Origin of the sequence: Pseudomonas sp. NFX183, from assembly GCF_047943075.1 — a bacterium.
Lineage (GTDB): Bacteria > Pseudomonadota > Gammaproteobacteria > Pseudomonadales > Pseudomonadaceae > Aquipseudomonas.
In genome coordinates this window covers 6125067-6181358 of the sequence record NZ_CP181333.1, presented here as the reverse complement: position 1 = coordinate 6181358, position 56292 = coordinate 6125067, and the positions used below count along the sequence as shown (strand labels likewise).

Genomic DNA, 56292 nt, shown 5'->3' with positions numbered 1-56292 from the left:
TCCACCACGGGCTTGAGTGACAGGCGCTTATCCACCTCGAACAGGTCTCCGGTCATTTTATCGTCAGTGTTCAACGTCCATTTCCTCACAGGTCGGCAGGTGCATTTCAAAGCGCGGCACAATAGCAGCCGAGCGGCGCCCATGGGGATTTTTTGCGCGAAAGGTACTCGCTTCAGGGTCGACGTCCATTCGCCAATAGCCTTGTTAGCGTTTCCCCAATCAACCTCCGTCGATGGCGACGCAGCGCAAACGCGTAAAACCCTGGAAAACCTCGACCACGTGCTGGCAGGTTTTGGTGTCGGACGCTCGAAAATCGCCGCCGTTCAGCGCTGCTGATTTATTGCATAAGAATAGAGCTATATATTCTTTTCGTGTCTTAAAAAACGCCGCTAGGCTTCATCACCTTCCCGAAAACGCGGCAGATTCCCCCATGACTTTCAAGCGTTCCTCCCTGACCTTATTGGTTGCGTCGCTGGCCGCTGCTGGCAGCTTGCTCAGCCCCGGTGCCCAGGCCGAAGGCAAAATCAGCATCGCCCAGCAGTTCGGCATCGGCTACCTGATCCTCGACGTGGTGCGCGACCAGCACTTGATCGAGAAACACGGCAAGGAGCAGGGCCTGGATATCAAGGTGGAATGGAACAGCATCTCCGGCGCCACGGCGATGAATGAAGCGCTGCTGGCGGGTGCGCTGGACGTGGTCTCGGCCGGTGTGCCGCCGATGCTCACCCTGTGGGACCGCACCAAGGGCAAGCAGAACGTCAAGGCCATCGCCTCCCTCGGTTCGATGCCCAATTACCTGCTGACCAACAACCCTAACGTGAAGACCCTCAAGGACTTCACCGAGAAAGACCGCATCGCCGTGCCCGCTGCCGGTGTGGGGTTTCAGTCGCGCACCCTGCAGATCGAAACCGCCAAGCAGTTTGGCGATGCGAACTACAAGAAGTTTGACGATATCTCCATCAGCCTGGCTCACCCCGATGCCACGGCGGCGTTGATTGCCGGTGGTTCGGAGATTAACTCGCACTTCTCAAGCCCGCCGTTCCAGTACCAGGAGTTGCTCAACCCTAACGTGCACAAGGTGCTCAGTTCCTACGACATCCTTGGCGGGCAGGCTACGTTCAACGTGCTTTACACCACTGAGAAATTCCACGACGAGAACCCCAAGACCTATAAGGCGTTTTACGACGCGCTGGCTGAGGCCGAGACGATTATCAAGGCCGATAAACCGGCCGCGGCGAAGGCGTATATCCGTGTGGAGCAATCCAAGCTGCCGTTGGACCTGGTGGAGAAAATTGTCCAGGACCCGGAGATCGATTTCACCATCGTGCCGCAGCGGACCTATATCTATGCCGAGAAATTGCAGGAGCTGGGGGTGTTGAAGAACAAGGCGGCGAGCTGGAAGGATTACTTCTTTGAAGAGGCTCATGGTGGGGAGGGGAGTTGAGTGGCCATTCGGGTGAATCGGGGGCGTCATGGGGGTAGGGCGGGGTACATATCCATTTCTGCGGTAACGGCTACTGGCGGTTCCGCTCTTACAGCGGGTCACTTTTGGCAAACGCCCCAAAAGTAACCAAAAGGTCTTTGCCCCACCACTCGGCACCTCGCCTAGGCTCGGTGTTCCCTCACTCCGGCTTGAATCCGTGGGCCGCCGCGACGGGCCATCCATGGCCCAACACGGCTAACCCGGCGTCCTGCCGGGTTACCCACGGATTCAAGCCTGCGTTCGGCCAGCGTGGTTGACGGGGCCTGTCAGGTCAAAAGCAAGATCAAAAGCAGAGCACGGCGGCCTGGTAGCCGACCTGAGTGGTTGAAGCAAAAGCAGGGCAACAGCACAGCAACACACCTCTATCTGATGTACTGAGCTCCAAATGTGGGAGCGGGCTTGCCCGCGAAGACGGTGGGTCAGTTACACATGAGCTGACTGACCCACCGCCTTCGCGAGCAAGCCCGCTCCCACAATTTCACCGAGTTCAACTGCCAGCACCGCACTGCTTTGCTTTTCTGTGGGAGCTGGCTTGCCTGCGATGCAGGCACCGCGGTCCATCAGGTACACCGGGTTGATGCCATCGCAGGCAAGCCAGCTCCCACATTTGATTGAGTTCAGGTTCCAGAATCAGGTCGGCTGTCAGGCCGCCTCGGCTGTGCTTTTGCTTCTACCACTCAGGTCGGCTACTAGGCCGCCGTGCTGTAGATCTTGATCTTGATCTTAGGCGCCCCGTTAAACCACGCTGGCCGAACGCAGGTTTTGGAGCGTGGGTAAACCGGCAGGACGCCGGTTTAGCCGTGTTGGGCCATGGATGGCCCATCGCGGCGGCCCACGCTCCAAAGCCTGCGTGAGGGCACACCGAAGCGTGAGCGAGGTGCCGAGTGGTGGGGCAAGAGCCTTTTGGTTACTTTCGGGCTCTTTTCAAAAGTGACCCGCCGTAAGGGCGGAACCGATATTCGCCATCACGCAAATAACGGATATGTACCCAATAACCCACCCCAAACATCACCGAAAAAACTCCCCAGGTGTCGCATCAAACTGCTGCCGAAACGCCGCAATAAACGCCGAAGTCGACTCATACCCACACCCCAACGCCACATCCGTAACCCGCTCCCCCTGCTCCAGGGCCGGCAACGCACTCAGCAACCGCAACCGCTGACGCCAAGCGCGAAACGTCAGCCCGGTATCACTCAAAAACAACCGACTCAACGTCTTCTCACTCACCCCCAGCCTGCGCCCCCAATCCCCCAAGGTCGTCTGCTGCTCCGGATGCAGATTCAAACTGCGATAAACCTGACGCAACCGCGGGTCCAGGGGCAAAGGCAGCATCAAATCCACCTGCGGCGCAGCGGCCAACTGGTCGAGCACCACCTGGGCCAGGCGCCCATCCGGCCCGTCCTCGGCATATTCCACCGGCAACTCACTGAAACTGCGGATCAACTCGCGCAACAAACTGCTCACCTCCAACACCTGACACCGCTCGGCCGCCCAGGCGGTAACGCTGCAATCCAGGTACAGGCTGCGCATTTCCGTGTGCGGCGAGCTGAACACCCGATGCGGTACGCCCGCCGGGATCCACACCGCGCGCTGGGGCGGGGCGACGAAGCGGCCGACGCTGGTCTGGATCTCCAGCACCCCGGATATCGCGTAGGACAACTGCACCCAGGGGTGGCTGTGCTGGCGGGTCAGCGCGCGATTGGGCAGCGACTCCGTGCGCCCATACACGGGCCGCGGCAGGCTGGAAAGCCCGGGCACACTGCGGCGGACGGTCTTGTCATGTCCTTTAGGCGGCATTTACTGGCTCATTGGCGTTAGTCGGTAACAAGCCGTTACGTTAGAGTCGCATCGATGCTCTTGGCAACCCCTGGAAGATTTGCTTATGACCCGTCCACGTTTTCTGCCTGACAACTTCACCCTGACCCTGATTGCCACGGTGATTCTCGCTTCCCTGCTGCCCGCCAGCGGCCAGACCGCCGTGGCCTTTGGCTGGGTGACCAACCTGGCCATTGCGCTGCTGTTTTTCCTGCACGGCGCCAAGCTGTCGCGCCAGGCCATCGTTGCCGGTGCCGGGCACTGGCGCCTGCACCTGCTGGTGTTCAGCCTGACCTTTGTGCTGTTCCCCTTGCTGGGCCTGGCGCTCAAGCCGGTGCTGTCGCCGCTGATCGGCAAAGACCTGTACATGGGCATGCTCTACCTGTGCGCCTTGCCGGCCACGGTGCAATCGGCGATTGCCTTTACGTCGCTTGCGCGCGGCAATATCCCGGCGGCGATCTGCAGTGCGGCGGCCTCCAGCCTGTTCGGCATCTTCCTCACGCCGCTGCTGGTGACGCTGCTGCTCAACGTGCACGGCGACGCGGGCTCCACCGTCGACGCGATCCTGAAAATCAGCGTGCAATTGCTGTTGCCGTTTATCGCCGGGCAAATCGCTCGTCGCTGGATCGGCGATTGGGTCGGCCGGAATAAGTCCTGGCTGAAGTTCGTCGATCAGGGCTCGATCCTGCTGGTGGTTTACGGCGCGTTCAGCGAAGCGGTCAACGAAGGCATCTGGCACAAGATCCCGCTGTGGGAGTTGGGCGGCCTGGTGGTGGCGTGCTGTGTGTTGCTGGTCCTGGTACTGGTGGCGTCCACCGTGCTGGGCAAGGCCTTTGGCTTTAACCAGGAAGACCGCATCACCATCTTGTTCTGCGGCTCGAAGAAAAGCCTCGCCACTGGCGTGCCAATGGCCCAAGTGCTGTTCGCCGGCGCGACCATGGGCGTGTTGATCCTGCCGCTGATGCTGTTTCACCAGATCCAGTTGATGGTGTGCGCGGCGCTGGCGCAGCGCTACGCCAAGCGGCCGGAAAGCATCCCCGAGATGATGGGGCAGGTGGATCCGTGATCCAGATCACACCCTAGGCCGAATCACCTCAAGTTAACGCCCGGCCAGACGACTTCCTGGGTAAGAGCCCAATAAGGAGTGTCGGCATGAGCGTTAAAGGTATTTCGGTGTTTGCAGGCCTGTTTTGCCTATGGGCCAGTGCCTGTGGTGCGGCACAGACCGTGGGGCAGGGCACTATCCAGTTCACCGGCGCAATCGTTGAGCCTGGGTGTGCGACAAATGCGCGCAGCGGCGCGGTGATGGAGTTGACCGGCTGCGCCAGTTTTAACCGCGGCAGCCGCTTCGAGGTGCGCAGTCTGGCGCCGGTGGCCAGCGTCGATGCGGCCCGGGTGAAGCTGGTTGCCGACAGTGGCGCCGGGCGTTATTACGACCAGCGCTACCTGCTGGTGGACAGCGCCGGCACGCCGATTGTGTCGGGCAACTACGTGATCACCATGACCTCGCCCTGAACCTCAGAGCGACGATCCGCGCCAACAGCGCGGCGAGAAACCTATAGAATGCTCGGCGGCGGCGCTGTTCTGCGTGGCCGTTGGATCATCGCCAGAGTACCTCGCCCGCCAATGAGCATTTCAGCCGCAACCCCCCAAGCCAACTGGCAACCGGTCATCGCCCTTGCTTTGGCCGCGTTTGTGTTCAATACCACCGAATTCGTACCGGTCGGCCTGCTCAGCGCCATCGGCGCCAGCTTCGACATGCCCATCGCCAGCGTCGGCCTGATGCTCACCATCTATGCCTGGATCGTGTCGCTGACTTCGTTGCCGGTGATGCTGCTGACGCGTAACGTCGAACGGCGCAAGTTGCTGATCGTGTTGTTCGGCTTGTTTATCGCCAGCCATATTCTCTCCAGCGTCGCCACCAGCTTCGGCCTGCTGATGGTCAGCCGCATCGGCATCGCCTTGTCCCACGCGTTGTTCTGGTCGATCACCGCCTCCCTGGCCGTGCGCCTGGCGCCGGAGGGCAAGCAGGTGCAAGCCCTCGGCCTGCTGGCCACCGGCACGTCACTGGCGATGGTCCTGGGCATTCCGCTGGGCCGCCTGCTCGGCGAAGCCATGGGCTGGCGCACCACGTTTCTGGTGATCGCCGCCTTTGCCGCGGCCCTGGTGTTCTGGCTGGCGCGCACCTTGCCGCTGCTGCCGAGCCAAAACTCCGGCTCGCTGCGCAGCCTGCCGTTGCTGTTCAAGCGCCCGGCGCTGGTGGCGCTGTACGTGCTCACCGCCATGGTGGTGACCGCGCAATTCACCGCCTACAGCTACATCGAACCCTTCGTCGAAGGCGTCGCCGGCCTGAGCGGCAACGTGGTCACTCTGTTCCTGCTGGTGTTCGGCGGCGCGGGTATCATCGGTTCGCTGCTGTTCAGCCTGGTGCACCGTTTCAACCCGCACCTGTTCGTGGTCAGTGCGGTGTTCCTGCTTGCTGCGTGCCTGGCGCTGATGCTGCCCTTGAGCGGCGCCGAGTCCTACCTCGTCGGCCTGAGCGTGTTCTGGGGCATGGCGATCATGGGCTTTGGCCTGGCCATGCAATCCAAAGTGCTGGTGCTGGCACCCGACGCCACCGACGTGGCCATGGCGATGTTCTCCGGCATCTACAACATCGGCATCGGCGGCGGCGCCCTGATGGGCAGTTGGGTCGGCAGCCACTTCGGCTTCGCCTGGATCGGCGCGGCGGGCGGGTTGCTCGCGGCAGTGGCGCTGATCGGCTACTGCCTGGCGATTCACCGGTATGGGCAGGGTGTGGCGCGTAGCAACTGATGCGTTGGTCAATGATGACTTGAAAAAATCAAAGGATTGAACCCGTGAGACACCTCGTCGCCTATATGGATGCCGTGGATCAGTCTAAAAACGTGCATTGATCCGTCAACCGGCCCGCAGCACCGGCCCGGCGCTGTTTGCCCGCAGCGAATACCTGTCGCAGCTCTGGCTGGCGCCGATCGTCGGCGTACTACTCGGTGCGCCGCCCGCCCGTAAGTTGGGTGGCCGCGACTGAACGGTGCTCGGTGTCGAAGAACTTTTTGGCCGGCGGCGGGCCTATCTATAACGCCGCCGTTTGCCCACTTTTTTCGGAGCCCACCGCCGATGTCACGTCTATTGCTCAAACCCGCACTCTTTACCGGTATTTGCACCCTGATGCTCAGTCTTTCAAGCCAGGCCGCCAGCTTTGATTGCGCCAAGGCCAAGGCCGCTGACGAAATTGCCATCTGCGCCAACCGCAGCTTGAATGACCAGGACGTAACGATGGCGTTGCTCTACGACCTGAACAAGCACTTCATGGCCATGGGCGGGCGCGGCTCATTGATGGACGGGCAGGCGGACTGGCTCAAGCAGCGGCGCGCGTGTGGCGCGCGGCTGAGTTGCCTGAGTTACGCCTACACGCAACGCATTGGCATGTTGCGCGGGTTTATTGATGAGCGGGTGATGACAAAGGGGCCGTTCTGAATCACAGCGAACACTCAGCCTTTGGGTGATTGCCGTGGCGAGGGCGCAGGCTCTCTCGCCACAGCAATCGAGCGTCCTGTTACAACGCCGCCAGCACCGCCTCCAACTTCTCCTGATCGCGCGCGAACTGCCGGATGCCCTCGGCGAGTTTTTCCGTTGCCATCGCATCTTCATTCGACGCCCAGCGGAACTGCGCTTCGGTCAGTTGCTGACGCACTTCACCTTCAGCGCCCGGCACCAGTTTGCGTTCCAGCGTGCCGTTGTCTTCATCGAGTTTGTGCAGCAGGTCCGGGCTGATGGTCAGGCGGTCACAACCTGCCAGTTGCTCGATCTGGCTAAGCGTGCGAAAGCTTGCGCCCATGACCACGGTCGGGATGGCGTTGGCCTTGTAGTAGTTGTAGATGCGGGTGACCGATTGCACGCCCGGGTCTTCGGCGCCGGTGTAATCCAGGCCCGTGCTTTTGCGGTACCAGTCGTAGATGCGGCCTACGAATGGCGAGATCAAAAACACCCCGGCATCAGCGCACGCCACGGCCTGGGCGAAGGAGAACAGCAGCGTGAGGTTGGTCTGGATGCCGGCTTTTTCCAGACGTTCGGCAGTGCGGATGCCTTCCCAGGTGGACGCCAGCTTGATCAGCACGCGCTCGCGACCGATACCGGCCTGGTCGTACAGGGCGATCAACTGGTTGGCCTTGGCCCACAGCGCGTCTTCGTCAAAGGACAGCCGCGCGTCGACTTCGGTCGAGATGCGCCCGGGAATCACCTTGAGAATGCCCGCACCGACCGACACGGCGAAGTGATCGCAGGCCAGGCCCACGTCGCCCTTGGACAGGTTCACGGCAGTGCGTAGCAGCTCGGCGTATTCCGGGATGGCGGCGGCTTTAAGCAGTAACGACGGGTTGGTGGTGGCGTCGACCGGACGCAGGCGGCTGATGGCTTCCAGGTCGCCGGTGTCGCAGACCACGGTGGTGAATTGCTTGAGTTGTTCGAGCTTTGACGTCATGAGCGGCGGTCTCCAGGAAGGGGGATGTGGCGCAGCGCTGGGCGGCACGGGACACCCGTTGTACCACTTCCCAGGCGGCTTGTTTACCCGCGCGCCACGCCTTTACGCCTCTGGGAAGCCGACTTTCTGCGGCCAGCGGTTCTGGAAAACCTGCACATCCAGTTGTTTGAACAACCCTCCATGCGTAAACGGTTCGGCCGCCAGCCATGCGCGCGCGTGGGCCTCATCGTCAAAATGAAACTTCTCACGGCTTCCAGGTCTGCACATCCTGCGCATCCACCGCCTTGGGCAACAAGCCGGCCTTGAAGAAGGCATCCGCGATCTTCTGCTGTTCACCCAACTGTTCGACCGTGACCGGTTGCACCTCGTAACTGCGGTGCGCGTTGGCGGCTTCCACCGTGGCCACATCCAGGTTGCCCCACAGTGGGCCGAGTACTTTCGCCGCGTCCTGCGGGTTGGTTTTTACCCATTGACCGGCTTTTTCCAATTGCTCATACACCCGTTTCAAGACCTCGGGATGCGCCTTGGCGTAAGGCGTGCCGGTCAGGTAATAGCGCTTGTAACTGGCAAGGCCTGCGCCGTCGGCCAGGGTGCGGGTCGGCAGTTGACGCTGCACGCTGGTGAGGAACGGTTCCCAGGTGACCCAGGCGTCAACCTTGTTGTTCTCAAAGGCCGCGCGACCATCGGCCGGCGACAGATAGGCCGGCTCGATATCCGAGAACGCCAGGCCGGCTTTGGCCAGTGCGGCGATGAGCAAGTAGTGAGTGCCGGCGGCCTTGGTCACCGCGATTTTCTTGCCTTTCAAATCTGCCAGCTGCTGGATCGGCGAGTCCTTGCGCACCACGATGGCCTGGGCTGAAGGCGAGGGCGCTTCCTGGGCGAAGTAGGTGAGTTTGGCCTGGGCGGCCTGAGCGAAGATCGGCACGGTGTCAGCCACGTCGGCGCTGATGTCCACGTTGCCCACGTTCAATGCTTCGAGCAGCGGCAGGCCGCTGGGGAATTCATGCCAGCTCACGTCGATGTTGTCGGCCTTGAGGGCTTTTTCAAGCGTGCCCTGGGTTTTCAGCAGGGTGATCAGGGTCGAGGATTTCTGGTAACCGATGCGCACGGTTTCCTGAGCCTCGGCGCTCACCGCAACGGAAAAAGCCAGCAGCCCGAGGACAACCGCGAGGGGACGACGAATAGACATGGCGCGCTCGATCTTCAGCGAAATAAGACCAAGCTTAAAGTTCTAAAAAGCGTTCGATAAATACTCTTTCGGTCTGAGCTTAGGGCGCTTTTCACGCGTTCCGACGAATTGGGCATAACCATAGAATTATAGGGTTCTTTCATAATTACCCGTCGTTAATATAATCGAGTTCGCTTGTCTGCCAGGTCTTATGTGGTCTTTTTGCATAAGCAGCTTCCTTCAACTCACCTATGCCAAGGCCTTCCATGACGTTGAAACAACTCATTCTCGCCGCCAGCCTGCTGTTTGCCGCAGCGGCGGCCCACGCCGAGCAGACCCTGGACATCAGCTACCAGCGCTCGTCGACGCTGTGGATCCTGCTCAAGCAAAATGGCCAGCTCGAACAGCGCCTCAAGCCCTTGGGGTTCACCGTCAATTGGCATGAATTCAGCACCGGCCTGCTCAGTTCCTTGAACGCCGGCAGTGTCGATTTGCACGCGGACGTGGCTGACGCCTTTGCGCTGTTCACCCAGGCCGCCGATGCGCCGCTGACGTATTACGCCCAGGAAAACTCGTCGCCCGGCGCCCAGGCGATCATTGTCCAGGACGCATCCCCGATCCACAGCATCGCCGACCTCAAGGGCGAGACCGTCGCCGTGTCCAAGGGCTCGGGCAGCAACTTTCTGCTGATCTCGGCGCTGCACAACGCCGGCCTGACGCTGGCCGATATCACCCCGCGTTACCTTGAGGCACCCGACGGTGGCGCGGCGTTTTCAAATGGCAGCGTGGATGCCTGGGTGATCTGGGACCCGTTCTTCGCCACCCAGCAGCTTGAGCATCACGTGCGTGTGATCGCCGATGGCAACGACGGCCTGGCCAACTACAACCGCTTCTACCTGGCGACCACACAATTTGCCAAGGCGCACCCGGAGGTGCTGCAAATCACCTTCGATACCCTGCGCGAAACCGGCCAATGGGTCAAAGCCCATCCCAGGCAAGCCGCTGACATCCTTGCGCCGCTGTGGGGCAACATCCCACCGGCCACGGTGGAGCGCGCCAATAGCCGACGCAGCTACGACATCATCCCGGTCAAGGTGCAAAACCTTGCCGAACAGCAACGCATCGCCGACGCCTATTACGCCGCCAAGCTGATTCCCAAGCCACTGAACGTCGCCGATATCACCGTGTGGACCCCCAAGCCATGAGCCGCCAGATCCATTTGTCAGCCTTCCTCCTGAGTGGGCCGGTGGTGCACAGCCACGCCGTGTGGCGCCACCCCGAAACGCTCGGCAATTACCTCGACCCCGACTACTACTCGCGCATCGCCAAGGTGGTGGAGGAGGGCCTGTTCGACTTCCTGTTCTTCGCCGACCGCCTGGCCGTGGGCGACCAGATGGGCGGCTCGCGCGAGTTCGCCTTGCGCTACGGCGCCCAGGACGCCACGCGCCTGGACCCGTTGCCGATTCTCTCCTACCTGATAGGCCAGACCCGCAAGCTGGGCCTGGGCGCGACGCGCTCCACCACCTATTACGAACCGGCACACATCGCGCGCGAATTTGCCACCCTCGACCACCTGTCCAAGGGCCGCGCGGCGTGGAATATCGTCACGTCGATGAACGACAGTGAAGGGCGCCTGTTCGGCAAGGACAAGCACCTGGAACACGACCTGCGCTACGACCGCGCCGATGAGTTTGTCGAAGTCGCATTGAAGCTCTGGAACAGTTGGGGCAAGGACGCCCTCAAGCTGGACCGCGAACATGGCGTGCTCGCCGACCCGGCCTTGATCACGTCGGTGCAGCATCAGGGCGAATGGTTCAAGGTCGAGGGCCCGCTGAATATCCCGCGCACGCCCCAGGGGCGTCCGGTATTGATTCAGGCCGGTTCGTCCGGGCGCGGTCGGCGGTTTGGCGCGCGCTGGGCCGAGGCGATTTTCACCATTCACCCGCATTTGAACGCGATGCGTGCCTTTCGCGATGACGTGCGTGCCCAAGTGGTGCAGCAAGGCCGCGACGCCGACAGCTGCAAGGTGTTGACCGCGGTGATGCCGTTTATTGGCGGCAGCGAGGCCGAAGCCCGCGCCAAGCGCGATCGGCACAACGCCCTGGCGCGGCCTGAGCTTGGGCTGGTGACACTTGCTTCGCAGCTCAATGTGGACCTGTCGCCGTTCCCGCTGACGGCCACCCTGGCCGAGGTCGCCCGGTCGCCACTGATCCCTGCCGCTGCGGCGGAAAAGCTGTTGATGCAAGGGCCTGAAATCACCCTTGAGCAACTTGGCCGCATCTTCGCCAGCAGCGTGCGCGTGCCGCAACTGGTGGGCACTGGCGCGCAGATCGCCGACCAATTAGCGGAGCTGTTCGAGCAAGGCGGCTGCGACGGGTTTGTGATCTCACCGGGTTACCTGCCGGGTTCGTTCACTGAGTTTGTCGAGAGCGTGATTCCGCACTTGCAGCGCAAGGGGTTGTTTCGTACCGCCTATGAAGGCTCGACACTGCGCGAGCACCTGGGGCTGGCTGATCTGGCGACCTGAAACCGCCTCCTGAGAAGAGCCGGGCTGTCGTGGCGAGCGGGCCTGTCGTGGCGAGCGGGCTTGTTGTGGCGAGCGGGCTTGCCCCGCGTTGGGCTGCGAAGCGGCCCCCATCAAGGCCACCGCGCGCTGACTGGCAGACCTGAGTGTCAGGTTTTGGGGGCGCTTCGCGCCCCAACGCGGGGCAAGCCCGCTCGCCACAACAAGCCAGCTCCCACCTCTGACCGAGTACAACCGACACCCATCTACCTGATGCACAGAGATCCAAATGTGGGAGCGGGCTTGCCCGCGAATGCGGTGGGACAGTCAGCTCATGTGTCACTGGCCCACCGCCTTCGCGAGCAAACCCGCTCCCACCTCTGACCGAGTACACCCGACACCCATCTACCTGATGCACAGAGCTATGTGCAAACCCTGCGCCTGGAACGCGCCAAGCAGGTGCTGGAGTCAACGCCACCGCCGGCTGATTCAACGCCGCAGCTGCACTTCACCTTCGATGCATGCCACCAGAAACTCCATCACCACCTTTACCGACGGCGAGCGGCGTATATCCGGGTACACCGTCAGCCAGATATCGCGGACCGGCCCGTCGCCGGGTGTCGGCAACCTGGCCAGCAGCGGATCATGGTCGCCCACCAACGTTGGCAACACCACTGCGCCGACGTGCGCGCGCGCGGCCGTCTGTTGGGTGATCAACTCGCTGGCGGCAAACACGATCGGGCGTTGGCCGCGCAGTTGGTGCAGCCACGCCTGTTGCGGCAGGTGATCACGGCTGCTGTCGTAGGCGATGAAGGTCCATTGGGCAGCAGGCAGCTGCGTGAACGCGGGCGCGCCATAAAGACCGAAGCGCACCACGCCGACCTTGCGGCGCACCAGCGCCTCTTCGTCGGGGCGCACCGTGCGCAGGGCGATATCGGCCTCGCCCTTGTCGAGCGCAGCCAGTTGAGTGGACGGTATCAGCACCAGGTTCAGCTGGGGGTACTGGGCCCGCAACCGCGCTATGTGAGGCGCGATGCAGTGGTTGGCGATGGACGGCGGGCAACTGACTCGCACAGTGCCGGCCAGTTCGATGGAGGCTACCCGCGACAGGCGCAGCACGTCGGTGGCCATCTCGCCCATGCCTGCGGCCAGCTCGGCCAGCGCCAGGCCTTGAACCGTGAGTGGCCGGCTGCGTGGCAGGCGGTCTACCAGTTTTACGCCGAGGGCTTTTTCCAGCGCATCGACGCGGCGCCCGACGGTGGCGTGTTCCACCTGCAACTCGCGGGCGGCCGCCGACAGCGACTGGGTGCGGGCCAGAACGGTGAAGTAATACAGATCCTGCCAATCGAACATCGGGTTATTTCCGCACAGAGGCTAGGAAGGGTTGGGGAATATTCCTACCGAGCGTGTCCTTTTACCATGGCCGCTCCCCAGTGCAAACGGAGTTGTTTCCCGATGAAAGCCATCACCCTGCAAGCCTACGGCGGTCCCGAAGTCGCCCAATTGCGCCACGACGTTGAAAAACCCCAGGTCACGCCGGGGCATGTGCTGGTCAAGGTGGCCTGCGCCGGGATCAATTTCATGGACATTCATACCCGCCAAGGCAAATACGCACACTCTTCGACGTACCCGGTGCGCCTGCCGTGCACCCTGGGCATGGAAGGCGCCGGTGTGGTGGTCGAAGTCGGTCCGGGCGTCAGCCACTTGGCTGTGGGCGACCGCGTGGCCTGGTGCATCGCCTGGGGTGCGTATGCCGAGTATGCGAATGTGCCTGTCGAGAAAATTGCGCAGATCCCGAACGCAATCGGTTTCGATCAGGCCGCTGCGGCGATGTTTCAGGGCTGCACCGCGCACTACCTGATTGACGATGTGGCGCGGTTGCAGGCGGGCAGTACCTGCCTGGTTCATGCCGCGTCCGGCAGCATCGGCCAATTGCTGGTGCAGATGGCGCGTCGGTTGGGGGCAACGGTATTGACCACCGCCAGCAGCGTCGAGAAATGTGCGATTGCCTTGCAGCAGGGCGCCCATCAAGCCTGGACCTATGAGCGATTTGCCGACCAGGTGCTGCAAGCCACGGGCGGGCGAGGGGTGGATGTGGTGTTTGATTGCGTCGGCAAAAACACCTTGCGTGAGAGTTTTCGCGCCTGTCGCACGCGTGGTTTGATCGTCAACTACGGCAATGTCTCGGGCTCGTTGACAGACCTGGACCCGATGGAGCTGGGGGAGGCGGGCTCGTTGTTCTTGACGCGCCCACGGCTGGCTGACCACATGGCCGATGGCGCGACCGTGCAACGGCGTGCCAACGCCGTGTTCGCGGCGATGCTGGAAGGCGCGCTGACGGTGGACATTGAAGGGCATTACAGCCTGGAGACAGTGCAGCACGTTCATGCCCGTATCGAGGCGCGGCAGCAGATCGGCAAGGCGGTACTGTGGGTGGACCGCGACCTGCGTTAACCGCAGGCGAAAAAAAACCGGCTGATCAGGCCGGTTTGGGGTGCCCCGCAAACAGTGCGGGGTTACGCGTTGTGCCCTTGCAGACGATCCGCACCGCCTTCAGCCAGGCCACGTTCCTGCAAGCGATCCGCACCGCCTTCAGCCAGACCGCGTTCCTGCAAACGATCCGCGCCACCTTCAGCAACACGACGGTCCAGCAGACGATCAGAACCGCCTTCGGCTACGGAGTTACCTTGCAGGCGATCCGCGCCGCCTTCAGCGACAACCGGGTGAGCAAAAGCGTTTGCAGCAAGTACCGAGAAAGCGAGGCTAAGCAAGAGTTGGCGTTTCATGGTGGTGTGCTCCGAGTGTTCTAGTTGGGTGCCGTTTGGCATGGGTTTGATGTTACGCGTTGGTTTTTTTAAGAGAACTTCATTGAGCTGATGGTGACTATCGACGCCAGCGATGACCCGTTTTGGGGCGGGTCATCGCGGTGACGGTCAAGGCATCTGCGGCCGTTCCTGAGGGCGCAGGTCGAACACCAGCACCTCGGCATCCTCGCCGCGGCCCAGGCTGATCTGCCGTTCATCCCGCACGCGGGCGCCATCGCCTTCCTGCAAGCGCTGGCCGTTGACTTCAACACTGCCTCGGGCCACGTGGATGTACACATGGCGATCCGGCGGCACGTCCAGCGTCGCGGCTTCGTCGCCGTCGAACAGCCCGGCATACACCCGCGCATCCTGGCGCACATTCAGCGAACCCTCGGCACCTTCCGGCGAGATGATCAATTGCAAGCGCCCGCGTTTCTGCGCCTCGCTGAAGTGCTCCTGTTGATAGCGCGGCTCGGCGCCGACCACATTCGGCACGATCCAGATCTGCAGGAAGTGCACGCCCTGGCGTTGGCTATGGTTGAACTCACTGTGCGCCACGCCGCTGCCAGCGCTCATCAACTGCACATCGCCAGGGCGAATCACCGAGCCGGTGCCCAGGGTGTCCTTGTGTTCCAGGGCGCCTTCGAGCACATAGGAGAAAATTTCCATGTCGCGGTGCGGGTGCTGGCCGAAGCCTTTGCCGGCGGCGACGCGGTCATCGTTGATCACCAGCAGGTCAGAAAAACCCTGCTCGGCCGGGTTCCAGTAATTGGCGAACGAGAAGGTGTGAAACGACTTCAACCAACCGTGATTGGCGGCGCCGCGGTCCGAAGCTTTGCGAAGGGTCAGCATGGTCTTGTCCTCAAGTGAGAGCGGGCTGCGTCATGCAGGGCTCTTGCATTGAGAAGAAGGTTAATGGTTAGCGTGAAATTCATTAAGAAGCTGAAATTTGAATAACTGTCTCTCTGAGGTTGACAGTAAAAGGCGTGCCATAATGTCGCCTCGACTTCCCTCTCGATGGACTTTCTCTGCATGAAAACCGTGGCCATGGCGCTGTTTCCGGACTTTTTGCTGCTCGATATGGCCGGTCCACTCGAAGTGTTTTCCATCGCCAATCGCTACCTGCCGGCGACCGCTCACTATCAGATCCTGACCATTGGCACCGAGCCTGGCCCGCTGCGCGCCTCCAATGGTGTGCAGGTGCAACCCGACCTGTTACTGGAGCAGGCCCGCGACGCCTATGACCTGTTGCTGGTGCCGGGCGGCCCCGGTGCCTATAACGAATGCCATCCTGCGCTGCTGCTTTGGCTCAAGGCCGCTGCACCCAGGGCGCGACGCTTTGGCTCGATCTGCACCGGCGCCTTTGTGCTGGGGCATGCCGGGCTGCTCGACGGCCACCGCGTGACCACCCACTGGCATTACACCGAACGCCTGATCAAAGGCTTCCCCAAGGCTATCGTTGAGACCGATCGTATTTATTTGCAGGATGGACGCTTGATCACCTCCGGCGGGGTGACCGCCGGTATCGACCTGGCGCTGTCGGTCGTCGCCCAGGACCATGGCAAACAGGTGGCGGTGGACGTGGCCAAAGTGTTGCTGGTGGTGATGAAACGCCAGGGCGGCCAGGCCCAGTTCAGCCCGATGACGGCAGCTGTGGCGCCGTTGGAAACGGCGATCACCCGTGTGCAGAACCAGGTGCTGGCGCAGTTGGACCAGCCCTTTACCATCGACTCAATGGCCGCGTTGGCGGGCATGAGCGCGCGGCACTTCACGCGGCTGTTTGCCAAGGAGGTGCAGATGACGCCCATGGCGTTCCTGCAAGGCGCGCGCATCGACCGCGCCCGGCAGTTGCTGGAAACCACCGACCTGCCACTCAAGACCGTGGCGTTTCGCGCCGGGTTTGGCAGCGTGCGGCACATGCGTTTTCTGTTCAGTGAAAAGCTCGGCCTGAACCCTACGCAATACCGACAACAGTTCAGTTAACGACAGGATGTCTGTTTCGCGCACCTGATTGGCCGTGGCGCTCCCCGTGCCAGCATTGTCCTGTCATGGCGAGCTGGCAAGATAGCCACAGGCCCATGGAAAAGGATGCGCAAACGCCCAAGGCCGGGTGTTCCAGCGCTTTGACCCGCATGCACAACCCACACGCAGTCAGCTTTGGCCCCTACACCTTTCACCGCCAACAGCGCCTGGTCAGCAAGGCAGGCCTGCCGGTGCCGCTGGGTGGGCGTGCGCTGGATATCCTCGCGGTACTGCTGGAGACGCCTGGGCAATTTGTGCGCAAAGACACGCTGATTGCCCGGGTCTGGCCGAGCAGCGTGGTGGAAGAGAACAACCTGCGCGTGCACATCGCGGCCCTGCGCCGTGCGCTGGACGGGCAGCGCTATATCCTCAATGAACCCTTGCGTGGCTACTGCTTTGTTGCGCCGGCCAGCGCCGCATCGGCGCTGCCCTGGCACAATCTGGCCGTGCGACTCAGCCCGGTGCTGGGCCGTGATGAGCTGTTGGGCACACTGGTGCGGCGCTTGTACAGCCAACGGCTGATCATGCTCACCGGCTGCGCTGGTATGGGCAAGAGCACCGTGGCCCTGGCCCTGGCTGAACGCGTGTTGCCGCGTTATCGCGACGGCGTGTGCTGGGTGGATCTGGCAACGGTGCAAGGGCCGACCCACTTGCTGCCTCATCTGGCCGCCACGCTGAACCTGCAACCCTGTGGCAGCGCCAACGTATTGGCCGAGCAGTTGGCGCTGCGCCAGCTGTTACTGGTACTCGACGGCGCCGATGTGTTGCTCGGCGCCTGCCGCCACCTGGTGCGCACGCTGCAGGCACACGCGCCGCAGGTGACGGTGGTGTTGACCAGTCGTGAAGCCTTGCAGGTGCCCGGCGAATGGGTGCAACACGTGCCCAGGCTGGCGCTGCCGATGCCCTCGGCCTGGCGCGGTGTCGAACAGGCGATGGCCGCTGCGGCGGTCCAGTTATTTGTCGCGCGGGTGCGTGCCGGTCAGCAGGGCTTTGTGCTGCGGGCCCAGGATTTGGCGCCACTGCGCGACATCTGTCGGCGCCTCGACGGTATTCCCCTGGCCCTGGAACTGGCGGCGGCCCAGGTCGATGCCCTGGGCATACGGGGTGTGCACGAGCAGTTGCAAAAAGGCTTGCAGGTGTTGACGCGAGGCCGGCGCACGGCAGTGGAACGGCACCAATCCCTGATCGCGGCATTGGACTGGTCGTATCAGCGCCTGAGCCTGCCGCAGCGCTGGCTGTTCCTGCAGTTGGCGCTGTTCAAAATGGCCGTGACCTTGCCGCGCTTGAGCGAGCTGGTGGCAGGCACCGAGCTGGAACACGCCGACCTGTCCTACCTGCTGTCGCGTCTGGCGGCCACCTCGATGCTGGCAGTGGAGCCGGGCCCCGGCCCTGCGCGCTACCGCCTGCTCAACAGCGTGCGCAGCTACGCCCTGGCGCTACTGCGCGACCCGCTGCAAGTCGCGCAATTGCAAAAGGGTTACGGGCATTACCTGGGCTCCCGTTCAGGCCGGCCGTTTGTCCTGCAACTCGTCGAGCAGGCGACGTACGCAGACTAGGTCGTGGGTGGCAAAGCCTTCGTCGAATTGCTTGTAGAGGGCGTTCAACAGGTCGCGCGCCGCCTGCCGCCGCCCTTGGCGTTGCCATAGGCTTGCCAGCGACATTGCGCTGCGTAATTCCCAGGCCAGGGCGCCTTGCTGATGCGCCAGGGCCAGCGCCTCCAGCAGCAGCGTTTCGCGCGCGTGAAGGTCAGGTAACGCCTCAGCCCGCACGCGCAGAATCTCGGCGCTGCACCAACCGGCCGCGCCACTTCTGGCGCGCTCAAACACTTCATCATCTACGTCGATGGCGTTGAACGTCACCAGTGTGTCCCGGACCAGGCCCAGCCCTTGCAAATCCGCCTGCGGCGCCGTGCCCGCGTAGTGCTGCGCCCAGGTGTGAAACAACTGCACCGAGTGTTTTTGTGCCTGTTGCAGCAACAGGTCGAGCAACGAACGCGCCGCAGCGCCATCGCCGTTGTAGCGGGCGATCACCACGCCGGCCAGGGCCAGCGTGTAGCAGATCGAGGTGCCGTGGTTGATCTGCAACGCCAGCTCCAGCGCCTGGTTGGCGGTACGCCAGGCACGCTCTGCAAAACCGCGCAGCCACAGGATGCGCGCAAGCATCGTCAACGACGCCACACTCTGGTCGTATTGCACGCCAAAGCCATGGGTAAACCGATTCAGATGGCCGCTGTGGGCCATGCGCTGCATCACTTGTTCGGCGTTGTGCAGCGCCAGTGCCTGGTTGCCGGCAAAGTGTTGCGCCAGCACCCGCAGGCGCTGGGCGCTGAGGTCCAGCAAGGGCTCGGATTGTGGGCCGAGCTGATCGAAGTGCAGGCTCTGTGCCAACGCCTCACGGTAGTTGCCGCTGCACAAATTCACCGCCATGTGGCCCGACACTGCCCGTAGCTGGCCGGTGAGGTCGTTGCTCGCTTGTGCCAGGCGCAGCGCGCCGGCAAAGGCTTGAATGGTCTGTGGGGTGCTGCCCTGGGCGTGGTAGGAGAAACTGCCCAGCGCCAGCTGCAATTCCATCTGCAGGCGCTGGCTCGGCGCGGTTGACTGCGCCAGCCGCGCCAGGGCCTTGCCCACGTACAACCCGTGCTCGTGCAGCAGCGACAGTTCCTGCCACAACGGCATCGCACTCACCGTAAGGCGAATACCCAACAGGTGCGCACCCACCTCGCCCAAGCACCAATCGAGGGCGGCGCGAATGTCTTCGCGCAGCGGGGCATAGCGGCTGATCCACACCTGGGTCGCGATCAGTTCCCAGTCCTCCCGGGCCTGTTCCATCAGCGCCAGGCAGCGCGCCGCGTGGCGCTCGCGGGTGGCCTCAAGCTCCGCGGCCACGCTGAGTTTTTCCAGCGCGTAGGTGCGGGTGATGTCGAGCAGGCGATAGACCACGTCGTCATCGCCAGCCTCGACGTTGAGCAGCGACTTGGCCACCAACTGGGTGATCGAGCCCAGCACCTCGTTCGGCGCGATGCGCTCCCCGGCGATCACCGCCGCTGCGCTGGCCAGGCTGAACCCGCCACGAAACACGGCCAGGCGCCGCAGGCAAATCTGCTCGCAGGCCGTCAGCAGCTCGAAACTCCAGTCCAGCGTGGCGCGCAGGGTTTGCTGGCGGGGCAGGGCGCTGCGCCGGCCACGCACCAGCAGGCGAAAGTTGTCTTCCATTTGCACCAGCAGCCCCGGCAGGCCGAAGCGCTGGATCTGCGCCGCCACCAATTCGATCGCCAGGGGAATGCCGTCCAGGCGCTGGCAGATATCAATGGCCAGCGGCAGTTGCGCTTCGCTGAGTTCAAAACGGTCTTGATGAGACATGGCGCGTTCGATCAGCAACTGCAACGCCGGGTAGCCGAGGGCCTGGGCACGGTTGCCGGTGGCGGGCGGGCAGGCCAGCGGTTCGAGGCGCTGCACGTGTTCGCCTTCGGCCCGCAGCGCTTCGCGGCTGGTGGCCAGGATGTGCACGTGGGGCGCATGGCGCAGCAGGGTTTCGCTGATCAGGGCGATGTCGTCGAGCAAGTGTTCGCAATTGTCGATCACCAGCAACAGCTGACGCGCGTGCAGGCTGCGGGCGAAGGTCAGCAGCGGCTCATGTGCTTGGGGCGTGAGGTCGAGCAGCGCGGCGAGGTTGGGCAGGATCATCGACGGCGCGCTCAGCGGTGCCAGGTCCAGCAGACGAATGCCGTCGCGGTAATGCCCGATCAGTAATTCGGCCACCCGCAGCGCCACCGTGGTCTTGCCAATGCCGCCTGCGCCGGTGAGGGTGATAAAGCGTTGCTGCGGGAGTTGCTGCACCAATGCATCGATCAGCGCCTGGCGACCGATCATGCGCGTGCGCCGCAGTGGCAGGTTATGGCCCTGGCTGTGGGGCGGGCCGTCGGCAGGAATCGTCATGGGTTCGATGCTCAGTGGCGCAACAAAACTGTAGCCGCGCTGGGCCACGGTGACGATGTAGCGCTGCCCGGCCTGGCCGTCGCCGAGTGCCTTGCGCAACGCCGCCATGTGCACCCGCAGGTTGCCGTCTTCCACCACCGTTTTCGGCCAGACCCGTGCGATCAGTTCCTGCTTGCTCACCACATTGCCGGCCTGCTCCAGCAGGATCAGCAGAATCTCCACCGCACGCCGTCCCAGTCGCAATGGGCGACCTGCCTCCAGCACCAGGCGTTGGCGCGGGTGGATGCGGTAGGGGCCGAAATGCACGGCCTGGTCGCTGAGGTCACTCATGGTGGCCCATGCTCGGGAAAAAGGGTTTGGCCAGCATATTCCAGGTGCGTACAGACCACTAGGCCGCAATCACGTGCGGCTTGTGACGCAAGTGGTGGTTTCGCCAGGTCATCGGGTTGACGCCTTCGCTGCGCGTGAACATATGGCAGAAGTGCGCCTGGTCGCAAAACCCGCATTCCAGGCTGATTTGCGTGAGGCTCAAGGAGGAGCCGGTGATCAGTTCCTTGGCCCGTTGGATACGCTGTTGGCGAATCCACTCCTGCGGCGACAGCCCGGTGGTGCACTTGAAGGCGCGGGAGAAGTGGCTGCGCGACAGCGCGCACGCCTGCGCCAGGTCGGCAATTGCCAGGCTTTCGCCGAGGTTGGCAAGGATCAGTTGTTTGGCAATGCGCTCGCGTCGGGGGCATAGGCCGCCGGTCGCGGAGAAGCGCGGAGCACAGTACTCAAGTCGGGCCATGACAAATATCCGTAGTCGATGGGAGCGTTCCCGGTGAATGGATCCAGTGTAGACCGCTTCATTTTTGGCGCCGGACCGTCTGGCTGACGAGTTAATCGTTGTTAATTTCGCCAGGTCATGGCGCGGAAAAGACAGCACAGGCGTGCAATCGCCGCATGGCGGTCTCTGCTTATCTGGCGGCCTGAAAACCGTTTGGAAGCCGCCATGAACCGCAACGACTTACGCCGCGTCGACATGAACCTGCTGGTGATTTTCGAAGCATTGATGTTCGAGAAGAACCTGACCCGGGTGGCCGAGAAGCTCTTTATGGGCCAACCGGCGGTGAGTGCGGCGCTTGGGCGCTTGCGGGATTTGTTCGACGACCCGCTGCTGTTGCGCAATGGGCGGGGCATGGAGCCCACGCCACGGGCGCTGGCGATACTCAAGGAGTTGCAACCGGCCATGGACACCATTTCCGGCGCGGTCAGCCGCGCCAAGGATTTCGACCCTTCCACCAGCTGCGCGGTGTTTCGTATTGGTTTGTCGGATGATGCGGAGTTCGGGTTGTTTCCGCCGTTGCTCAGTCAACTGCGTGAGGAGGCGCCGGGGATTATCGTGGTGGTGCGTCGGGCCAACTACCTGTTGATGTCGGCGTTGTTGGCCAGTGGGGAGATTTCGGTGGGGGTGAGTTACACCACGGAATTACCGGCGAATGCCAAGCGCAAGAAGCTGCGCGATATTCCGTGCAAGGTGCTGCGGGGGGATGACGGGGAGGCGGCGCTGACCCTGGATGATTACTGCGAGCGGCCGCATGCGATGGTGTCGTTTTCGGGGGATTTGAGCGGCAATATCGACCTGGACCTGGCGCGGATCGGCCGGGCGCGCCGGGTGGTGTTGGCGGTGCCGCAGTTCAGTGGGTTGCGGGCGTTGTTGGCGGGCACGCGGATTATTGCGACGGTGCCGGATTATGCGGCCTGTGCGTTGACTGAGGGGACGGTGTTGCGGGCGCAGGATCCGCCGTTTGAGATTGAGGCGGCGGAGTTGTCGATGGTTTGGAGTGGGGTGCATGATAATGACCCGGCGGAGCGGTGGCTGCGGTCGCGTATCAGTGAGCATATGTCGCGGGCGGTTTAGGCGTGGCGGCCTCTGGGCCGACCAGGTGGGGGGTTGGGGTGGGTGTATATCCGTTGCTGCGGTAACGGCCACTGGCGGTTCCGCTCTTACAGCGGGTCACTTTTGGCAAACGCCCCAAAAGTAACCAAAAGGTCTTTGCCCCACCACTCGGCACCTCGCTTAGGCTCGGTGTGCCCTCACGCAGGCTTGAATCCGTGGGCCGCCGCGACGGGCCATCCATGGCCCAACGCGGCTAACCCGGCGTCCTGCCGGGTTACCCACGGATTTAAGCCTGCGTTCGGCCAGCGTGGTTGACGGGGCCTGTCAGATCAAAAGCAAGATCAAAAGCAAAAGCAAAAGCAAAAGCACGGCGGCCTAGTAGCCGACCTGAGTGGTAGAAGCAAAAGCAGGGCAAAAGCACAGCAACACATGAGCCATCTGATCCACTGAGCTCCAAATGTGGGAGCGGGCTTGCCCGCGAATGCGGTGGATCAGTCAGCTCATGTGTCACTGGCACACCGCCTTCGCGAGCAAGCCCGCTCCCACAATTTCACCGAGTTCAACTGCCAGCACCGCACTGCTTTGCTTTTCTGTGGGAGCTGGCTTGCCTGCGATGCAGGCACCGCGGTCCATCAGGTACACCGGGTTGATGCCATCGCAGGCAAGCCCGCTCCCACATTGAATTGAGTTCAGCTTCCAGAATCAGGTCGGCTGTCAGGCCGCCTCGCTTTCGCTTTTGATCTAACCACTCAGGTCGGCTACTAGGCCGCCGTGCTCTGCTTTTGATCTTGATCTGCTTTTGACGTTGATCTTAGGCGCCCCGTTAAACCACGCTGGCCGAACGCAGGCTTGAATCCGTGGGTAACCCGGCAGGACGCCGGGTTAGCCGTGTTGGGCCATGGATGGCCCGTCACGGCGGCCCACGGATTCAAGCCGGAGTGAGGGCACATCGAGCCTAAGCGAGGTGCCGAGTGGTGGGGCAAGAGCCTTTTGGTTACTTTTGGGCTCTTTTCAAAAGTGACCCGCTGTAAGAGCGGAACCCATAGCGGCCGTTACTCAAATAACGGATATGTACTCCATAAAAACCTTCCCCCAAGGCCGCCACGTCAAACAGCACATACATCCAATTCCAACCCCCCCAATGCCCCCCAAACTCCCCCCATCGCACAACCCTCCAGGGGGGAATCAACACCATGGACCCAACACCCAAAACCAGCCCCGACGAAGTCGTCACCCTGGTCGTCAAACACCTGATCAAACCCGGCCGCGAAGCCGACTACGAAGCCTGGCTCCGGCGCATCGTGCGCATCGCCGGCGAACGCCCTGGCCACCTCGGCGTCGACGTCGTGCGCAGCAAACAAAACCGCCTGGCGCTGTTCACCTGCGTCCTGCGCTACCGCTCCACCGACGACCTCGAACGCTGGCTCGGCTCCCCCGAGCGCCAAGCCCTGATCAACGAAGCCACGCCCATGCTCGCCGACGGCGACAACACCGAAATCGGTGCCGTCAACGAATTCTGGTTCGCCCCCCTGGCCGACAGCGCCGCCAAACCACCGCGCTGGAAACAAGCCGTGGTGACCTTGTTTGTCATCCTGCCGCTGACCCTGCTGATCCCGATCATCTGGGCCCCGGTGTTGCGCCTGCATCCGTTCCTCTCCAACTACGTGGTCGCCACCTTCCTGGTCACCCTGACCATCGTGCTGCTGGTGGTCTACCTGCTGATGCCGGCCGCCACCCGCCTGTTCGCTCCCTGGCTTGAAACCTCTGTAAAGGAAACCCTATGAACGCCGATCTGATTCTGTTCAATGGCCAGTTCCACACCGTGGACCGTGAAAACCCGCGCGCCACCGCCGTTGCTATTCACCAGGGCCGCTTCGTCGCGGTCGGCACCGACGCCCAAGCCATGGCGTTGCGTGGCAGTGGCACGCAGGTCATCGACCTCAAGGGCCGCACCGTCATCCCCGGCCTCAACGACTCGCACCTGCACCTGATCCGTGGCGGGCTGAACTACAACCTCGAACTGCGCTGGGAAGGCGTGCCGTCCCTGGCCGATGCGCTGCGCATGCTCAAGGATCAGGCGGACCGCACGCCCACGCCGCAATGGGTGCGCGTAGTCGGTGGCTGGAACGAATTCCAGTTCGCCGAAAAACGCATGCCGACCCTGGAAGAGCTGAATCAGGCCGCCCCGGACACGCCAGTGTTCGTGCTGCACCTGTACGACCGTGCCTTGCTCAACCGCGCCGCCCTGCGGGTGGCCGGCTATACCAAAAACACGCCGAACCCACCGGGTGGCGAGATCGTGCGTGACAGCAACGGCAACCCCACCGGCATGCTGGTGGCGCGGCCTAACGCGATGATCCTCTATGCAACCCTGGCCAAGGGGCCGAAATTGCCGCTGGAATATCAGGTCAACTCGACCCGCCAGTTCATGCGTGAACTCAATCGCCTGGGCCTCACCAGCGCCATTGATGCCGGCGGTGGTTTCCAGAACTATCCCGATGACTACGCGGTGATCGAGCAACTGGCCAAAGACGAACAACTGACGGTGCGCATCGCCTACAACCTGTTCACCCAAAAGCCCAAAGAAGAACTCAGCGACTTCAAGCACTGGACCGGCAGCGTCACCCTGCACCAGGGCGATGACTACCTGCGTCACAACGGCGCCGGCGAGATGCTGGTGTTTTCGGCGGCGGACTTCGAGGATTTCCTCGAACCGCGCCCCGACCTGCCGCTGAGCATGGAGCAAGAACTGGAACCGGTGGTGCGCCATTTGGTCGAGCAGCGCTGGCCGTTCCGCTTGCATGCCACTTACAACGAATCCATCTCGCGCATGCTCGACGTGTTCGAGAAGGTCAATCGCGACATTCCGTTCAATGGCCTGCCGTGGTTTTTCGACCACGCCGAAACCATCACCCCGCACAACATCGAGCGCGTGCGTGCTCTTGGCGGCGGTATCGCGATCCAGGATCGCATGGCGTTCCAGGGCGAATATTTTGTCGAGCGTTACGGCGCCAAAGCGGCCGAAGCCACGCCGCCGATCAAGCGCATGTTGGCTGAAGGCGTGCCGGTCGGGGCGGGCACCGATGCCACGCGGGTGTCGAGCTATAACCCGTGGACCTCGTTGTACTGGATGGTCAGCGGCCGCACCGTCGGCGGCCTGGAACTGCACGCCGAAGGCCTGCCGCGCCTCACCGCGTTGGAGCTGTTCACCCACGGCAGTGCCTGGTTCTCGTCGGAGCAGGGCAAGAAAGGCCAGATCAAGGTCGGCCAGTTGGCGGACGTTGCCGCGCTGTCGGCGGACTTTTTCAGTGTCGATGAAGAAGCCATCAAGTGGATTGAGTCGGTGCTGACCGTGGTCGGCGGCAAGGTGGTGTACGGCGCCGGCGACTTCGAAGATTTCGCACCGCCACGCGTGCCGGTGCTGCCGGACTGGTCGCCGGTGGTCAAGGTGCCGGGGCACTGGCGCCCAAGCTCACCGTTACAAGCCCAGGTCCATCAATGCAGCGGCCCGTGTGGCGTGCATGCCCATGGCCATGAAAAAGCGCGCCTTTCCAGCGTGCCGGTCAGCGATTTCCAGGGTTTCTGGGGCGCGTTTGGCTGCTCGTGCTTTGCCTTCTAAAACTCCCCCTCTCAATCAAAAACAGGAGCTACCCCATGACTTACAAACGCTTGAACAAAGACGACGCCGTGGTGCTGTTGGTGGACCACCAGACCGGCTTGATCTCGCTGGTGCAGGATTTCTCGCCCAACGAATTCAAGAACAACGTGCTGGCGCTGGCGGATGTGGCCAAGTTCTTCAAGCTGCCGACCATCCTCACCACCAGCTTTGAAACCGGCCCCAATGGCCCACTGGTGCCGGAGCTCAAAGAACTGTTCCCGGACGCGCCGTACATCCCGCGTCCTGGCCAGATCAACGCCTGGGACAACGAAGATTTCGTCAAGGCCGTCAAGGCCACCGGCCGCAAGCAATTGATCATCGCCGGTGTGGTGACCGACGTCTGCGTGACGTTCCCGACCCTGGCCGCGCTGGCTGAAGGCTTCGAGGTGTTTGTGGTGACCGACGCGTCCGGGACGTTCAACGAGGCCGTGCAACGTGCGTCGTGGGCGCGCATGAGCGCAGCGGGTGCGCACCTGGTGAACTGGTTCGCGGTGGCCTGCGAGCTGCAGATCGACTGGCGCAACGACATGGAAGGCCTGGCCAACCTGCTGTCGCCGCGCATTCCCAACTACCGCAACCTGATGAACAGCTACTCGGCGTTTACTGCCAAGTAACCCGACAGACAGCACACCACTGAACCCTGTGGGAGCCGGCAAGCCCGGCTCCCACATTTGATTTGTGGTGCCATGACTGACCGGTTATAAAACAGCAAAATGTCCACCGAGAAGCGACAATGAACCCCTTCGAAGACATGCGCCTGTTCTGCCAGGTCATGGAGTCTGGCAGTTTCACCGCCGCCGCCGAGCAACTGGGCCTGTCCAAGCAATTTGTCAGCCGCCGCCTGATTCAGCTGGAAGACCGCCTGGGCGTGCGCCTGCTCAACCGTTCCACGCGCCGCCTGGACGTCACGCCGCTGGGCCAGAGTTATTACGAATCCGCCTTGCGCCTGCTCAGTGACGTCGAGCAAGTGGAGCAGGGCATCGCCGGCCAGAACAGCGAGCCGCGCGGCACGCTGCGCCTGAGTGCGCCGCTGTCGTTTGCCATGGCTCACCTGGGCTGCCTGTTGCCGTCATTCTTGCAACGCTACCCGCACGTGTCGGTGGAAGTCGACCTCAGCGATCGGCCTGTTGACCTGATCGGTGAAGGCTACGACCTGGTGTTGCGCATCGGCACCCTTGAAGACTCGACCTTGATCGCGCGGCGTATCGCCAGCGTCGAGCGGGTGTATTGCGCCAGCCCCGGGTACCTGGCCCTGCGCGGCACACCGCTCAAGCCCGACGACCTGACCGACCACGATTGCCTGCCCTACGGCCATGGCCGCCAGGTGCAATGGCGCTTCCAGACCAAGGGCAAGCTGCAGTCGGTGAATGTCAGCGGGCGCATGCGCGTGAACAACGGCGAGTTGTTGCGCGACACGGCCATTGCGGGGTTGGGTGTTACTTACCTGCCGACGTTTATCGTGGCTGAGGCGCTGAAGGACGGGCGCTTAGTCACACTTCTGGAAGACTTCGCCCCTGAAGCGCTGACCCTGTCGGCGGTGTACCCCCAGCACCGGCAAAGCTCCAGGCCCGTGCAGGCGCTGGTGGAATTCTTGCGCGAGCGCCTGGCGGGTGGTTGCTAAATCATTCCAGAACCCGGTGAAGATCAAATGTGGGAGCTGGCTTGCCTGCGATAGCGATGTATCAGTTGAAACTATGCCAACTGAACCACCGCTATCGCAGGCAAGCCAGCTCCCACATTTTGATTTTGGTTCGGCTCAGAGATCGACGAGGTTGGCCAGCGTCGAGCCCTGCACGTAACGCTCAAGATTCGCCAGAAACGTATCGGCAATCTCCTCTTGGCTGTTGGTCGAAATCGCCGAGGTATGCGGCGACAACCTCACCCGTGGATGGCTGTACAACGGGTGCCCATCCGGCAGCGGTTCCGGCTCGGTCACGTCCAGCGACGCCAGGCCGATCTGCCCGTTGTCCAGCGCCTCCAACAACGCCTCCTGATCAAGCAAGCCACCGCGCGCGATGTTGATCAGGTGCAACCCCGGCTTGGCGCTGCCGAGCACATCGCGGTTGACTATATGCCGCGTGCGCTCGGTCAGCGGCGCCGCCAGTACCAGATGGTCGGCACGGGCGAACAGGTCGTGGATATCCCGCGCAGCTTCGACGCCGTCCACGTCAAAAGAGGCATGGCTTTGACGCAACGCAACCACGTTGATGCCGAGTGCCAACGCCTTTTGCGCAAGGCTTTTACCAATCGCGCCAAAGCCGAGAATGCCCAGGGTCGTGCCCTTGAGCGGACGCAATGGCGTGAAATTCCACTGGGCATCCTTCACCCAGATAGCCGGCAAATGCTTGGACGCGGCAAAGATCGCCGCCAGGGCGAACTCGGCGAGGTTGTCGGCGGCGCTGCCACGCGAGGTGGTCACCGGGGGGCCGTTGAACAGCCACTGCGGGTAGAAGTCGATGCCCGACGAGACCAGATGCACCCACTGTGCGCCGTACGGCCAGCCCGGCGGCGGGGTCTCTGGCGCGGTGTAGCCGCGCACGTTGATCGGGCGCAGCAAAAGGATATTGGCCTGGGGCGGCAAGTCACTCGGCACACCAACAGGCACGCCGATCACCTGGGCTTCGGGATGAATCGAGGCGAGGCGTTCGCGGATTACCGCGTTGTAATCTTCGTCCAGCTGGCTGGCAATAATCACCTGACTCATGAGCGTTCCTTATTCATTTTGGGCCACGTTGGGCGAACACAGCGTTGCCGACGCCTTGCAGCACGGCGTCGTTTTGTGGGGTATGCACGCGGCTGCACAGCACATCGCGGTAATGGCGTTGCAGCGGGCTGTGGCGTGACAGGCCCGGGTTGCCCGAGGCTTCGATGGCCAACTCGACGGCGCGGATCGCGTTGCCGGTCACCAGGTACTTCAACTGCGCGGCATTCGCGGCCGGTGTGTGGCCTTCAGCGGCGGCATCCAGCAGGCTGCGGTTGGCAAACAGCAGCGTGTCGATATGGCCGACGGTTTCCTGAAAACGCGGCAAGGTCGACAGCGCTGCGCCCAGATTGGATGGCTTGCGCTCCTCCAGCCATTGCACCAGCCAGTCCCGTGCGGCCTGGGCCACGGCGTCATACACCGAGGACAGCAACACCGACATCCACAGGAAACCATCGCCATCCAGCTCTGGCTGCGGCGCACTCCAGGGGCTCACGCTGACGGCGTGGTCCAGCGGCACCAGCACGTTGTCGAGCAGCACTTCATGGCTGCAGGTGGCGCGCATGCCCAAGTGATCCCAGGTGTCGATGATGCTCACGCCGGGGCTGTCTTTAGGCACCAGCCAGGCGCCCACCAGCGGGTCGGCGTCATCGCTGCGCGCCCATACGCTGAACCAGCTCAGGCCATGGCTGCCGGTGGAGTAAATCTTGCGCCCACTGATGCGCCAGCCCTCGGCGGTGCGCACGGCGGTGGTCGCCGGCAGGCCGCCCCGCGCCGGGGTGCCCAGGTCGGGTTCGACACGCAACGCATTGATCAGCGCGCCGTTGCGCACTGCGTCTTCGGCGACTTGCACGCGCAAGTGCTGGGGCCAGGTTTTGCTGTCTTGCAAGCGCGTGTGTTGCAGGTACTGCATCACCAGGATCAGCGCGGTGGAGGGCTCGCCCTTGGCAATCGCGCTGATCGCCTTGCGCGCCTGGGGCAAGCTGGCACCGCCGCCGCCCAAGGCCTTGGGCACGGTGAGGGCGACCAGGCCGTGGTCATGCAACAGCGTGAAGTTACCGTGGGGGAAGGCGCCGCTGGCGTCGTACAGGTGCGCAGTGCTTGCCAGCTCGGCGCTGAGGCGTTCGAGCAGGGCTTCGAAGTTGGCGACTTCCACGGAGCGTAAGGACGGTTGGGACGTCATGAGCATGTACTCGGTCAAAAATGTGGGAGCGGGCTTGCTCGCGAATGCGGTGGTTCAGTTAATGAATAGGTTTCCTGACACACCGCTTTCGCGAGCAAGCCCGCTCCCACATGGAAATTGTGGTCTTAGATAGCGATACGCACAGGCTGTTGGCCCAACAAGCGCTCCACCACCTGCAACGCCGCCGGCGCCCAGGTGGCCACACGTTCGGCATGCAGATCAGCTAATTGACGGTTGAGGGACTCCCTCATGCCAGCGCCTCCTGTTGCTCTTCGACCTCGGTGGCGACGCTGTAACGGTTGACCGGCACGTCCAGCCCGAGGTTGTCGCGCAGGGTGTGGCCGGTGTATTCGGTACGGAACAAGCCGCGCTGTTGCAGCACCGGCACCACCAGCTCGGTGAAGTACTGCAAGCCGTCCGGCAGCACCGAGTTGATGATGAAACCATCGCTGGCGCCGGTTTCGAACCAGGTCTGGATCGCATCGGCGACTTGCTCCGGGGTACCGACAAAATCGCGTTTGGGCCGCGAGAAACGCAGGGCCACTTCGCGCAGGGTCAGGCCTTCGTCCTTGGCCAATTGTTTGATGCGCTCGGAGCCGCCTTTCTGGCTGTTGGCGCCCAGGTCGCCGAGTTCTGGGAAGGGGTCGTCCAGCGGGTATTGGCTGAAGTCGTGGTCGTTGAACGGGCGGCCGAGGGCGACAATCGCATCTTCCACGGTGACCAGGTCCACGGCCTGCTGATAGCGGCTTTCCACCTCGGCGGCGTCACGCCCGACAATCGGGCGGATACCCGGCAGGATCGACAGGCTACTGGCGTCACGCCCGAAGCCTTTGGCGCGGCGCTTCAAATCGGCGCTGTAGGCTTTGCCTTCTTCAATGTTCTCGACGTGCACGAAAATCGCATCGGCGTTTTGCGCCGCAAAGTTGCGCCCATCCTCCGAGGTGCCGGCCTGGAAAATCGCCGGCTGGCCCTGGCGCGAACGCGCGATGTTGAGCGGGCCTTTGACCGAGAAAAACTCGCCTGTGTGGTTCAGCGCGTGCAGCTTTTGCGGGGTAAAAAACTCGCCGCTTTGCTTGTTGTAGGCAAAGGCATCGTCTTCCCAGGAATCCCACAGGCCCTTGACCACGTTCAAGTGCTCCTTGGCGATGCGGTAGCGCACGGCATGCGGTGGGTGCTCGGCCTTGCCGAAGTTGTCGGCGGTACCGCTGAGCCATGAGGTGACCACGTTCCAACCGGCGCGGCCGCCACTGATGTGGTCCAGCGAGGCGAACTGGCGTGCCACCTGATAAGGCTCGGTGTAGCTGACCGTCACCGTGGCGACCAGGCCGATGTTCGTGGTCAGCGCGGCGAGGGCCGAGAGAATGGTCAATGGCTCAAAGCGATTGAGGTAATGCGGGCTGGATTTGGCGTGGATATGCAGGCTGTCGGCGATGAACACGAAATCGAATTTGGCGCCTTCGGCCAACTCAGTCTGCTGCTGGTAGAAAGCAAAATTCGTGCTGGCATTCGGTTGCGCCTGCGGGTGACGCCATTCGCCCCAGCCGTGACCGACGCCGTGCACCATGGCGCCCAGCTTCAAATGGCGTGGCTGCAATTGACCTGGCTTGCTCATGTGTCGCTCCTTGCTTAGCGCGATGCTTGGGAAGTGGGAAAACGCTCGGCGTTAAAGCTCTTGTCGAAACCTTGCGACACGTCGATGTGCTTGGGCAGCAGGCCTTCCTTCTGATAGGTGTCGGCCGTGGCTTGCAGGCCGCTGATCACGCTGTCGTCGATTACCACGGGGCTTAGATGAGTGTCTTTGGCCACCTCGACGTGCACCGCCAACGGCAGGCCGGTGATTTTCGATTGGGCGGCAGCGTATTCATTGGGGTGCGCATTGGCCCACGCATAAGCGCGATCGACGCGGGCGACAAAGTCGTCCAGTTGCGCGCGTTTTTCGCTGATGGCCTGGTGGGTGGCCGCAAAATACAGGTGGTTGCTCAGCAGCTGGTTGCCGCTGACCAGCACCCTGGCCTGGCTTTGTGAGGTGACCACCGTGGTGTACGGGTCCCACGTGGCCCAGGCGTCGACGGTGCCGTTATCGAGCACCAGCCGCGATTCGGCGGGCAGCAGGAAAATGAATTGCACATCCTTGGTGGTCAGCCCGGCGCTGGCCAGGGCCTTGATCGCCAGGTAGTGGCCGATGGAACCGCGCCCGGTGACGATTTTCTTGCCCTTGAGGTCGGCCACCGTCTTGATCGGTGAATCCTTGGGCACCACCAGGGCGGTGGTGTTGCGCCCTTCGGCGTGGATGATGCTGACCACTTTGAGCGAGGCGCCGGCACCCAGAGCAAACACATACGGCGCGTCACCGAGCGCACCGACATCCACGGCGCCGGCATTCAGGGCTTCGCCCAACGGCGAGGCGGAGGGGAATTCCGACCATTGGATGATGTAGGGGACGTTTTGGGTTTCGCCCGAGGCTTCCAGCAGGGCCTTGATGGTGGATTTCTGATTGGCCACGCGCAGCGGTTGCAGGTCGGCGGCCTGGGCGGTGGTGAGCAGGCCAAAGGCGAGGGCGGTGCCCAGCAGCAGGCGTTTGAACGCAGGGGTAAAGGTCATGAGCGGTAGATTCCAGACAGTTCGAAAAGGGGTGGGTTACCTCCGCCAGGAAAGGGGTCGGTGCGGCCTGCCCCGGTTTGGGGCAGGCGTGAAGGTGGCTCAGATCACATAGAAACCATGGGTGCCGTCGCGGGCCAACTGGTCGACCAGGCCGAACTCCCAATCCAGGTACGCCTGCATGGCTTCCTTGGGGCTGTCGGTGCCTTCGTAGGGTCGGCGGTAGCGGTCGATACGCGGTGAGGCCAGGTGGGTTTCACCGGTTTCCAGCGGCAGTTGCTCGGCGATCCAGTGGGTGGTGCCGCCTTGCAGCAGGAACACCGGCTTGCCGGTCAGCGCCTCGACTTCGGCCACCGCCAGGCGCGCCAGCTGGCTGGTGCCGCAGGTCAGTACATAACGTTCGGCAGGCGGCACTTTGGTCAGCGCTTCGGGCAATTTCGCCCGCAGTGCCCAGTGGGCGCCGGGGATGTGGCGCTTGACGTAATTGACGCTCGGGGTGAAATCCAGCACCGCCGTGTCGCCGTGGGCGAGCCACTGCGCCAGGGTGTGCGGGCTGATCAACTCGGCTTGCTGCGGCGCCGGCACCGGGGCTACCCAGGCACCGGTTTCGCTGAAATGCGCCGTTTGCAGGTCGTCGAGCACATGCACTTCCCAGCCCAGTTGCGCGAGCCAGGAGGCGGACATATTGGCGCGCACGCCGTCGTCATCCGCCAGCACCAGACGCGCACCGCGCACGCTGGCGACGTGATCGGTTTCCTGCACCAGCTGGCCGCCGGGCGTGGAGCGTGCGCCGGGCAGGTGGCCGGCTTCGAATTCTTCCGGGGTGCGCACATCGAACAGGTACGTGGTGCGGTGCGGTTCCTGCTGCCAGTGTTGCAGGTCAGCCAGGGTGGCGCGGCCGACGCGAGCTTTATCGGCCACGCGGCGCGCGTCCCGGGCGGCGATCTGGCGGTGTTCTTCGCGGGTTGGCGCAAAGCGCCGCGACTGGCCGTGGGCGAGTTTCTGCCCGGCCAGCGTCCAGCCGATGGTGCCGTTACGCAGCGCCGACACCGGGTTGGCGATGCCAGCGTTGATCAGCGATTGAGTGCCAATAATGCTGCGCGTGCGCCCGGCGCAGTTGACGATGATGCGTGTGGACGGGTCCGGCGCCAGTTCACGGGCGCGCAGCACCAGCTCGGCACCGGGCACGCTGATGCCGGTGGGGATGCTCATGGTCTGGTATTCGTCGAAGCGACGCGCGTCGAGCACCACCACGTCGGCTTGGTTGTCGAGCAGGGCCTGGACTTCTTCGGCGGCCAGGGACGGTGTATGGCGCTCGCTTTCGACCAGCTCGCCAAACGCCTTGCTCGGCACATTGACGTCGATAAACAGCTCACCACCGGCACGGCGCCAACCGTCCAACCCACCTTCAAGCAGGCCGACCTGGGTGTAGCCCAGCGCAACCAGGCGCTCGGCTGCACGCTGCGCCAGCGCTTCACCGTTGTCGTAGACGGTGACCTGGGTATCGCGGCGTGGAATGCGCGCGTACACCTCAAGCTCCAGTTTGGACAGCGGGATATTTGCAGCGAACAGCGGGTGCGACTCGGCAAACGGCGCTTCTTCGCGCACATCGACCAGGGCGACTTCTTCACGGTCCAACAGGGCCTGACGGATCTGGGCGAAGCTGCGGTTCGATACGGTGGTCATAGGGCAGGGCTCTTTTCTTTGGACACATCCCAGATGTTCGGGAGGTAGGCGTTGGAATAACCGGAGATAAACAGTTTCTCGCTGCCGTCGGGCTGATACACCGCGCGGCGTACCGCACCGATATTGGCGCCGTACACATGAATGCTGATCGACACCTGGTCGCTGTGGGCATTGCTGACCTGATGGATATCGCCGACCTTGGGCGACACGGCCTCGACCTGACCCGGCACCAGCTGAATCGGCTTGCCCTCGGCAACGAGGCGGCCGTCGGGTGCGCGTTCAAAGCCCTGGGAAAATTCCGAGCCGCGCAGCATGCCGATCAAGCCCCACACCCGGTGGTCATGAATCGGCGTACTTTGCCCCGGCCCCCACACAAAGCTGACGATGCAAAAGCGCTGGCGCGAATCGGCATGCAGCAGAAATTGCTGGTAACGCGCGGGGTCGGGTTGGGCGTATTCGTCGGGCAGCCAGTCATCGTGGCTGACCAGTTGCGCCAAGAGCTTGCCGCCACGGTGCAGCAGGTCGCCTTCGCGTGGATTGCCGTCGATCAATTCCGCCAGGGCGCCTATAAAGGCTCTGAGTCTCTCGGGGTGTCGGGCCTGGGTCATGGCACTTCCATCGCTGCTTTAACGGGGAGGGTGTGATGGGTTTATATAAGCATAATGTTTATAGTTAATATGCTATTTTTTAATGATTAGCTTATAGCTTTAGGTAATTTAGAACCGGTCTGCATAGCGTTAGACGTTATCGATCACAGCGTGGACTATCCATGCAGCGTTCCTGCAACTATGCTTCGCACACATCTTAATGACTGTTCTCTATGTGCGGCCCAAATGAAAATTGACGATATCGATGCCTTTGTCGAAGTGATTCGTTGCCAGTCCATCAGCCATGCCGCCGAGTCGTTGCAACTGACCCAGCCGGCCATTACCCGCCGTGTGCAGAACTTCGAGCAGGCGCTGGGCGTGGAGCTGTTCGACCGCAACACCAAGCCCCTCAAGCCTACGCTGATCGGTACGCGCGTTTATGAACAATGCCGGCTGATCCTGCGTGAAATGGATGCCCTGCGCGAACTGGTGGCCACCGATGCGCCGCCCACTGGCGTATTGCGCCTGGGCGTGCCGCAGACCATTGGCGACGTGGTGCTGCTCGATGCGCTCAAGCACCTGCGCACCGAATACGCCGACCTGCGCACCCAGGTCGCCACGGGTTGGGGCAGCCAACTGGTCGGCAAGATCGAGCGCGGTGAACTGGACGCGGCGGTGGCGCTGTTTCCGGCGGGCAAGATTTTCCCGGACAACATCGTCGGTGAGTCCATCGGCAAGATGGAGTTGGTGGTGGTGTGTGCCAAGGCGCAGTTGCCGAAGAAGCCGTGCAAGTTGGCCGATGTGTACCAGAACGGCTGGATTCTGAACCCGGATGGCTGCGGTTTCCGCGCCGGCTTGCAGCGCACCTTGTCTGATCAGGGGTTGGCATTGCGGGTGAACCTGGAAACCTTCGGCACCGAGTTGCAATTGGGGCTGGTGGCCGACGGTTTGGGCCTGGGGCTGGTGCCGCGGCCTTTGCTGGAGCGCAGCGCTCACCGTGAGCAGCTGGCGGTCATGCCGCTCAAGGATTTCAAGCCGGTGATGGATTTGTGGCTGATCTATCCGCATTTTCTCGGCAACCTGCAGGGGCCAGTGGATGCATTCGGCAAGCTGGTCGCGGACTCGCTGCACAAGATCCGCAACGCGGCCTGAGCGGGGAATGCGGTTTTTTATAAAAAAAAATAATAATTAGCTTAGATTAAAATGTGCTTTTTATTATTTTTCGGCATCCCCTAGGCTGCCTGGAAGTCCTTAAGGCCATCCAGGAAGTTTTGCCATGAGCAGCGTCACCTCTCTATCCAGCGTTTCCAGCAACGTCCGCCAGCGCGTGTCGCCTGAAGAGTGGGAGGTGCGCGTCAAACTGGCTGCGGCCTATCGGCTGGCGGCGTTGTACAAGTGGACCGATCACATCTACACGCACTTCTCGGCCCGCGTGCCGGGTCCGGATGAGCATTTCCTGATCAATGCCTTTGGCTTGTTGTTCGATGAAATCAGCGCGTCCAACCTGGTCAAGGTTGACCTTGACGGCACGATTGTCGACGACCCTACGGGCCTGGGCATCAATTACGCAGGCTATGTGATTCACAGCGCCATTCACGGCGCGCGGCATGACCTGCAAGCGGTGCTGCACACGCATACCCGTGACGGTATTGCGGTGTCGGCGCAGAAGGACGGTCTGTTGCCGATTTCCCAGCATTCCATCGCGTTCTCCGGGCGTATCGCGTACCACGGCTATGAAGGCGTGGCGCTGGACCTGGACGAGCGTGAGCGGTTGGTGGCGGACCTGGGGGACAAGAGTGTGATGATTTTGCGTAACCATGGGTTGTTGACGGCGGGGGTGAGCGTTGAGCATGCGTTTCAGCAACTGCAGGGGCTGGAGCGTGCGTGCAATATCCAGGTGGCGGCGCAGGCGGGCGGCAGTGCGGAGTTGATCTTCCCGCCGGCGGAGGTGGTGGCCAAGGTTGAAGAGCAGGCCAAGGTGTTCAGCAACGGGGCCGGGCCGGGTGTGGCGCGGCATTGGAATGCGTTGGTTCGGCAGTTGGAGCGTACGGATACCGAGTATAAAAACTGACGTTGGCGGCGGAGTGGGGGGTTGGGGGGCTGGTTTGTTTGTGAAGGGGGGTGTTTAGGTAGATTGGGGGCATATCCGTTGCTGCGGTAACGGCGGCTGGCGGTTCCGCTCTTACAGCGGGTCACTTTTGGCAAACGCCCTGTACGGACCGGACACATGGTGGACACATGTGCGGGGACATGGTTGACACATTATGAACCATAGTCAGGTTTGCTCATGTCGATCGTTCGTAGGAAGTGGTGGCAGAAGTAGACGTCAAAGAGCCCGTCACTTTCAGGGTTGGGTCGAACGGCAATGTGCTGCCCAACCAGCCCCTTGGCGATGCTGAAATAACGTTTCTGAAAGCGAAATCGGCTGTGATAAACCTTGGCCAGCACATCATCCGGCCCATATTCAAATTCCGATAGCTGCTGCGGATAAGCCCAAGGGCTTGCTCGGTACCGGTCCATAGGCACCTTGTAATCCAGTGCTTGGTGAGGGCGTTTTAAGTTATAGACCTCACGCCATTGATCAAACGCTGTTTGAGCATCCTTGATCGTGGAGAATTGACGCCCATCAAGCACCTCCGCTTTGAGTGAACGATGAAAACGCTCAATCTTTCCATTGGTTTGAGGGTGGTAAGGACGACTGAAGCTGATCCTGATCCCCAAGCGAATCAACCAGATACTTAGTTCTGTGATTTCTCCAGGGTTGCGTGGCGAGCCCCATGGCGGTCCATTGTCAACGTTGATGCGAGCCGGTAACCCAAAGCGCTGAAATACCTCGATCATCTTTTCCTTCACCGTGATTCCACGCTCGTTATCACAAGCTTGAATCGCCAAATTGAATCGTGAGTGATCGTCCAACAACGTCAGGGGATGGCATCGGCCTTCTTGTGTCGGGAAGTGCCCTTTGAAATCCATCTGCCAAAGATCGTTAGGTGCATCGTGTTCAAATCTCAGCTTTGCTTCTTGTTCCTTCTGAACAAGCTGAATCAGCCCGCATCGGTGCAAAACATTGGTGACGGTGCTAGGAGCAATCTGCTTTTTCAAAAGGCTGCTGATTGTGCGTCCGCCCCAAGCGGGATGTGCTTGCCTAAGCGCTATGACCTGCGCCTCCAAAGCTGGCGCGGTTAGCTTTGGGCTAGTCGCAGGTTTTCGGGATTTCTCTTGCAGCCCGGACTGCCCATGCATTTCATAGCGTTTCAACCACTTATAGGCCGTTTGCGGGCTGATGCCGAACCGCCGACACAGCTCTCGTTTATTGCTGCCGGGTTGCCGTGCTAAGGCAATGAACTCTTCTTTCAGGCTCATGGCATCTCTCGTGTCCCAGGGCATGATGGCTTTCCGGCGAAGTTGGCTCGCCAAAAGTGTCCACCATGTCCCCGCACACCCGTCAACCATGTGTCCGGTCCGTACAGCAAACGCCCCAAAAGTAACCAAAAGGTCTTTGCCCCACCACTCGGCACCTCGCCTAGGCTCGGTGTTCCCTCTCACTCCGGCTTGAATCCGTGGGCCGCCGCGACGGGCCATCCATGGCCCAACGCGGCTAACCCGGCGTCCTGCCGGGTTACCCACGGATTCAAGCCTGCGTTCGGCCAGCGTGGTTGACGGGGCCTGTCAGATCAAAAGCAAGATCAAAAGCAGAGCACGGCGGCCTGGTAGCCGACCTGAGTGGTAGAAGCAAAAGCGGATCAAAAGCACAGCAACACACCTCTATCTGATGCACAGAGATCCAAATGTGGGAGCGGGCTTGCTCGCGAATGCGGTGGTTCAGTCAGCTCATGGGTCACTGGCACACCGTCTTCGCGAGCAAGCCAGCTCCCACCTTTGACCGAGTACAAACGACACCCATCTACCTGACGCAAAGAGATCCAAATGTGGGAGCGGGCTTGCCCGCGAATGCGGTGGTTCAGGCAGCTCATGTGTCACTGGCACACCGCCTTCGCGAGCAAGCCAGCTCCCACAATTTGACCGAGTTTAACTGCCACAGCCGCAGTGCTTCGCTTTTCTGTGGGAGCTGTGTTTACGCGACCTGCTGGGCCTGCTCGCGCTCTGCGACCAATTGGCGGGTGAGTGGAATCAGGCGCTTGCCGTAGTCGATTGCATCATTGAGCGGGTCGAAGCCGCGAATCAGGAAGGTGGTAATCCCCAGGTCGTAGTAATCCAACAACGCTTCAGCGACTTGTTCGGCGGTGCCCACCAGTGAGGTGGAGTTACCTTGGGCGCCGAGCAGCCCGGCAATCCCGGTCCACAACCGCTTGTCCAGCCGCGAGCCTTGCGCCGCTGCTGCCAGTAAGCGGCGTGAGCCTTCGTTCGGCGGTTCCCGTCGCACGAATCCGTTCTTCTCAGCCAGCGCCGTGGCCTGTTGCAAGATTGTCTCGGCACGCGCCCACGCCAGTTCTTCGGTCTCGGCGAGGATCGGGCGCAACGACAAACTGAAGCGGATCGTGCGCCCATGCTTGGCCGCTTCGGCGCGCACCTGAGTCACCACTTCGCGCACTTGCTCATAGGTTTCACCCCACAGCGCATACACGTCGGCATGTTTGCCCGCCACCGCAATCGCTGCCGCGGAAGAGCCGCCGAAATACAGCGGAATGTGCGGCTGCTGCGGCGACTTCACCGTCGAGTGCGCGCCTTGCACCTGGTAGTACGTGCCCGAGAAATCGAAGGGCTGCTCGCTGGTCCATTCCTGGCGCACCACGCTGAGGTACTCGTCGGTGCGCGCGTAGCGTTCGTCCTTGCCGATGTGGCTGCCATCGGCGCGCAGTTCGCGGTCATCGCCACCCGTGATGATGTGCACGGCGGTGCGCCCGCCGTTGAAAACATCCAGGGTGCTGAACTGGCGGGCAGCCAGCGTGGGCTGGGCGAAACCGGGGCGGTGCGCGATCAGGAACTGCAGTTTTTGGGTCACGCTGGCGGCATGCGCGGCGATCAGCGTGCTGTCTGGGCTGTTGGAATGGAAGGCCACCAGGGCGCGGTCGAAGCCGGCCTCTTCGTGGGCGCGGGCCACGGTTTCGACGTAGTCCGGTTGCAGGGTCGGCCCGCTGCGCGGGTGGATCTCAGAGGCGTGATGGCCGCCGATGTAGCCGATAAATTCAATGCTCATGGTCAGTCCTTGTCAGGTACGGGATCAACACCTCCTCCGGGCGTGGGGTCGGTCACTCGGCTCAAAAGTAAGGGCAGGAGTCGGGTCTGTAAAATGCCTGTTGGTTCTAACCTAAGTATTAAAATATTGAATTATCATTCGGTTTATTTATTAGCAACGTGCATTAATAGGTGAGCTACAGGCTCAGGTGAATCTGCGCACATAGCCCACCGCCCGCGCGATTGCTCAAGGTCAGCGAGCCACCGATCGCCACCACCAGCTGCTGCACAATCGCCAGGCCCAGCCCGGTGCCGCCGGTGCCGCGATTGCGTGAGCTTTCCACCCGATAAAACGGCTGCATGACGTGCACCAGTTCGTCCTCGGCAATCCCGGGTCCGCGGTCCAATACGCTGATCGACAGCTGCCCGGTTGGCGTCGAGCCGACTGCCAGTTCTGCGCTGCCGGCGAATTTCAGCGCGTTGTCCAGCAGGTTCACCAATACCCGCCGTAAGGCGTGAGGGCGGGTGTCGAGCACCAGCGCACTTTTACCGCTGATGCTGACCTGCTTGTGCATGTCTTGATAATCAAACACCAGGCTGTCCAGAAACGCGTCGAGGTTGATGCGATGACGGGCTTCGGTAGCGCCGTGCACGCTGCGCGCGTAGGCCACGCCTTCGCGCACCAGGTGTTCCATTTCCCCCAGGTCACTCCAGAGCTTGTCGCGGTCGGCAGAATCTTCCATAAACTCGGCGCGCAGTTTCATGCGGGTAATCGGCGTTTGCAGGTCGTGGGAAATCGCCGCGAGGATCTGCATGCGTTCCTTGAGGTATTCGGCGATGCGTTGTTGCATCTGGTTGAACGCTGCCGCTGCGTGTGCCACTTCGGTCGGGCCGTGTTCGTCCAGCGGCGTCGGATGAGCGTTCGGGTCGAGGGTTTCCACCGCGCGGGCCAGGCGCGTCAGCGGGCGAATCGCCAGGCGCACGGCCAACCAGGTGCAGCCGAGCAACAGCGCCAATTGCAGGATCAGCACCACCGGCAACCAATAGGCCACGGGCAGGGCGGCCGGGCGTACATCGAGGGTGATCGGGTGGCCGTCGGCCAGGGTCAGGTGCGCCTGGAAGTGCTTCTGCAGGCCGGGAATGGTGCGAAAGGTCAGCGCGTACTGCTCGCCCAGCGCATCCGCAATCGAGGTGGCGGCCATCGGCACGTCGTCACTGCTCATCGGCTCACCGGTCTCGCCGGCATTGAGCAGGTAATGGTAGTTCTGGCGGTCGATACGCGGCAGCCAGCTGGCCCGCTCGTTGGCGGGCAGGCGGTCGAGGATTGCCACCGAGGTCGACACGTCGTTCTCCAGGTTGCCGAGCATCGCGGTGCGCGCGCTGATATAGCGCTCGTAGAACTGCGCGCTGAACGACAACCCATGGGCGCACACCAGGCTGATCAGGAAGATCAGCGACAGCTGCGACGCCAGCGTGCGCGGCCAACCCAAGCGCCATTTCATTGCGTGGCTCCAAGGATTTCCACCGCCAGGGAAAACACATACCCCTCGCTGCGCACGGTCTTGATATACGCCGGTTCACGTGCGTCATCCAACAGGCGTTGGCGCAGGCGGCTGACCAGCAGGTCGATGGAACGGTCAAACAGATCCGCATCGCGGCCCTGGGTCAGGTTGAGCAATTGGTCGCGGTTGAGCACGCGCTGCGGGTGATCGAGGAACACCCGCAGCAGGCGGTATTCGGCGCCGCTCAAGGCCACCAGCGTGTCGTCTTCGTCGAGCAGGTGGCGGGCGGTGGTGTCCAGGCGCCAACCGCCAAAACGAATCAGCCGCCCGGTTTCACTCACCACCAGGTTCGGCGGCAGCATGCGCGTGCGCCGCAACACGGCGTTGATCCGCGCCAGCAGTTCGCGGGCGGCGAAGGGTTTGACCAGGTAATCATCGGCGCCCATTTCCAGGCCGATGATGCGGTCGGTTTCATCGTTGCGCGCGGTGAGCATCAGCACCGGCGTGGCTTTGTGCTTGCCCACCCGCAGCTCGCGGCACAGCTGCAAACCGTCGTCGCCGGGCATCATGATGTCCAGCACGATCAGGTCAACCGGGGTGGCGTCGAGGAAACTGCGCATCTGGCGGCCATCGGCGACCACTGTGGTGCGCATGCCGTTTTTCTTCAGGTAATTGCCCACCAGCTCGCGGATCTCGCGGTCGTCATCGACGATCAGGATATGGTCGACATGGTCCATGCTGCGTTCCTCGTTAAATGCTCATGGGCCGCAGTCTAGCCATCGCCGCAGGGTTTGCCTTGTGCCCTTTGTATTGCAGTGTATCTGGCGATAACGAGATACACAGCGAGGCAAAAAAACCGACAGGCCAGCGTCCGGCGTCGTTCACCTGCGTGCCTAAGCTAATGCTAAAAAGGTATTTATTAAGGTTTTTTAAGATCGTTTAGCTTGGTTGCTCCAACCCAAGACGCTTATGGAGTGAGCCGCCGATGCTGCAATCAGTCACCACCTTGCCGCTGCTGGATCTGTCGCAGCTTGACGGCACGCCTCAGCAACGCGGCGAATTTCTCGATGCGTTGCGCGCTGCCGCGCGGCAGATCGGCTTTTTCTACCTGACCGGCCACGGCATCGACCCGGCGCTGCTGGCTCAGGTGCAGCAGCAGGCGCGCGCATTTTTTGCCTTGCCCGAGGCCGACAAACTGGCGGTCGGCATGCTCAACTCGCCACACTTTCGCGGCTACAACCGCGCCGCTTCGGAGATCACCCGCGGCCAGCCGGACCTGCGTGAGCAGTTCGATGTCGGCGCCGAACGCGAGCCACTGAACGCGGATCAACACCCGGCCGCGTGGGCCCGTCTGCAGGGCCCGAACCAATGGCCTGTCGCCTTGCCCGAACTCAAGCCGTTGGTACTGGCCTGGCAGCAGGCAATGACGCAAATGGCGTTGCGCTTGCTACGCGCCTTCGCCCAAGCCTTGTCGTTGCCCGAGCAGGCCTTTGACGCACTGTACGGTGACCAACCCAACGAACACATCAAGCTGATCCGCTACCCCGGCCGCCACGCGCAACAAAGTCGCCAGGGCGTGGGCGCACACAAGGACTCCGGCTTTTTGAGCTTTCTGCTGCAGGACGAGCAGGCCGGTTTGCAGGTGGAGGTGGAGGAGGGCCGCTGGATCGACGCGTCGCCGCGCCCCGACACACTGGTGGTGAACATCGGCGAACTGCTCGAGTTGGCCAGCAACGGTTACTTGCGCGCCACCGTGCACCGCGTGGTGTCGCCGCCGGTGGGCAGCGAGCGTTTGTCCCTGGCGTTTTTTCTCGGTGCGCAGCTGGATGCGGTGGTGCCGGTGTATGACTTGGCACCCGAACTGCTGCGCGATGCCCACGGGCCGACCAGCGACCCGCGCAACCCGTTGCTGCGCGATGTCGGCTGGAATTACCTCAAGGGCCGTCTGCGCTCGCACCCGGATGTTGCTCAACGTTTCTATGCCGACGCCACACTTCCCCACGCACTGTCCGCCTGATCAGGAGATCAATCACCATGCTGAAGACATCTGCACTTACCCTGGCGGCGTTGCTGGCCTCATTGAGCGTGTCGGCCGCCGATGCGTTGCGCGTCGCCGCCGACCCGATTCCCCATGCACAGATCCTCGAATACGTGCAGAAGCTCGACCCGAGCCTGAACTTGAAGATCATCGAAATTCCCAGCGGCGTGAACTCCAACGAGTTGCTGGCCCATGGTGATGTCGACGCCAATTACTTCCAGCACCTGCCATTCCTCAATGCTCAGGAGCAGGCGCTCGGGCAGAAGTTCGCGGTGGCCGCTACGGTGCATATCGAACCGTTGGGCATTTACTCCCATCGCCATACCGGCTTCGCCCAGGTGCCGGACAAAGGCACGGTGGCGGTGCCGAACAACGTCACCAACCTCAGCCGCGCGCTGTACCTGTTGCAAGCCAATGGCCTGATCACGCTCAAGCCGGGTTTCAATGACGCGTCCAGGGAGCAGGCCACGCCCAAGGACATCGCCGAGAACCCCAAGCACCTGAAGATTCTGGAGATCGAGTCGCCGCAAATTCCGCGCGCGCTGGACGATGTGGACCTGGCGGTGATCAATGGCAACTTCGCCCTGGAAGCCGGGTTGGTGCCGGCCAAAGACGCCTTGGGCCTGGAGAAAGCCGAGGGCAACCCTTACGCGAATATCCTGGTGACCACACCAAAACTCGCGGATGACCCGCGCATCAAGCAATTGGCCAAGGACCTGCACTCGCCGCAGGTGGCCAAGTTCATCAGCGAAAAATACGCGGGCTCGGTGATCCCGGTGGCGGCCGAATGATCGTCGTCGAGGGCGTCAGCAAAACCTACGCCGACGGCCAGCCGGCGGCCCTGGATAACGTGTCGTTGCGGATAAACGACGGGTCGATTTTTGGCATTGTCGGCCGCAGCGGGGCGGGTAAAAGTACCTTGTTGCGCTGCCTTAACCTGCTGGAGCGGCCCACCTTCGGGCGCATCCTTTTGGACGGCCAGGACCTGACCCAACTGAGCGACAGGCAACTGCGCGAGCAACGCCAGCGCATCGGCATGATCTTCCAGGGCTTCAACCTCCTGCATTCACGCACGGTGGCGGGCAACGTCGCGGTGCCGCTGGAAATCGCCAAGGTGCCCAAGGTTGAGCGCGCGGCGCGGGTGGCCGAGTTGCTGGCGTTGGTGGGCTTGAGTGACAAGGCTGAGGCGTTTCCTTCGCAGCTCTCCGGCGGGCAGAAACAACGCGTGGGCATTGCCCGTGCATTGGCGGCGCGTCCGACGTATCTGTTGTCGGATGAGGCCACCAGCGCGCTTGACCCGCAAACCACCGCGTCGATTCTTGAGTTGTTGCGCGACATCAACCGGCAGCTGGGCGTGACCATCGTGTTGATCACCCATGAACTCGAGGTGGTCAAGGCCATCTGTGACAGCGCGGTGTCGCTGGCCGATGGACGCGTGGTGGAAAGCGGCACGCTGCTGCAATTGCAAGCCGACCCGGCATCGCACCTGGGCCGTTCGCTGGCGCCAAGCCCGCCGGTGGTGAGGGCCGTATGAAAACCGACTGGAACGAGATTGTTCAACTGCTGCTCAACGCCACCGGCGAAACCCTGTACATGGTGCTGCTGGCGGGCATGTTCACGCTGTTGATCGGCTTGCCGCTGGGCGTGGTGCTGTTTATCAGCCGACGCGGCGGCTTGTTGCCTTTGCCACGGCTCAACCGGGCGTTGGGCGCCGTGATCAACCTGGGGCGGTCATTGCCGTTTGTGGTGATGCTGATCGCGTTGATCCCACTGACGCGCCTGATCGTCGGCACCACGCTGGGCAGTACGGCGGCCGTGGTGCCGATCACGATTGGCGCTTTTCCATTTTTTGCGCGCATCGTCGAGACCGCCCTGAATGAAGTGGACAAGGGGCGCATAGAAGCCATCGTTGCCATGGGCGGTGATGCGCGCCATGTGATCCTCAAAGTGCTGCTGCCGGAAGCCTTGCCCGCGCTGGTGGCCGGGGTGACGCTGACGCTGGTGATGCTGATCGGCTTTTCCTCCATGGCAGGCGTGATCGGTGGCGGCGGGCTGGGCGACCTGGCGATTCGTTATGGTTATCAGCGTTTCAACAACCAGATCATGGTGGTCACGGTCATCGTTCTGGTGGTGCTGGTGCAGGGCGTGCAAAGCCTGGGGGATCGCTGTGTGAGGTCGCTGGCGCACCGCCGATCCTGACTTTGCCCCAGGGCGAAAAAGACCTGCGGTCGATCCGTGCCAAGGCCCTGGTGTTTTCCGAGCCGCGCTCGTTGCAACTGCTCGATTATTTGAAACGCGTCGGCCCCAGCGAAGCGCCGGTGTTGATCAATGGCGAGACCGGCACCGGCAAGTCCACCACGGCATGCTCAAGGGGCGCGCACGGCCTTGAGCAGCAGCGTCTCAAATAGCTGCTGCGCGCGTGGTTCATCACTGTGGGCGACATTAAAACGCATCGAATTGAGGTGCGCCGGGTCGTAACCGAACAAGGCGCCCGGCGCCAGAACCATGCTGTGTTTCAACGCTTGCTGGGCCAGCAGTTCGCCGTCCACTCCCTGCGGCAGCCGCGCCCAGATAAACATCCCGCCCTCGTACGCCATCGGCAGCTCGCACCCGCAACGCTTGAGCCATTGCTCGACACGCCCGCCGCACTCCATCAACCGTTGCACCATGCGCTTGCGGTGCTTGGCGTAGCTGCCTTCGCTGAGCATGCGATAGACCAGCTGTTCGAACAGCTCTGAGGTCACGCCGCCGCTCATCAACTTCATGTTGGTCAGGTTCGCCGCCAGTTGCGGCGCGGCCACCACATAGCTGACGCGGGTGTTGGCGCTGAGGATCTTGGAGAAACCTGACAGGTACGTGACCTGGTCCAGCCCGGCGAGAGCGGCCAGGCGCGGTGGCGGGTTGGGGTGCAGGTCGCCGTAGAGGTCATCCTCGACGATATGGCAGTGGTAGTGCTGAGTCAGTTGCAGCAGGCGAAACGCTTGGCTGGGGCTGAAGGAGTGGCCGGTGGGGTTATGCAGCACGCTGGTGGTCAGGTACAGACTGGGGCGGTGTTCGGCCAGCAGCGCCTCAAGGGCAGCGAAGTCAAAGCCGTCGGGGCGGCGCTCGAGTGTCACCACTTTGACGCCGTGCAAGGCCAGGTTGGCGTGGAAGTTGAAGTAGCACGGCGCGTCCAGCAGCACGGTGTCGCCGGGGCGTGCGAGCAGACGCATGAGCATGTCCAGGCCTTGCACGGTGTTGGGCGTGGTGATGATTTGTTCCACCGGCACTGACAGGCCTTCGCTGTGCAGTTTTTGTTGCAGCGCCTGGCGCAGCGGCAACAGCCCGGCCGGCGCGCCCAGCCCGGCGATGCGCAACGACGGCGCGCGCACCACGCTGCGCAGGGCTTGGCGGATGGCGTCGTTGTTCAGCCAGTCCTCCGGCAAGTGCCCGCTGCCGGGGCGCAGCTCGCCGCCGGCGGTGACCAAGGGGCGGCGCAATACGCTGAGCAGGTCTTGGGGTAACAGGTCGACCCAGGTCATCGCGGCGGGGCGGGCGCTGTCCATCGCCACAAAGTAGCCGCGACCCTGGCTGGAGGTCAGCAGGTTGCGCCCGCGCAGGCGGTCCAGTGCTTCATTGAGGGTGAATTTGCTCACGCCCAGGGTCTGGGTCAATTCACGCACCGACGGCAATTTGCTGCCCGGCGCCCATTCACCGTGCTCGATGGCGTGGCTGAACGCGTCGACAATCTGCTGAACCTTGGGTGTGCCGTCAACAAAGGCGATGGCGGATACAAACATAAACCTTCCTGGTATTTGCCGGTGATTTTACCGGCCATTGGTACCGGTAAAGTTCGGCCGGATTAGGCCTCACTTTACCTGCCCTGTGCAAGGCTGCCGCTCTAGACTGCGGGCCATCAATGACAGGGATTACGTGATGGAAAGCCAACTGATCAACCCCGGCGCGCCGTTCTGCCTGGGGGTGGCCCAGCATAAATACCTGGGGGCCGAAAAGGGCCTGCAAAGCGCCATTGAAGGGGGCTACAGCCACTGGTACATCGACGCCAGCCTGTTAGGTGAAAGGGTCGAGGACTGGACTGATGCGCGCATCGCCCGCCTGCAGGAAAAGATCGCGGTCAGCGGTGTTCAGCCGATATTTCACAGTAACTTCAAGGCGCCGCTGGGCAGCGATGTCGGGGCTTTTCGTGCGGCGGCGGTGGAATACGTGGAAAGAGAGGTTGATGTTGCCAGCCGTCTGGGCGCGCCGTTGATCATCCACGGCGGCTGCATCGTCGGGCCGCAGAGAGTGCAGGAGGCCAAGGACATTGCCCTGGAGCATTACCTCAAATCGGTCAAGGAGCTGGCGCAGTATGCCGAGGCCAAGGGGACGGATATCTACCTGGAGAGTCTGTCCAACTACGTCAACTACCGGATTTTCACCCACGAAGCGCAATTCGCCTTTGTGTTCGAGCACCTGCAAGCGCACAGCAATGTGTACTGCTTGCTCGACGCCGGCCACGCCCGCCTCGACAGCGGCTTGCCCGCGCAAGTGGTGCGCAAGTACCCCGCGCTGATCAAGGGCATTTCCTTCAGCAACCACAAGGAGGGGCACCACGCCGACAACTGCGCGTACGCCGAGGTGCTGCAGGCTATCGTCGAGACGAACTGGAAAGGCCTGGTGGCCTTTGAAACCTGTCACCACAGTGCGCAGGCCGCCCTGGCCGAGTTGGCGCGCGCCTTCGCCGTTGTTTCTTCCAATCCGGGTTTGGGCTCATGACAAGTACGTTGACGCTTTCTTCGTTTCTCTACTTTCTGCTGTTTTGCGCCACCATGACCTTCAGCCCCGGCCCGATGACCCTGCTGCTGTTGAGCCTGGGTTTGAAGGACGGCCTGCGCAGCTCGATCCCGGCGCAGATCGGCGCCAGTGTGGCGTACCTGATTTCGATCCTGATCTTTGCCGTGGGCTTTTCGGAGTTGATCAAGGGCAACCTTGCCATCACCCAGACCCTCCAGTTGGTGGGTGTGGCCTACATCCTCTACCTGGCCTACAGACAGTGGACCAGCAGCGGCGTATCGATCAACCGGGACGCTGCCGCGCAGGGCGCGCGCAGCCTGTTCGGCAAGGGCTTGCTGACCGGGTTTTCCAACCCCAAGACCCTCATCATGTTCAGCGCCGTGTTCCCACAGTTTGCCGGGGCGGGAGGGCACAGCCGCGCGGCAGATATCGCCATCCTCGGGCTTACCTTTTTGTCGTTGCAGTTTGCCAGCGGCTGCCTGTATTGCTATTTCGGCCAGCGCATCAAGCACGTGCTGGAAAACCCCAGGCGACGGATGTTGCTGCAACGGGTCACGGCAGTGCTGTTGCTGGGTGTGGCGCTGATGCTGGCGCGCGGTTTTTCGCACTGAGGGGCGCTACCCGCAGGCTTATGAGCGGTAGTGGCGATTTGACGTCGCCCTGATAGACTCCAGGCATTCATCCAGGATCACATCAAGCCATGTCAACCGCCGGAGGAAATGGACTTCCGCTCGCTTCACGGTTGTATAAGTCGCGCACGCTGGGGCTGACGCTCGGCTTTGTGTGCGTGGTGTTTGGCATGTTTCCCCTGCATCCCCCGCTGTGGGTCTGGGCGTGGATGCTGATCAACGCCTTTGTCTGGCCGCACATGGCCTATCTGTGGTCGCGCCGCGCCAGCAACTCACTGCGCAGCGAGCGCCGTAACCTGCTGTTTGATTCCTTTTGCGGCGGGTTCTGGGTCGGTGCCATGCACTTCAACCCGCTGCCCAGTGTCACCACGCTGTCGATGATGACCATGAACAACGTCGCCATTGGCGGGCCGCGCTTTATGCTGGCGGGCTGGGTGGCGCAGGCCTTGGGTGTTGGCGCGTCGTTGCTGGTGTTCGCCCCGGCGTTCATCGCCGTCACCACTGAAACCCAGCTTTACGCCTGCTTGCCGATTCTGATGGTGTACCCGCTGGCCCTGGGCTGGATCTGCTATCGCCAGGCCGTGACCCTCGCCCGGCACAAACGCGAGTTGCTGGCGCTGAGCCGCACCGACAGCCTGTCCGGCCTGCTAAACCACGGTGCCTGGAAGGACCACCTGGAGATCGAGTTTCAACGCTGCCGCACAGAGCAGGTGGGCGCCGCCATTGCGCTGATCGACATCGACCATTTCAAGACTATCAATGACACCTACGGCCACGTCACCGGCGATATCGTGCTGCGCCAACTGAGCAAAGTGCTGCGACAGAACCTGCGCACCGCCGACCTTGCCGGGCGCTATGGCGGCGATGAGTTCTGCGTGATCCTGCCGGACATGCCCCTGCACCGCGCCACCGAAGTAATGGACGCCTTGCGCGATCGCTTCAACGCCTTGGCGTACACCCAAGACCCGACACTGCGCGCCAGCTTGAGCATTGGCCTGGCGCCGTATCAACCTGCGCATGCGGATTCGACCAGTTGGCTCAACGACGCCGACCAGGCGTTGTATGAAGCCAAGAGCAGCGGGCGCAACCGTGTGAGTTCAGTGCAAGGGAGTTGGTTGCAATCGGTCTAGTGGGGTAGGGTGTCGGCGCCCCCCCAACAAAAAAACAAGGATCGGTCCATGCTCTTCACCTTCTCCCGTACCCTCCTGGCCGCGACCCTGGCCTTGTCCTTCGCTGCGCCGGTCTACAGCGCCGAACCCCATAAACAGATCCAGGCCGGCGCCGAACAGTACAAGGCCCCCGCCCTGAAACTGCTTGAGCGCCTGGTGAATATCGATTCGGGCTCCGGCTACGAGCCCGGCCTGACCCAAGTGCGCGACATCGCCGTAGAAGAATTGAAGCAGCTTGGTTTCAACATCGAGCTGGTGCCGGACAAAGCCGCCAACAACAGTCATGTGATCGCCACCCTCAAAGGCACCGGCAAAGCCAAGATTTTGCTGATGGCCCACATGGACACGGTATTCAAGGAAGGCTCGGCCGCCGAACGCCCGTTCCACATCAAGGACGGCCGCGCCTATGGCCCCGGTGTGATGGATGACAAGGGCGGCATCGTCGCTGGCATCTATGCGCTGAAGGTGCTCAAAGACCAGGGCTTCAAGGACTACGCACAAATCACCTTCCTGCTCGACGCCAGCGAAGAAACCGGCTCTGACGCCGCCTCCGAACTGATCCGCACCACCGCCAAAGGCCACGACGTCACCCTCAACCTCGAGCCCGGCCGCCCGGCCGACGGCCTGGTGGTATGGCGCAAAGGCAGCGCCACCGCCGTGGTCGAAGTCAAAGGCAAAGCCGCCCACGCCGGCGTCGCCCCGGAACTGGGCCGCAACGCCGCGATGGAAGCGGCGCACCAGATCCTGCAACTGGGCAAACTGGGCGACGAAGAGAAGAAAACCACCATCAACTTCACCGTGCTCAAGGCCGGCGACCGCGTCAACGTCATCCCCGACCAAGCGACGGCCAAGGCGGACGTACGTGCGGCATTGCCGGAAGAGTTCGACCGGATCGAGAAGGACCTGGCCCGTGTTTCGGCGAATAAGTTGATTCCGGACACCGAAGTCAAAACCAGTTTGCTGCGCGGTTTACCGCCAATGCCGCAGACGCCGGAGTCGGACAAGTTGGTCGCAATCGCCCAAGGGATTTACGGGGAGTTGGGGCGTAAGTTGACCATCGAAGGCAGCGGCGGGGCAGCGGATGCCAGCTTGTCTGCCGGGGTTGGAACGCCGACGTTGGATGGGTTCGGGATTGTCGGTGGCAACATCCATACCCCAGAGGAATATGCGGAAGTGGAGAGTGTAGCGCCGCGGATTTACTTGCTTAGCCGGATGATTATGGAGCTCTCGAAGCGATGATTGGGGCGCCGGGTTCACTCATTTTTTGAGGGTGAACCTGGGTATCGGGTGAGTAGGTTTGTTGTGATGAACCGGCTTATTGTGATGAGCAGGCTTATTGTGATGAGAAGGCTTATTGTGGCGAGCAGGCTTGCCCTGCGTTGGGCTGCGCAGCAGGCCCAAAACTGGCGACGCGGACTTGGCTGTAGAACCGCGTCGCCCTTGTTGGGGCTGCTGCTGCTGCGCTGCGCAACACAACGCGAGCAAGCTCGCTCCCGACTTTGAATACCTGATCGACATCCAGTGCCGAAAAGCTGACGTAGCTTTCGACCCAGAGCTCGTAGGTATTGAGGCAGCGTTTGAAATCGCTGAGAACGGATTCGACGTCTCGCGTCTCGGAATCCATCACGGCCAGTACCAGAAGGCCAATGTGTTGGCGGGTGGCGGCGATCAAAAGACAGCCCCAATAACCGGGGCTTTAACGGAAAAAACCATCTGCAATCCCTCGCACTGTGTGATCAGGCGAAGGACTTTGCCGAGGTTTTCAGGTGGTATCTGTAGAGCTTATCCGGGTGTTGCGTGGGAGGTTTCGGTAGTCCTTGTCCTCTCTCGCCCAAGCACCAGACTGCACAGCGCCGGCAGGAACAACAGCGTCAACACCGTACCCACCAACACCCCGCCAATCAGCACATAAGCCAGGGAGGACCAGAACACCGACAGCGTCAGCGGGATAAATGCCAGGGCCGCCGCCAGTGCCGTCAAAATCACCGGTCTTGCGCGGCGCACGGTGGCTTCGATAATCGCTTCGTGAATCGCCATGCCGTGCTCCTGATTCTGGCGGATCTGGTCGGTGAAGATCAGCGTGTTGCGCATCAGGATGCCGCCAATCCCGATCAAGCCCAGAATCGCGTTAAACCCGAACGGCTGGTTGAACAGCAATAAGGTCGGCACCGCGCCGATCAGGCCCAGGGGCGCGGTGGCGAAGACCATGAACATTACGCCGAACGAGCGCACCTGGAACATGATCACGGTGAGGGTCAGCAAGATCATGATCGGGAACAGTGCCGCCAGCGCGACGTTGGCCTTGGCGCTTTCTTCCACCGGGCCGCCGATGTCGATCTGGTAACCGGCCGGCAGCTTTGCGATCAGCGGTTGCAGGTCTTTGTACACGGCCATTTCCACGTCGGGCGGTTGTACGCCGTCGATGATGTCAGCGCGCACTTCCACGGTGCTTGCGCGGTTGCGGCGCTTGAGGATCGGCTCTTCCATGACCGCCTGAAAATGCCCGACCTGGGCCAGCGGCACCGAGGTGCCGGCGCTGTTGGTCAGGGTCATATTGTTGAGATTGCCGAGGTCTTCGCGCTGGTTGCCCTGAGCGCGAGCGACCACGGAGACGGTGCGATTGCCTTCGCGCACTTCAGTGATCGAGTTGCCGCTGAGCAAGGCATTGAGCTGCGATTTGACCTCGTTAGGCGTGAAACCCAGCAGGCGCAGGCGGTCCTGATCCAGCACCAGGCGATAGCCGCTGGTGCGCTCGCCCCAATCGAGAAAGGCGTCCTTGGTCAGCGTGTTGGCGGCGACAATGCGACGCACATCATCGGACACGCCGAGCAGCACATCCACATTTGGCCCGGACACACGAAACACCACGGGAAACGGCACGGGCGGGCCGAACAGCAATTGCGTGACACGCACGCGCGCAGCCGGGAATTCACCGGCCGCTATGCGCTCACGCATGCGCAGCTTCAGCGCATCGCGGGCATGCGAGTCCGGGGTTTGCACAATCAGCTTGGCAAACGCCGGGTCGGGCAACTCGGGGTTCAGCGACAGGAAAAAGCGCGGCGCGCCGCCGCCCACATAGGTGTCGACCAGGCGGGTCTGTGGCTCTTGCAGCAGGGCTTTCTCCAACTGCGCCGCCACCGCCTCGGTGCTTTTGAACGCGCTGCCGGGCGGCATGTACACCTCAAGGATCAGTTCGGAACGGTCGGAATTGGGGAAGAACTGCTTCTTCACCACGCCCATCCCTAAACCGCACAGCACAAAGGCCGCCACCACCAAGCCAGTTACCCACCAGCGCCTGCGCACACAGGCTTGGACGACATTCCGCAGTTTCTGGTAGTAACGGCCGGCGTAAATGGCGTCGTGGCCGCCCGGCACCGGTTTGATCTGCGGCAGCAATTTCACGCCCAGGTACGGTGTGAACACCACCGCCACCAGCCAGGATGAAATCAGCGCAAAGCCGACGATCCAGAAAATGTTGCCGGCATATTCCCCGGCGCCCGAGCGCGCAAAACCCACCGGCAGAAAGCCGATGATCGTCACCAGCGTGCCGGTCAGCATCGGCGCGGCGGTGGAGCTCCAGGCAAAGGTGGCGGCGTGAATCCGGTCGAAGCCTTCTTCCAGTTTCACCACCATCATCTCGATGGCGATAATCGCGTCGTCCACCAGCAAACCCAGGGAAATAATCAGCGCGCCCAGGGTAATACGGTCGAATTCACGCCCGGTCAGCAGCATGATCACAAACACCACGGACAAGGTCAGCGGCACCGCGGCGGCCACCACCAGGCCCACCCGAAAGCCCAGCGCCAGCAGGCTGATGACCATCACCACGGCCAGGGCGACGAAGAATTTGAGCATGAATTCATTCACGGCCAGGCTGATGTTTTTTGCCTGGTCGGAGACCTTGGCGAAGTTCACGCCCAGCGGCAGATCGGCCTGAATGTTGGCTTCCTGGGCCTTGAGGCTTTTGTCCAGCTCCAGGCCGTTCCAGTGCTTTTCCATGATCACGCCGAGCATCAGCGCCGGGTCGCCCTGATGGCGAATCCGGTAGCTGGGCGGGTCTTCATAGCCACGGCTGACGGTGGCCACATCGGCAATGCGCAGCACGCGGCCGTTGACTTCCAGCGGCACATTTTCGATCAGCGCGAGGCTGTCGAAGGCGCCGTCGATACGGATATAGGCGCGGGCGCCGGCGGTTTCGACGAAGCCCGATGGCGCTACGGCGTTCTGCGCGGCGAGGGCGGCGAAGATCTGATCGGGCTTGATGCCCAGGGTAGCCAGGCGCTCGTAGGAAAACTCGACAAAGATCCGCTGTGCCTGCTCGCCGAGGATGTTGACCTTTTTCACGCCCGGCAGGTTGAGCAAGCCCTGGCGCAGTTCTTCGGCCATTTGCACTTGCTGGCGATGTGGCAGGTGCTCGGCTTCCAGTGCGTAAAGGGCGAAATACACGTCGGAATATTCATCGTTGAAGAACGGCCCGATCACGCCTTTGGGCAGTTTCGCCGCTTCATCGCTGAGTTTTTTGCGGGTCTGGTAGAACAAGTCCTGGATTTCACTGGGGCGCGTGGACTCTTTGTAGGTCATGCGCATCGACACAAAACCCGGCTGGGCGATGGTCTCGACGCGGTCGTAGTAGTCCAGTTCCTGCAGACGCTTTTCCAGGCGGTCGGCGACTTGCTCCTGCATTTCCTGTGCGGTTGCGCCGGGCCAGGCGGCGGTGATGGTCATGACCTTGACGGTAAATGAAGGATCTTCGGCGCGCCCCAGTTGGCCGAACGAGAAGATGCCGGCGGCGAGGATTGCGATGATCAGAAACAGCGTGACTGCGCGGTGTTTCACCGCCAGTTCGGAGAGGTTGATGCCGCGCATGCTCAGTGGTCCTGTTTGCGATTGAGGGCCAGTACCTGGGCGGGCAGCAGGCGCACCGCGTCACCGCTGTGCAGCAAGTGCGCGCCCAGGGCGACGATGGTCTGGCCGGGTGTGAGGCCGCTGTCGAGCAGGGCGTCTTCCTGGCCGAGACTGGCGACCTTGACGGGCGCGAAGCTGACGGTGTCATCAGCACCAATCAGCCACACGCCGGTGCCTTGCCCGGCGTCCTGCAACGCGCCGATGGGCACGCGGGTTTGTTGGGCCTGGCCATCGCCTTGCAGGCGGACGGTGATGGTCGAGCCAAGGGCGAAACGGTCAACGGCGCCGTGCAATACGTAGCGCGCGCGGTAGGTGCGGGTGGTCGGGTCGGCGCTGGCGGACAGCTCGCGCAGGGTGGCAGTCACGGCCTGGTCCGGCGCGCCGAAGGGGAACGCCAAGGCTTTTTGTGAGGCGTGGTCGCGTTGGTTTTCCGGCAGGTTGACGATGGCTTCGCGAGCGCCGTCATGGGCCAGGCGCGCGACGATTTGCCCTTCGGCGACGACTTGGCCGCGGTCTACGCGCACGTCGGTGATGATGCCGTCGCCGTCAGCCTTGAGCACCGAGTAGGTGCGGCGGTTCTCGATCTGGCTGGCGTCCGATTGCGCCGAAGCCAGCTCAGCTTCGGCGACGCGCAGGTTGGTCGCCGACTGGTCGAAAATCTGCCGCGACACGGCGCCGGTGCTGGCCAGGCGCTGGTAGCGGTTTTCATCATCGCGGCGCTGGCGCACTTGCGCCTGGGCCGCGTTCACGCGGTTCTTGGCCGAGCGCAGGGCCAGCTCGAAGTCGCCGATGTCCAGCACCAGCAGGGTGTCGCCACGGGAGACGTGCTGGCCGGGGTCGACCTTGCGGTCTATGACCTTGCCACTGACCCTGAAGCCCAGGTCGCTTTCTGTGCGCGCAGCCACCACGCCGGTGTAGGCGCTTTGCTGGGTGCCGGCGGCTTCGACTTTGGCCGCAAGCACGGGGCGGGGCGGCGGCACTTCGGCGGCGGTGTCGGCCTTGCTGTTGCAGCCGCCGAGGAGGATCAACAGGGCCAGGGGCGTTAGAAGACGCAGGGGAAGAGGGGTCATGACGGGCTCCGGGATAACCAGTGAATAAAAAATTATGGACATAATTTTTTACGCATATTATGGTCGAAATATAAATTAATCCAGCCCCCGGATACTCCCCATGGCAAACGCCCCGGCGCCCTCGCGAAGCTTGTTGTTTTTACTGGTGGCCCTTACGGCGCTGGGTGAAGTGTCGACTCAATTGATCATCCCAGGCCTTGGCGCCATCGAGCAGGCGCTGGCGGCGCCTGCAGGTTCGGCGCTGATGGCGTTGTCGGCGTTTGTAGCTGCATTCGGCCTCGGGCAGTTGCTGTTCGGGCCGTTGTCGGACCGGATCGGCCGTCGTCCGGTGCTGATCGGCGGCCTGGCGCTGTATGTGCTGGCGACCTTGGCGATGCTGCTGGTCAACGACATCGGCCAATTCATTGCCGCCCGCGTGTTGCAAGGCCTCGGCGCCTGCGCCGCATTGGTGTTGGCGCGCACCGTGGTGCGTGACGTGTGGCAAGCCGAAGCCGGGCCGGCCCTGGCGCTGACCATGATCGGCATGCTCTACGCCATTGTCGTCGCG

At 62.2% G+C, this 56292-nt stretch carries 51 protein-coding genes and 1 pseudogene (2 of these 52 running past the window's edge); 28 read left to right on the top strand and 24 right to left on the bottom strand.

All coding sequences use genetic code 11. The features are described 5' to 3' along the window. Positions 1-74: the 5' end (the start) of a hypothetical protein gene (locus ACM530_RS28720; protein ID WP_242200075.1), read on the bottom strand. Its footprint begins 358 nt before the window's first position; the window shows 74 of its 432 coding nt (coding positions 1-74); the start codon lies at positions 72-74; the stop codon falls past the left edge of the window. A gap of 356 nt (positions 75-430) precedes the next feature. On the opposite strand from ACM530_RS28720, the gene ACM530_RS28715 reads away from it, so the two are divergent. Then, positions 431-1444: an ABC transporter substrate-binding protein gene (locus tag ACM530_RS28715; RefSeq protein WP_416363809.1), complete on the top strand. Its 1014-nt coding sequence runs from the start codon at positions 431-433 to the stop codon at positions 1442-1444. A 1047-nt stretch (positions 1445-2491) separates the two neighbouring features. On the opposite strand, the gene ACM530_RS28710 is transcribed toward ACM530_RS28715, so the two are convergent. Next, positions 2492-3280 (bottom strand): AraC family transcriptional regulator, encoded by a 789-nt coding sequence (locus ACM530_RS28710; protein WP_145163626.1) that lies wholly within the window; start codon positions 3278-3280, stop codon positions 2492-2494. Between the two features lie 85 nt (positions 3281-3365). On the opposite strand from ACM530_RS28710, the gene ACM530_RS28705 reads away from it, so the two are divergent. The 5 genes and pseudogenes from ACM530_RS28705 (at position 3366) to ACM530_RS28685 (ending at position 6796) form a co-directional block, all read left to right on the top strand. Beyond that, positions 3366-4364 carry a bile acid:sodium symporter family protein gene (locus ACM530_RS28705; RefSeq protein ID WP_262207756.1) on the top strand — a complete coding sequence of 333 codons (999 nt, stop codon included), beginning with the start codon at positions 3366-3368 and terminating at the stop codon, positions 4362-4364. A gap of 86 nt (positions 4365-4450) precedes the next feature. Then, positions 4451-4813, top strand: coding sequence for a type 1 fimbrial protein (locus ACM530_RS28700; protein ID WP_416363808.1), 363 nt, complete (start codon positions 4451-4453; stop codon positions 4811-4813). Between the two features lie 111 nt (positions 4814-4924). Then, positions 4925-6112, top strand: a complete 1188-nt coding sequence (locus tag ACM530_RS28695; RefSeq protein ID WP_145163632.1) for a sugar transporter — start codon at positions 4925-4927, stop codon at positions 6110-6112. Positions 6113-6221: 109 nt separating this feature from the next. After that, positions 6222-6347, top strand: a pseudogene (locus ACM530_RS28690) (aquaporin); the annotation flags it as partial. Positions 6348-6436: 89 nt separating this feature from the next. Then, complete coding sequence (locus tag ACM530_RS28685; RefSeq protein WP_416363807.1) at positions 6437-6796, top strand: lysozyme inhibitor LprI family protein; 360 nt, start codon at positions 6437-6439, stop codon at positions 6794-6796. A 79-nt stretch (positions 6797-6875) separates the two neighbouring features. Here ACM530_RS28685 and tal read toward each other — a convergent pair whose 3' ends face one another. Both tal and ACM530_RS28675 read right to left on the bottom strand, forming a co-directional pair. Next, a complete protein-coding gene (gene tal, locus ACM530_RS28680; RefSeq protein WP_106580647.1) occupies positions 6876-7799 on the bottom strand; it encodes a transaldolase in 924 nt (307 codons plus the stop codon). A gap of 244 nt (positions 7800-8043) precedes the next feature. After that, positions 8044-8988: an aliphatic sulfonate ABC transporter substrate-binding protein gene (locus tag ACM530_RS28675; RefSeq protein WP_242200061.1), complete on the bottom strand. Its 945-nt coding sequence runs from the start codon at positions 8986-8988 to the stop codon at positions 8044-8046. Positions 8989-9233: 245 nt separating this feature from the next. On the opposite strand from ACM530_RS28675, the gene ACM530_RS28670 reads away from it, so the two are divergent. Beyond that, complete coding sequence (locus ACM530_RS28670) at positions 9234-10172, top strand: aliphatic sulfonate ABC transporter substrate-binding protein (protein WP_416363805.1); 939 nt, start codon at positions 9234-9236, stop codon at positions 10170-10172. Continuing rightward, positions 10169-11494, top strand: coding sequence for an LLM class flavin-dependent oxidoreductase (locus ACM530_RS28665; protein ID WP_262207772.1), 1326 nt, complete (start codon positions 10169-10171; stop codon positions 11492-11494). Before ACM530_RS28670 ends, ACM530_RS28665 begins: the two co-directional genes overlap by 4 nt. A 465-nt stretch (positions 11495-11959) precedes the next feature. Here the strand turns inward: ACM530_RS28665 and ACM530_RS28660 are convergent, their stop codons facing one another. Next, positions 11960-12823 (bottom strand): LysR family transcriptional regulator, encoded by an 864-nt coding sequence (locus ACM530_RS28660; RefSeq protein ID WP_416363804.1) that lies wholly within the window; start codon positions 12821-12823, stop codon positions 11960-11962. 102 nt (positions 12824-12925) lie between these two features. On the opposite strand from ACM530_RS28660, the gene ACM530_RS28655 reads away from it, so the two are divergent. Next, positions 12926-13924 (top strand): quinone oxidoreductase family protein, encoded by a 999-nt coding sequence (locus ACM530_RS28655; protein ID WP_262207748.1) that lies wholly within the window; start codon positions 12926-12928, stop codon positions 13922-13924. Positions 13925-13986: 62 nt separating this feature from the next. Here the strand turns inward: ACM530_RS28655 and ACM530_RS28650 are convergent, their stop codons facing one another. Then, complete coding sequence (locus tag ACM530_RS28650) at positions 13987-14256, bottom strand: hypothetical protein (protein ID WP_416363803.1); 270 nt, start codon at positions 14254-14256, stop codon at positions 13987-13989. A gap of 147 nt (positions 14257-14403) precedes the next feature. Next, entirely contained in the window at positions 14404-15126 is a 723-nt protein-coding gene (locus tag ACM530_RS28645; RefSeq protein WP_416363802.1) for a pirin family protein, read from the bottom strand. A 180-nt stretch (positions 15127-15306) separates the two neighbouring features. Between ACM530_RS28645 and ACM530_RS28640 the strand changes: the two genes are divergently transcribed. Continuing rightward, positions 15307-16257: a GlxA family transcriptional regulator gene (locus tag ACM530_RS28640; RefSeq protein WP_416363801.1), complete on the top strand. Its 951-nt coding sequence runs from the start codon at positions 15307-15309 to the stop codon at positions 16255-16257. Between the two features lie 95 nt (positions 16258-16352). Then, on the top strand, positions 16353-17852 hold the full coding sequence (locus ACM530_RS28635) for an ATP-binding protein (protein WP_416363800.1): 1500 nt from the start codon (positions 16353-16355) through the stop codon (positions 17850-17852). Here ACM530_RS28635 and ACM530_RS28630 read toward each other — a convergent pair. Both ACM530_RS28630 and ACM530_RS28625 read right to left on the bottom strand, forming a co-directional pair. Beyond that, positions 17799-20561: an ATP-binding protein gene (locus ACM530_RS28630; protein WP_416363799.1), complete on the bottom strand. Its 2763-nt coding sequence runs from the start codon at positions 20559-20561 to the stop codon at positions 17799-17801. The genes ACM530_RS28635 and ACM530_RS28630 overlap by 54 nt on opposite strands. Before the next feature lie 58 nt (positions 20562-20619). Next, on the bottom strand, positions 20620-21018 hold the full coding sequence (locus tag ACM530_RS28625) for a helix-turn-helix domain-containing protein (protein ID WP_145163655.1): 399 nt from the start codon (positions 21016-21018) through the stop codon (positions 20620-20622). 204 nt (positions 21019-21222) lie between these two features. Between ACM530_RS28625 and ACM530_RS28620 the strand changes: the two genes are divergently transcribed. The 5 genes from ACM530_RS28620 (at position 21223) to ACM530_RS28600 (ending at position 27389) form a co-directional block, all read left to right on the top strand. After that, positions 21223-22131, top strand: a complete 909-nt coding sequence (locus tag ACM530_RS28620) for a LysR substrate-binding domain-containing protein (RefSeq protein WP_416363798.1) — start codon at positions 21223-21225, stop codon at positions 22129-22131. 1172 nt (positions 22132-23303) lie between these two features. Continuing rightward, entirely contained in the window at positions 23304-23894 is a 591-nt protein-coding gene (locus tag ACM530_RS28615) for an antibiotic biosynthesis monooxygenase (RefSeq protein ID WP_416363797.1), read from the top strand. Beyond that, positions 23891-25729, top strand: coding sequence for an amidohydrolase (locus ACM530_RS28610; protein ID WP_416363796.1), 1839 nt, complete (start codon positions 23891-23893; stop codon positions 25727-25729). Before ACM530_RS28615 ends, ACM530_RS28610 begins: the two co-directional genes overlap by 4 nt. Positions 25730-25764: 35 nt before the next feature. Beyond that, positions 25765-26382, top strand: coding sequence for an isochorismate family cysteine hydrolase YcaC (ycaC, locus tag ACM530_RS28605; RefSeq protein WP_145166221.1), 618 nt, complete (start codon positions 25765-25767; stop codon positions 26380-26382). A 119-nt stretch (positions 26383-26501) separates the two neighbouring features. Beyond that, on the top strand, positions 26502-27389 hold the full coding sequence (locus tag ACM530_RS28600) for a LysR family transcriptional regulator (RefSeq protein ID WP_416363795.1): 888 nt from the start codon (positions 26502-26504) through the stop codon (positions 27387-27389). A gap of 135 nt (positions 27390-27524) precedes the next feature. Here ACM530_RS28600 and ACM530_RS28595 read toward each other — a convergent pair whose 3' ends face one another. From ACM530_RS28595 to ACM530_RS28565, 7 genes are all read right to left on the bottom strand, one after another. Next, positions 27525-28472: a D-isomer specific 2-hydroxyacid dehydrogenase family protein gene (locus ACM530_RS28595; protein ID WP_416363794.1), complete on the bottom strand. Its 948-nt coding sequence runs from the start codon at positions 28470-28472 to the stop codon at positions 27525-27527. Between the two features lie 13 nt (positions 28473-28485). Beyond that, on the bottom strand, positions 28486-29658 hold the full coding sequence (locus ACM530_RS28590; protein WP_416363793.1) for an acyl-CoA dehydrogenase family protein: 1173 nt from the start codon (positions 29656-29658) through the stop codon (positions 28486-28488). 119 nt (positions 29659-29777) lie between these two features. Then, positions 29778-29903: a hypothetical protein gene (locus ACM530_RS28585; RefSeq protein WP_416363792.1), complete on the bottom strand. Its 126-nt coding sequence runs from the start codon at positions 29901-29903 to the stop codon at positions 29778-29780. Further along, positions 29900-31264: an LLM class flavin-dependent oxidoreductase gene (locus ACM530_RS28580; protein ID WP_416363791.1), complete on the bottom strand. Its 1365-nt coding sequence runs from the start codon at positions 31262-31264 to the stop codon at positions 29900-29902. The genes ACM530_RS28585 and ACM530_RS28580 overlap by 4 nt, the downstream gene beginning before the upstream one ends. Positions 31265-31278: 14 nt before the next feature. After that, a complete protein-coding gene (locus ACM530_RS28575; protein WP_416363790.1) occupies positions 31279-32253 on the bottom strand; it encodes an ABC transporter substrate-binding protein in 975 nt (324 codons plus the stop codon). Between the two features lie 99 nt (positions 32254-32352). Then, the gene (locus ACM530_RS28570) at positions 32353-33936 is read right to left on the bottom strand and encodes a rhodanese homology domain-containing protein (RefSeq protein WP_416363788.1); all 1584 of its coding nucleotides are present in this window, start codon (positions 33934-33936) and stop codon (positions 32353-32355) included. Next, entirely contained in the window at positions 33933-34544 is a 612-nt protein-coding gene (locus tag ACM530_RS28565) for a cysteine dioxygenase (RefSeq protein ID WP_262207699.1), read from the bottom strand. The genes ACM530_RS28570 and ACM530_RS28565 overlap by 4 nt, the downstream gene beginning before the upstream one ends. A 225-nt stretch (positions 34545-34769) precedes the next feature. On the opposite strand from ACM530_RS28565, the gene ACM530_RS28560 reads away from it, so the two are divergent. Both ACM530_RS28560 and ACM530_RS28555 read left to right on the top strand, forming a co-directional pair. Beyond that, complete coding sequence (locus ACM530_RS28560) at positions 34770-35675, top strand: LysR family transcriptional regulator (RefSeq protein WP_124417080.1); 906 nt, start codon at positions 34770-34772, stop codon at positions 35673-35675. Between the two features lie 124 nt (positions 35676-35799). Further along, positions 35800-36594 (top strand): class II aldolase/adducin family protein, encoded by a 795-nt coding sequence (locus ACM530_RS28555; RefSeq protein WP_416363785.1) that lies wholly within the window; start codon positions 35800-35802, stop codon positions 36592-36594. Positions 36595-36785: 191 nt separating this feature from the next. On the opposite strand, the gene ACM530_RS28550 is transcribed toward ACM530_RS28555, so the two are convergent. From ACM530_RS28550 to ACM530_RS28535, 4 genes are all read right to left on the bottom strand, one after another. Next, the gene (locus ACM530_RS28550) at positions 36786-37910 is read right to left on the bottom strand and encodes an IS481 family transposase (RefSeq protein WP_416363742.1); all 1125 of its coding nucleotides are present in this window, start codon (positions 37908-37910) and stop codon (positions 36786-36788) included. A gap of 688 nt (positions 37911-38598) precedes the next feature. Next, positions 38599-39681, bottom strand: coding sequence for an LLM class flavin-dependent oxidoreductase (locus ACM530_RS28545; protein WP_416363784.1), 1083 nt, complete (start codon positions 39679-39681; stop codon positions 38599-38601). Positions 39682-39856: 175 nt separating this feature from the next. Then, positions 39857-41161 (bottom strand): ATP-binding protein, encoded by a 1305-nt coding sequence (locus ACM530_RS28540; RefSeq protein ID WP_416363783.1) that lies wholly within the window; start codon positions 41159-41161, stop codon positions 39857-39859. Beyond that, on the bottom strand, positions 41158-41898 hold the full coding sequence (locus tag ACM530_RS28535; protein WP_416363782.1) for a response regulator: 741 nt from the start codon (positions 41896-41898) through the stop codon (positions 41158-41160). Before ACM530_RS28535 ends, ACM530_RS28540 begins: the two co-directional genes overlap by 4 nt. A gap of 248 nt (positions 41899-42146) precedes the next feature. Between ACM530_RS28535 and ACM530_RS28530 the strand changes: the two genes are divergently transcribed. Genes ACM530_RS28530 through ACM530_RS28510 form a run of 5 tightly spaced genes read left to right on the top strand, consistent with a single transcriptional unit; the run spans position 42147 to position 45607 of the window. Continuing rightward, a complete protein-coding gene (locus ACM530_RS28530; protein WP_416363781.1) occupies positions 42147-43178 on the top strand; it encodes an isopenicillin N synthase family dioxygenase in 1032 nt (343 codons plus the stop codon). 17 nt (positions 43179-43195) lie between these two features. Then, positions 43196-43990: a MetQ/NlpA family ABC transporter substrate-binding protein gene (locus ACM530_RS28525; RefSeq protein WP_416363780.1), complete on the top strand. Its 795-nt coding sequence runs from the start codon at positions 43196-43198 to the stop codon at positions 43988-43990. Then, positions 43987-44733, top strand: a complete 747-nt coding sequence (locus tag ACM530_RS28520; RefSeq protein WP_416363779.1) for a methionine ABC transporter ATP-binding protein — start codon at positions 43987-43989, stop codon at positions 44731-44733. The genes ACM530_RS28525 and ACM530_RS28520 overlap by 4 nt, the downstream gene beginning before the upstream one ends. Continuing rightward, on the top strand, positions 44730-45398 hold the full coding sequence (locus ACM530_RS28515; protein ID WP_416363778.1) for a methionine ABC transporter permease: 669 nt from the start codon (positions 44730-44732) through the stop codon (positions 45396-45398). Before ACM530_RS28520 ends, ACM530_RS28515 begins: the two co-directional genes overlap by 4 nt. A gap of 2 nt (positions 45399-45400) precedes the next feature. Next, positions 45401-45607, top strand: coding sequence for a sigma 54-interacting transcriptional regulator (locus ACM530_RS28510; protein ID WP_416363777.1), 207 nt, complete (start codon positions 45401-45403; stop codon positions 45605-45607). On the opposite strand, the gene ACM530_RS28505 is transcribed toward ACM530_RS28510, so the two are convergent. Continuing rightward, positions 45566-46978 (bottom strand): PLP-dependent aminotransferase family protein, encoded by a 1413-nt coding sequence (locus ACM530_RS28505; RefSeq protein WP_416363776.1) that lies wholly within the window; start codon positions 46976-46978, stop codon positions 45566-45568. The genes ACM530_RS28510 and ACM530_RS28505 overlap by 42 nt on opposite strands. A 136-nt stretch (positions 46979-47114) precedes the next feature. Between ACM530_RS28505 and ACM530_RS28500 the strand changes: the two genes are divergently transcribed. The 4 genes from ACM530_RS28500 to ACM530_RS28485 all read left to right on the top strand — a co-directional run bounded on the left by ACM530_RS28500 (position 47115) and on the right by ACM530_RS28485 (position 51009). Further along, positions 47115-47954 carry a sugar phosphate isomerase/epimerase family protein gene (locus ACM530_RS28500; RefSeq protein WP_416363775.1) on the top strand — a complete coding sequence of 280 codons (840 nt, stop codon included), beginning with the start codon at positions 47115-47117 and terminating at the stop codon, positions 47952-47954. Beyond that, a complete protein-coding gene (locus tag ACM530_RS28495) occupies positions 47951-48583 on the top strand; it encodes a LysE family translocator (RefSeq protein WP_416363774.1) in 633 nt (210 codons plus the stop codon). The genes ACM530_RS28500 and ACM530_RS28495 overlap by 4 nt, the downstream gene beginning before the upstream one ends. Positions 48584-48672: 89 nt before the next feature. Beyond that, entirely contained in the window at positions 48673-49731 is a 1059-nt protein-coding gene (locus ACM530_RS28490; protein ID WP_416363773.1) for a diguanylate cyclase, read from the top strand. 48 nt (positions 49732-49779) lie between these two features. Continuing rightward, positions 49780-51009 (top strand): M20/M25/M40 family metallo-hydrolase, encoded by a 1230-nt coding sequence (locus tag ACM530_RS28485; protein ID WP_262209061.1) that lies wholly within the window; start codon positions 49780-49782, stop codon positions 51007-51009. A gap of 112 nt (positions 51010-51121) precedes the next feature. Here ACM530_RS28485 and ACM530_RS28480 read toward each other — a convergent pair whose 3' ends face one another. The 3 genes from ACM530_RS28480 to ACM530_RS28470 all read right to left on the bottom strand — a co-directional run bounded on the left by ACM530_RS28480 (position 51122) and on the right by ACM530_RS28470 (position 55745). After that, on the bottom strand, positions 51122-51442 hold the full coding sequence (locus ACM530_RS28480) for a hypothetical protein (RefSeq protein WP_416363772.1): 321 nt from the start codon (positions 51440-51442) through the stop codon (positions 51122-51124). 110 nt (positions 51443-51552) lie between these two features. Continuing rightward, complete coding sequence (locus ACM530_RS28475; RefSeq protein WP_416363771.1) at positions 51553-54636, bottom strand: efflux RND transporter permease subunit; 3084 nt, start codon at positions 54634-54636, stop codon at positions 51553-51555. A 2-nt stretch (positions 54637-54638) separates the two neighbouring features. Continuing rightward, positions 54639-55745, bottom strand: a complete 1107-nt coding sequence (locus ACM530_RS28470; RefSeq protein ID WP_242197825.1) for an efflux RND transporter periplasmic adaptor subunit — start codon at positions 55743-55745, stop codon at positions 54639-54641. 100 nt (positions 55746-55845) lie between these two features. Between ACM530_RS28470 and ACM530_RS28465 the strand changes: the two genes are divergently transcribed. Next, a protein-coding gene (locus ACM530_RS28465) for a multidrug effflux MFS transporter (RefSeq protein ID WP_404487743.1) crosses the window boundary here: on the top strand, positions 55846-56292 show its 5' end (the start). It continues 759 nt past the right edge of the window; 447 of the gene's 1206 nt are visible here — the first part of the coding sequence; its start codon is at positions 55846-55848; its stop codon lies off the right edge, out of view.

Excerpts from the sequence above, each read along its gene's own strand:
- ACM530_RS28705 (WP_262207756.1), top strand. The coding sequence starts at position 3,366 with ATGACCCGTCCACGTTTTCTGCCTGACAACTTCACCCTGACCCTGATT.
- ACM530_RS28630 (WP_416363799.1), bottom strand. The coding sequence starts at position 20,561 with ATGAGTGACCTCAGCGACCAGGCCGTGCATTTCGGCCCCTACCGCATC.
- ACM530_RS28590 (WP_416363793.1), bottom strand. The coding sequence starts at position 29,658 with ATGCTCATGACGTCCCAACCGTCCTTACGCTCCGTGGAAGTCGCCAAC.
- ACM530_RS28570 (WP_416363788.1), bottom strand. The coding sequence starts at position 33,936 with ATGACCACCGTATCGAACCGCAGCTTCGCCCAGATCCGTCAGGCCCTG.
- ACM530_RS28565 (WP_262207699.1), bottom strand. The coding sequence starts at position 34,544 with ATGACCCAGGCCCGACACCCCGAGAGACTCAGAGCCTTTATAGGCGCC.
- ACM530_RS28485 (WP_262209061.1), top strand. The coding sequence starts at position 49,780 with ATGCTCTTCACCTTCTCCCGTACCCTCCTGGCCGCGACCCTGGCCTTG.
- ACM530_RS28585 (WP_416363792.1), bottom strand. The coding sequence starts at position 29,903 with ATGAGGGAGTCCCTCAACCGTCAATTAGCTGATCTGCATGCCGAACGT.
- ACM530_RS28535 (WP_416363782.1), bottom strand. The coding sequence starts at position 41,898 with ATGGACCATGTCGACCATATCCTGATCGTCGATGACGACCGCGAGATC.
- ACM530_RS28675 (WP_242200061.1), bottom strand. The coding sequence starts at position 8,988 with ATGTCTATTCGTCGTCCCCTCGCGGTTGTCCTCGGGCTGCTGGCTTTT.
- ACM530_RS28520 (WP_416363779.1), top strand. The coding sequence starts at position 43,987 with ATGATCGTCGTCGAGGGCGTCAGCAAAACCTACGCCGACGGCCAGCCG.
- ACM530_RS28545 (WP_416363784.1), bottom strand. The coding sequence starts at position 39,681 with ATGAGCATTGAATTTATCGGCTACATCGGCGGCCATCACGCCTCTGAG.
- ACM530_RS28700 (WP_416363808.1), top strand. The coding sequence starts at position 4,451 with ATGAGCGTTAAAGGTATTTCGGTGTTTGCAGGCCTGTTTTGCCTATGG.
- ACM530_RS28600 (WP_416363795.1), top strand. The coding sequence starts at position 26,502 with ATGAACCCCTTCGAAGACATGCGCCTGTTCTGCCAGGTCATGGAGTCT.
- ACM530_RS28670 (WP_416363805.1), top strand. The coding sequence starts at position 9,234 with ATGACGTTGAAACAACTCATTCTCGCCGCCAGCCTGCTGTTTGCCGCA.
- ACM530_RS28655 (WP_262207748.1), top strand. The coding sequence starts at position 12,926 with ATGAAAGCCATCACCCTGCAAGCCTACGGCGGTCCCGAAGTCGCCCAA.
- ACM530_RS28665 (WP_262207772.1), top strand. The coding sequence starts at position 10,169 with ATGAGCCGCCAGATCCATTTGTCAGCCTTCCTCCTGAGTGGGCCGGTG.
- ACM530_RS28650 (WP_416363803.1), bottom strand. The coding sequence starts at position 14,256 with ATGAAACGCCAACTCTTGCTTAGCCTCGCTTTCTCGGTACTTGCTGCA.
- ACM530_RS28615 (WP_416363797.1), top strand. The coding sequence starts at position 23,304 with ATGGACCCAACACCCAAAACCAGCCCCGACGAAGTCGTCACCCTGGTC.
- ACM530_RS28555 (WP_416363785.1), top strand. The coding sequence starts at position 35,800 with ATGAGCAGCGTCACCTCTCTATCCAGCGTTTCCAGCAACGTCCGCCAG.
- tal (WP_106580647.1), bottom strand. The coding sequence starts at position 7,799 with ATGACGTCAAAGCTCGAACAACTCAAGCAATTCACCACCGTGGTCTGC.
- ycaC (WP_145166221.1), top strand. The coding sequence starts at position 25,765 with ATGACTTACAAACGCTTGAACAAAGACGACGCCGTGGTGCTGTTGGTG.
- ACM530_RS28525 (WP_416363780.1), top strand. The coding sequence starts at position 43,196 with ATGCTGAAGACATCTGCACTTACCCTGGCGGCGTTGCTGGCCTCATTG.
- ACM530_RS28575 (WP_416363790.1), bottom strand. The coding sequence starts at position 32,253 with ATGACCTTTACCCCTGCGTTCAAACGCCTGCTGCTGGGCACCGCCCTC.
- ACM530_RS28540 (WP_416363783.1), bottom strand. The coding sequence starts at position 41,161 with ATGAAATGGCGCTTGGGTTGGCCGCGCACGCTGGCGTCGCAGCTGTCG.
- ACM530_RS28685 (WP_416363807.1), top strand. The coding sequence starts at position 6,437 with ATGTCACGTCTATTGCTCAAACCCGCACTCTTTACCGGTATTTGCACC.
- ACM530_RS28530 (WP_416363781.1), top strand. The coding sequence starts at position 42,147 with ATGCTGCAATCAGTCACCACCTTGCCGCTGCTGGATCTGTCGCAGCTT.
- ACM530_RS28715 (WP_416363809.1), top strand. The coding sequence starts at position 431 with ATGACTTTCAAGCGTTCCTCCCTGACCTTATTGGTTGCGTCGCTGGCC.
- ACM530_RS28495 (WP_416363774.1), top strand. The coding sequence starts at position 47,951 with ATGACAAGTACGTTGACGCTTTCTTCGTTTCTCTACTTTCTGCTGTTT.
- ACM530_RS28660 (WP_416363804.1), bottom strand. The coding sequence starts at position 12,823 with ATGTTCGATTGGCAGGATCTGTATTACTTCACCGTTCTGGCCCGCACC.
- ACM530_RS28580 (WP_416363791.1), bottom strand. The coding sequence starts at position 31,264 with ATGAGCAAGCCAGGTCAATTGCAGCCACGCCATTTGAAGCTGGGCGCC.
- ACM530_RS28470 (WP_242197825.1), bottom strand. The coding sequence starts at position 55,745 with ATGACCCCTCTTCCCCTGCGTCTTCTAACGCCCCTGGCCCTGTTGATC.
- ACM530_RS28515 (WP_416363778.1), top strand. The coding sequence starts at position 44,730 with ATGAAAACCGACTGGAACGAGATTGTTCAACTGCTGCTCAACGCCACC.
- ACM530_RS28620 (WP_416363798.1), top strand. The coding sequence starts at position 21,223 with ATGAACCGCAACGACTTACGCCGCGTCGACATGAACCTGCTGGTGATT.
- ACM530_RS28710 (WP_145163626.1), bottom strand. The coding sequence starts at position 3,280 with ATGCCGCCTAAAGGACATGACAAGACCGTCCGCCGCAGTGTGCCCGGG.
- ACM530_RS28500 (WP_416363775.1), top strand. The coding sequence starts at position 47,115 with ATGGAAAGCCAACTGATCAACCCCGGCGCGCCGTTCTGCCTGGGGGTG.
- ACM530_RS28550 (WP_416363742.1), bottom strand. The coding sequence starts at position 37,910 with ATGCCCTGGGACACGAGAGATGCCATGAGCCTGAAAGAAGAGTTCATT.
- ACM530_RS28645 (WP_416363802.1), bottom strand. The coding sequence starts at position 15,126 with ATGCTGACCCTTCGCAAAGCTTCGGACCGCGGCGCCGCCAATCACGGT.
- ACM530_RS28475 (WP_416363771.1), bottom strand. The coding sequence starts at position 54,636 with ATGCGCGGCATCAACCTCTCCGAACTGGCGGTGAAACACCGCGCAGTC.
- ACM530_RS28560 (WP_124417080.1), top strand. The coding sequence starts at position 34,770 with ATGAAAATTGACGATATCGATGCCTTTGTCGAAGTGATTCGTTGCCAG.
- ACM530_RS28695 (WP_145163632.1), top strand. The coding sequence starts at position 4,925 with ATGAGCATTTCAGCCGCAACCCCCCAAGCCAACTGGCAACCGGTCATC.
- ACM530_RS28610 (WP_416363796.1), top strand. The coding sequence starts at position 23,891 with ATGAACGCCGATCTGATTCTGTTCAATGGCCAGTTCCACACCGTGGAC.
- ACM530_RS28635 (WP_416363800.1), top strand. The coding sequence starts at position 16,353 with ATGGAAAAGGATGCGCAAACGCCCAAGGCCGGGTGTTCCAGCGCTTTG.
- ACM530_RS28595 (WP_416363794.1), bottom strand. The coding sequence starts at position 28,472 with ATGAGTCAGGTGATTATTGCCAGCCAGCTGGACGAAGATTACAACGCG.
- ACM530_RS28625 (WP_145163655.1), bottom strand. The coding sequence starts at position 21,018 with ATGGCCCGACTTGAGTACTGTGCTCCGCGCTTCTCCGCGACCGGCGGC.
- ACM530_RS28640 (WP_416363801.1), top strand. The coding sequence starts at position 15,307 with ATGAAAACCGTGGCCATGGCGCTGTTTCCGGACTTTTTGCTGCTCGAT.
- ACM530_RS28490 (WP_416363773.1), top strand. The coding sequence starts at position 48,673 with ATGTCAACCGCCGGAGGAAATGGACTTCCGCTCGCTTCACGGTTGTAT.
- ACM530_RS28505 (WP_416363776.1), bottom strand. The coding sequence starts at position 46,978 with ATGTTTGTATCCGCCATCGCCTTTGTTGACGGCACACCCAAGGTTCAG.